This window comes from Bacillus sonorensis NBRC 101234 = KCTC 13918, from assembly GCF_001592005.1.
GTDB classification, from domain to species: Bacteria; Bacillota; Bacilli; order Bacillales; family Bacillaceae; genus Bacillus; species Bacillus sonorensis.
In genome coordinates, this window is record NZ_BCVZ01000023.1 from 1 (window position 1) to 57,671 (window position 57,671).

Consider the following 57,671-nt stretch of genomic DNA (forward strand, 5'->3'; position numbering starts at 1 on the left):
AAGAGCCCGCAGACAGCGGCAAAGAACAAAGCTTTTTTGAAGAGAAAGAGACAGCAGCATTTGAGTCTCTGCCGCATAAAAGCACGCAAGAGGAACCTTTGATAGCATCAATCAGTACCCCTGATGAACCAAAGATGCCGTATGAACAGGAGGCTGTTCTTGAGAACGAAGCGATTTCAGAAGCTGATGTTCAACATGAAGACGATTCTGACAAGGACGCGGCAGCCGGCGAAGCGCCGGAACGGGCAGAAACAAATGCAGATGAGCCGGAGTTGTTTGCGAAAGAAAGAGCAGAGGACGCCGGACAGGAAGCTGATGAAAATCAAAAGCAGCGGTTCTTTTCTGATTCGAAGACGGGCCGTGAAAAGAACGGATCTTCCGCCGAATCAAAACCGCAGCGCGGATCTTCCGCCGTACCGTTTAATGTCATGATGCTGGCTTCTGACAAACAAAAAGGAACACCTTCAAACGCTTCCGGCGGGTATGAGTTCCCCAACTTGGCGCTCCTAGATGTTCCTCCCGCCCAAAAACAGGGCGATCAAGCATGGGTAAACGAGCAGCGGGAGCTTTTGGATGTGACGCTTGAAAACTTTAATGTCAAAGCACATGTCGTCCATGTCACACAAGGTCCTTCGGTGACTAGATTTGAAGTGCATCCGGAGCCGGGAGTGAAAGTCAATAAAATTACGAATCTTTCAGATGATATCAAACTCAGCTTATCGGCAAAAGACATTCGCATTGAAGCGCCGATACCCGGAAAAAACACAATCGGCATCGAAGTGCCGAACCTACATAGCAAGATGGTGTACTTGCGTGAAATGATCAGGAGCCCGGAATTTAGAACGAATCCGTCTCCTTTAACAGCAGCTCTCGGGCTCGACATTTCCGGAAAACCCGTCGTGGCCGATCTGAAAAAAATGCCTCATGGTTTAATTGCGGGCGCCACAGGGTCCGGAAAAAGCGTATGTCTCAACACGATTTTAGTGAGCCTGCTGTTTAAAGCGGCCCCTTCAGAGGTGAAGCTGCTGCTCATTGATCCTAAAATGGTGGAACTTGCGCCTTATAATGAAATTCCGCATCTTGTCAGCCCGGTTATTACGGATGCCAAAGCGGCAACGGCGGCATTGAAATGGGTTGTAGAAGAAATGGAGCGGCGCTATGAATTGTTCGCCCATTCCGGAGTTCGCGGCATCGAGAGATTCAATGAAAAGGTTTATGAAGAGAAAATGGGTGAAAAACTGCCATACCTTGTCGTCGTCATCGATGAGCTGGCCGATCTCATGATGGTCGCTCCAAATGAAGTCGAAGAAAGCATTTGCCGAATCGCTCAAAAAGCGAGAGCGTGCGGCATTCACCTGCTGATTGCGACACAGCGTCCTTCGGTCGATGTCATTACCGGCTTGATCAAAGCGAATATCCCGACCAGAATCGCATTTTCCGTTTCAAGCGGCGTCGATTCCAGAACGATTATCGACATGGCCGGGGCGGAAAAGCTGCTTGGAAAAGGGGATATGCTCTTTTTGGAGAATGGATCAGGCAAACCGGTGCGCCTTCAGGGCAACTTTGTATCAGATCAAGAAATCGACCGGGTCGTCTCTCACGTCAGAAAGCAGCAGAAACCGTCTTATTTATTTGAGCAGGAAGAATTGATCAGACAGAATCCGGCTGGCTTTGATCATGACGAACTGTTTCTGGAGGCGTGTGAATTTGCCGTTGAGCAAAACAGCGCCAGCACGTCAAGCCTGCAGAGACGGTTCCGCATCGGCTACAACAGAGCTGCCAGATTAATCGATATGATGGAGAGAGAAGGCATGATATCGGAAGCAAAAGGAAGCAAGCCGAGAGAAGTGCTGATCACACGCGCCGATTTGGAACAGCTGATAGAAAGTAGTTCACTTTTCAGCTAAACATGGTATGATAGCAGATGGGTGCGTTTTTCCCGTTTTTTATGCGCGCCGCAAATTAAAGCGCCGTCAGCGGCGTTTTCAATTATTTTTTTAGATGTTTATTGAAGGGTGCAGAAAATCCTTCATTTAAGGTTTAATCAAACTTAAAAATGTCTGATACTAAAATATCGAGCTGATGCTCAAACAATGAGAAGAAAATGGATGCGGCCGTGCTTTAGGTTGCAAATTGAAATAAGCGTCATATACTGGGAAGCAGATAGACGTTTGTTGGAGGTACAATTATGACTGTTTATCATTTTGTCGGAATAAAGGGGACAGGTATGAGTCCTCTTGCCCAAATTCTCCATGATAATGGATATACTGTCCAAGGATCGGATATCGAAAAGTATATTTTTACACAGAATGCGTTAGAAGAAAGAAACATTCCCATTTACCCTTTTGATCCCGACAACATTAAGCCGGGAATGACCGTTATTGCGGGGAACGCCTTTGCCGATACACATCCGGAAATTGAAAAAGCCCATGCAGAAGGGCTTCCTGTTGTCCGGTATCATAAATTTCTCGGTGACTATCTGAAAAAGTTCACAAGCATCGCTGTAACCGGTGCGCACGGAAAAACATCAACGACAGGACTGCTTTCACATGTCATTCAAAAAGCAAAGCCGACATCTTATTTAATCGGAGACGGCACAGGAAAAGGCAGCACAAACAGCGAATATTTTGTGCTTGAAGCTTGTGAGTACCGCAGGCATTTTCTCAGCTATCAACCGGATTATGCAATCATGACAAATATCGATTTTGACCATCCTGACTATTTTGCAAATATCGATGATGTGTTCGATGCCTTCCAAACGATGGCCCTCCAGGTGAATAAAGGGATCATCGCGTGCGGAGATGATGAATACTTGATGAAGATTCACGCCAACGTTCCTGTCGTATACTACGGCTTTGCGGAGGAAAACGATTTTCAGGCGAGAAATGTCATCAAAAATACGGAAGGCACCACCTTCGATGTTTTTGTCAGAAATACATTCTATGACACGTTCTATATACCTGCTTACGGAAGCCATAACGTCCTGAACGCTTTGGCCGTTATTGCGCTTTGCCATTATGAGCAGGTGGATGTCGATATTATTAAAGAAGGGCTGAAAACATTCCGGGGCGTAAAGCGGAGATTTAATGAAAAAATTGTCGGCAATCAAGTACTGATTGATGACTATGCCCATCATCCGACTGAAATCAAGGTAACGATTGAAGCGGCAAGGCAGAAGTACCCGGACCGGGAGATCGTTGCGGTGTTTCAGCCGCACACGTTTACGCGGACGCAGTCTTTCCTGAATGAATTTGCGGAAAGTCTGAAAAAAGCCGATTATATTTATCTTTGCGACATCTTCGGTTCAGCCCGCGAAAACGCAGGAAAGCTGACAATCGGCGATCTGCAGGAAAAAATCGGCGAGGCGAAGCTTATCGATGAACATGACACATCCGTTTTAAAGAAGCATGAAAACGGAGTTCTGATTTTCATGGGAGCCGGAGACATTCAAAAATATTTAAGAGCATATGAAAATGTATTAGCATAGCATAAAAAAGGCAGTGTGAGTCCAATCCGCTGCTTTTTTGTACATATAAGGCGGGCATTCGGCGAAAGGAATTCATTTGTCCGCGTAGAAAAAATATATAGGAATGAGGTTTACAATTCTGCCTATTGGGTAAACAGATCATTGTAAGCCCGAATGTAAGGAGGATTAGATGATTATTATTCTTTATTTAAGCGCTGCACTCATTGCTGTTGCTTTTCTTATTTTAGTAATCTACTTATCAAAAACGTTAAAATCGCTTCAAATGACGCTTACGAACGTGGCATCGACATTAGAGGGGCTTGAAGGCCAGATGAAAAGCGTGACCGCTGAAACGGCGGAGCTCCTTCATAAGACAAATCGTCTGGCGGATGACATTCAGGAAAAATCGCTGAAGCTGAACACGGTGGTAGATGCGGTTCAGGAGGTCGGAACATCAGTCCGGCAATTTAACGCTTCGATTCAGCAGGTGTCTGACTCTGTTACGTCAGCAGCGGAACAAAACCGGGAAAAAATTTCTCAAGTTGTGAGCTGGAGCAATGCAGCTTTGGAAATTTGGAATAAATGGAAGAGAAAGAAGATGGAGGAGGAATAAAAAATGAGCAAAGAAGGAATGAATACTAAAGATTTTCTCATCGGCACATTCGTAGGCGGAATCATCGGAGCAGCGGCGGCATTGCTTATGGCGCCGAAATCAGGCAAGGAGCTTCGCAACGACCTTGGCAATCAGGCCGCTGTGATCAAGGATAAAACCGGAAGGCTGACGAACGAAGCGAAGGAAAAAGGCGCAGAATATGTCAGCATTGCAAAAGACAAAACATCTTCCATTTCACAGCGTGTAGCCGATCAATCAGCACAGCTCATGGATAAAGTCAGGGATTTGCGGAGCCAGGGAGCTGAAAAGGCTGATGAAGTGAAGAAAGATGCTGCTGCTGCTATTGAGGAGGAGGCAGAGGAAACAAAAGCTGAAGGAAAAGAACAAGAAACAGCCCAGTAATTGAACGCGGAAAGGGAGATCCATCATGCCAAAGCAGCTCATTCAAACAGAGGATGAATTTAACCAGCTGGACCACGACGGAACATTCGTCTTTTTTAAGCACAGTGTGACATGCCCGATCAGCGGGCGCGCTTTCGAGGAATTTGAAACCTTCGTCAAACAGTATGAAGACATTCCGGCCTATTATTTACAGGTGCAGGAAAGCCGCCCGTTGTCAAACTATATTGCCGAGCAGTACGGCATCAAGCACGAAAGTCCCCAAGCCATCATTTTTAAAAACGGGAAAGTAAAATGGCACGCTTCCCATTCACAGATTACCGCCCAGTCTCTTGCAGAAAACAGCAAATAAATTTGGAAAATCATAAAAAAGACCAATTCGTACATCGATTTGGTCTTTTTTTGCTGATTCTAAGGCTTTTGCCTCTTGGAAATGCCTTTTTGCGAAAAGGCATCGTTTCGAACCGTGGTAATGCGATATAATAAAGCCAGCGGGAGGTGACATGATGAACAGCGAATTAAAGGACATGCTTCAATCCGTATTAAAGGAAGAAATCAATCCGATCAATCAGCGCCTTGACGGACTAGATCAGCGCCTTGACGGACTAGACCAACGCCTTGACGGACTAGACCAACGCCTTGACGGACTAGATCAGCGCCTTGACGGGATGGATCAACGCCTTGACAGCATTGAACATGATATGAAAGAAATGAAAAAGGGACAGGAACAGCTTCAGAAGAATGTCATTGAAAGCATCGGCCAATATACAGATAAAATCATCGACTATGTTGACGACAAGACTGATGCTTTAAACCAAAGGTTTTATGCCGCGGAAACCGAAATACAGCGTCTAAAGAGAAAATCAAGCTGAAGAATCAAATCATGATTGATTCTTTTTTTTTATGCTAAAATCATCCTTTCTTCTTTAAAAAATACAGGCTAAAAGCATACACGGCACTAAATATGCTGCATACAATACTTTATCACTTAAAAGCGTTTGGGCAATAAAGAATTTTTTCGTGACATTTTAAGAAACATTGTTTATAATTAACCCTAAATCAATTGAACTCATTCTGATTTTAATAGGGTGAAGCCAAAAGAAAGGATGGATAACATGAGCAATACTGAACTTGATTTGCTGAGGCAGCAGGCAAACGAATTGAACTTGCAGATTTTAAAATTAATTAATGAGCGGGGCAGAATCGTTCAGGAGATTGGAAAAGCGAAGGAAGCGCAAGGAATCAACCGCTATGATCCTGTCAGAGAAAGAACGATGCTGAACAGCATTATTGAAAATAATGATGGTCCGTTTGAAGATTCTACCATTCAGCATATTTTCAAGGAAATTTTCAAAGCCGGGCTGGAGCTTCAGGAAGATGACCACAGCAAAGCCCTTCTCGTCTCCCGGAAGAAAAAGCCTGAAAATACGATTGTTGATCTGAAAGGTGAAAAAATCGGCGACGGTGAACAAAGATTTATTGTCGGTCCATGTGCTGTTGAAAGCTATGAACAAGTGGCCGAAGTCGCAGCTGCAGCTAAAAAACAAGGCTTGAAACTTCTTCGCGGCGGCGCATTTAAACCGCGTACAAGCCCTTATGATTTCCAGGGGCTTGGTGTTGAAGGCCTAAAGATTTTAAAGCGTGTAGCTGACGAATATGATCTGGCCGTCATCAGCGAAATCGTGAATCCGGCGCATATTGAAGAAGCGATCGATTACATTGATGTCATCCAAATCGGCGCCCGCAACATGCAAAACTTTGAGCTGCTGAAAGCGGCCGGCTCTGTGAAAAAGCCTGTTCTATTAAAACGCGGTCTTGCCGCTACGCTGAAAGAATTCATCAATGCTGCAGAATACATCATTTCCCAAGGAAATGATCAAATCATCCTTTGCGAGCGCGGAATTAGAACGTATGAAACGGCGACAAGAAACACGCTCGATATTTCGGCTGTGCCGATTCTTAAACAGGAAACACACCTTCCAGTATTCGTTGATGTCACCCATTCAACCGGACGTCGCGACCTGCTGCTTCCAACTGCAAAAGCAGCACTTGCGATCGGTGCTGACGGCGTAATGGCCGAAGTTCATCCAGATCCATCTGTTGCTCTTTCAGATTCTGCACAGCAAATGGATATTCCAACGTTTGAAAAATGGCTGAATGAACTGAAGCCGCTTGTACAAGTCAAAGCATAACCGCTTCATCCTTTTTTCGACCGCTTATCAGAGCGGTCTTTTTTGTGTACTGTAAAAATTGTCGGAAAAATGTCGTATTTTTATCAAAATCAGCTGTTTTTTCTCATTTAAATTAATTATAAAAATAAAGGGAACGTTTTCATATTAGGTAAAACCGTGTATAATTTCAAAGAGACCCCTTTTGTTTTGCATGATAATGAAAAATAATGTAAACTTGTGATCTGTTTATTTTACATAAAGTTTTACATTTTGACATGTCTCGACATGAAAATGTTTATGCTATAGAAAAAGAGTGTACCCAGTTGAAGGAGTGGTTAAAATGAGTAATGTTACAATATATGATGTAGCACGAGAAGCAAATGTAAGTATGGCGACAGTATCCAGAGTGGTAAACGGAAATCCGAACGTAAAGCCGACAACCCGAAAAAAGGTGCTTGAAGCCATCGAGCGTCTTGGCTATCGTCCCAATGCCGTGGCAAGGGGTCTTGCAAGTAAAAAAACGACAACTGTCGGCGTGATTATACCGGACATCTCCAGCATCTTTTATTCTGAGCTGGCAAGGGGAATCGAAGATATCGCCACAATGTACAAGTACAATATTATTTTGAGCAACTCTGATCAAAATATGGACAAAGAACTGCACCTGCTCAATACGATGCTTGGAAAGCAGGTCGACGGCATCGTGTTCATGAGCGGCCATGTAACGGAAGACCATGTTGAAGAATTCAAGCGTTCTCCGGTTCCGATCGTCCTTGCGGCATCTGTTGAAGAAAAAGGCGAAACGCCGTCAGTTGCGATTGATTATGAACAGGCGATTTATGATGCGGCAAGCATGCTGATAGAAAAGGGCCATAAGCGTTTAGCATTTGTATCAGGCCCGCTGCAAGAACCGATTAATAAAGTCAAAAAGCTTCAAGGTTTTAAAAGAGCCCTTCAAGATAAAGGTCTTGAATTCAAGGAAGAGTATGTTGCTGAAGGCGATTATACATATGATTCCGGCATGGAGGCGCTTGAGACGCTCATGAAGCTTGATGAAAAACCGACGGCTGTTATTTCTGCCACAGATGAGATGGCGCTTGGGATCATCCATGCGGCACAGGATAAGGGGCTTTCCATTCCGGAAGATCTTGAAGTGGTCGGATTTGATAATACACGTCTGTCGCTGATGGTCCGTCCGCAGCTCACAACAGTTGTCCAGCCGACATACGATATCGGCGCCGTCGCGATGAGACTTTTAACAAAACTGATGAATAAGGAAGAGGTCGAAGAGCATATCGTACAGCTTCCGCACCGGATTGAACAAAGACAGTCTACGAAATCCTAAAAAAATAAAAATAAACAAGAAAGAAAGCAAGTTTTCACAGTTTTTTTCGTGAATGTCTTGCTTTCTTTTCCTTGAGCTGGAGAGAATGTAAAAAGATGAAACGTTTTGATTATCTTACACCAGTCGGATTGCTGTTGGGCATTTTCATTTTGGCGGCCGGCGTGATATCGGGAGCAGGCCTTTCCGGATTTTATTCATTTATTGATGTTACGTCTTTTCTGATCGTCACGGGCGGATTATGTGCAGCCGTCTTTATCAGCTTTTCTCCAAAGGATCTGAAAAGAGCGCCGGCAGTACTGAAGCAGGCGTTTATTTCAGAAGATGATGACATAAGGGACCTGGTCAAAACATTTGTCAACCTTTCCGAGCAGGCGAGGAAACAGGGGCTTTTATCATTGGACGCCAATATTCATGAAATGAAAGATCCATTTTTGAAAAAAGGTTTGCTGCTTGCCATAGACGGCTGGGACGAGGAAACGATCCGGAATGTCATGAACTCCGAAATTGCAGCGATGGAGGAAAGGCACAGAAAGGGAAGAAGGATCTTTGAAAAAGCGGGAGAGTTTGCACCTGCGTGGGGAATGATCGGGACTCTCGTCGGACTGGTCTTGATGCTCAAAAATTTGAACAAACCCGAGACCCTCGGCCCGAATATGGCCGTCGCCTTATTAACAACGCTTTATGGCTCTCTTTGATTCCGGAAAAGCGGATATCAAAGACCAGGCATACCCGCTCTTGCATAAAATCGCGGTTTTGCTAAAAACGGTCTCCAACCCGATCAGGGTCGAGGGGCATACAGACAGCCGGCCGATTTCAACATACCGTTTTCCGTCCAACTGGGAGCTTTCCGCGGCAAGGGCGAGCACTGTCATCGGCTATTTTACGGCAATAGAAAAACTCGATTCTTCACGCTTTCTTGCGGTCGGATATGCCGATACAAAACCGGTCAGAGATAATCGAACGGAAAGCCATATGAAGGAAAACCGGCGTGTCGAGATCGTAATCGGCAAATCGAATAAGACGGATTAAAGGCCTTGCGTCAAGCAAGGCTTTTGTTCATGCCAACCCGCGCTAGGTTGAACGGGAGGCTGAGCGGATCGGAAAAAGTGTTTTTGCAACAGTTTGCGCATTTTTTTCTGTAATTTCGGCTTTTCTCGGAATTGGGGCATACAGGCCGTCAGGATCGCCCCAAGCGGCTGAAAGGGGGACGGATGCTTGCTTTTCCCACCTTTTCAGCCATTTTTCAGGCATTTGGCCCTCGGCTTTAATTCCCTTCATTTCAAGCCAGATTCTCCCCCACGCCCGGGGGACGACCCTCCAAATATCATAGCCGCCTCCGCCGACGGCAATCCATCTGCCATCGCAATATTTGTGGGCGAGCTCATGGGCAAGCTTTGGAATCTCTTCATAGATTCTCATCGTCGTACACAAATGTGTGAGCGGATCATAGAAATGAGCATCGGCTCCGTTTTGCGTCAAAATGACGTCGGGCTTGAAAAATTCGGCTATTTCCGTTACCGCTGTGCGGTAGGAATCGATGAATGACTGATCTTCAGTGAACGCATCAAGCGGAATGTTAAAGGCATATCCATAGCCTTCCCCATGCCCTCTTTCCTGAACTTGCCCCGTTCCCGGGAAGAGATAGCGTCCTGTTTCATGGATCGAGACGGTGCAGACCGATGGATCATCATAAAAGGTGAATTGCACACCGTCTCCGTGATGGGCGTCTGTATCGATGTACAACACTCTGGCATGATAGTTTTTCTGCAAATAGCGGATAACGACTGAACTGTCGTTATATATGCAAAAACCTGAAGCTCTCCCTCTGAATCCGTGGTGAAGCCCGCCTCCGAGATTGAGGGCGTGTTTTGCCATGCCTGTCATGACATAGTCGGCAGCCGTCAATGTCCCGCCCACCAAAAGGGAAGCTGCTTCATGCATACCGGCGAATACGGGCGTATCCTCTGTACCGAGCCCGTAGCCCTCGCCGTCAGCCGCCGGCAGTTTTCCCGCTCCGGCCAGCTTGACGGCCTTGATATAATCGCTTGTATGAACAAGGCTGAGTTCAGACTCCGACGCCATCCGCGGAGCGATGATCTCTCCCTTTGCGAACGCGTTCATTGTGTTGAGAAGATCGTATGTGACATAGACTCTCAGCTGGTTAAATGGATGATCTTGATGAAATTGATAGGTTTGATATGAGGGAGTAAATATAAAAACGCAGTCTTTCATAGCGAATCCCTTTGTTCTGCGGGCCAAAGGACTTGATACCCTTTTGATTTGACGTCTTTCATGCTTGATTCGGGATTCATCGTCTGTACGCGAAACACGAGAATTTTGGAGTTTTCCTCTTCGCCTGGATAAACGAGCACGCTTAATATGCTGATTTGACGCCTGCTGAAAATCAAGCTGATGTCAGCGAGGCTTTTGGCGATATTATCTGTTTTGATTTCGATTTGCGAACCCGGAAAATGGGCGCCTGTCAGCTGAACAAATGTATGAAGCAAATCCGACTTGGTCACGATGCCGACGAGCTTACCGTTTTTTACGATCGGGAGGCAGCCGATCTCGTGTTCGAAAAATACGGCTGAGATCTCCTCGGCAAAATCGAGCGGATGCCCTGTTACTACATCTGTTGACATGATCAGCTCAACCGGTTTTTGCAAATCGTCGGCCGAGCTGTTTTGAGAAAATATACTCGGGCTTGCCGTTTTGACATCCCGATCCGTCACGACGCCGACGACAGTCCCCCGTTCATTGACGACGGGGAGGTGTTTAATGTGAAACGTCCTCATTCGTCTGATCGCTTCTTCGATCGTATCTGTTCTTGAAAGCGTCACAACATCCCTTTTCATGATTTTTTCGACAATCATTTTCAGATCCCCTTTGCTCCCTTAATACATAAAGCGGTTGTGGAATCGGAGGCGGTCAAAGCGCTCGATCGATTCCCGGCTGACCTCCTTTCCGATTCGGGCCATTAAACAGTTGGCGGGATGAGAACTGATTTCCGGATCATCCGTGGCAAACCAGACAAGCCCTCCGGCATTCATCATCTTCTCCATCATCTTTCTGTATTCCCAGACATCTTTGTTTGTCCCCTTTAAATCCCAATGCCAGTAATATTCAGTCGTAATGACAATGTATTTTTCCATTTGTTTATCCATCATGCTGACCTCTAAAAGCGTCTTTCCGACGGAGTGGCCTCTGAACTTTGGAATCACCTCGATGGCGCCGAGTTCAATTAAATTTTCCATGTTTCCTTCAGACCATCTTTCGAGCGGATCGGGATAAACATAGGTGACATAGCCGACAATGGTATGATGGAAACGAGCGATGATAATTCGTCCTTCGGGAAGCCCTGCGATTTCGATTAATGCTTCATGCTGTTTTTGAGATGGGCGAAAGGCTGTAAGCTCGGCATGAAATTCATAGTCTGCCAGCTTATCGGGGCTGATAGGGCCCTCTACCAGCAAGGTGCCTTCCCCTGTGTGCAATTCTTTGGCATGATAGGTTTTGTGATGCTCCACGTATCCACCGCCTCATCTTAGTTGAAGTCTTTTATACATAACATACCAAAATATTAAGCGTTTTCAAAGGAAAGAATAATATTTTTTAAAAATTGAGAAAATAAAAAATCTATACTATAATATATTTTGACGATCGAACAAAGGGGGATGGGCATGGAATTGAAAGCGTTACCAGCTGTAAAGGGAAATTATAATCTTAATGACTATGATGAAGCATACCGGACTTTTGACTGGAAAGATGCTGAAAAAAACTTTTCATGGTACAAAACGGGAAAAGTGAATGCGGCTTATGAAGCCATTGACCGCCATGCTGAATCAAGCTTGAAAAACAAAGTCGCTTTTTATTACAAAGATCCGGTCCGCGAAGAAAAGTACACCTTCAGAGAAATGAAAAATGAAACAAATAAAGCCGGGAATGTCTTGAAGCAGCATGCCGATGTAAAAAAGGGAGACCGTGTGTTTGTGTTTATGCCAAGATCGCCCGAGCTTTATTTTGTGATTCTCGGCGCTGTCAAACTTGGAGCCATTGTCGGACCTTTGTTTGAAGCGTTTATGGAGGGAGCGGTGAAAGACCGGCTGCTGAACAGCCAGGCCAAGGTGGTTGTCACCACGCCTGAACTGCTGAACCGCATCCCGGTGAATGAGCTTCCGGATCTGAAATCGATTGTGGTCGTTGGAGAAGGGGTAAAGGAAGAAGGGCTTATTCTAGATTACTTTTCAAAAGTTGGAGAGGCGGACACCCATCTTGACATTGAATGGGTCGATCATGAAGACGGGATGCTTCTTCACTATACATCAGGCTCTACCGGCACACCAAAAGGGGTTCTCCACGTCCATCGGGCGATGCTTCAGCACTACCAGACGGCAAAGTGGGTTCTTGATCTGCGCGATGATGATATTTATTGGTGTACAGCTGATCCCGGGTGGGTGACCGGAACCATCTACGGCATCTTTGGTCCGTGGCTGAACGGGGCAACGAATGTCGTCATCGGCGGCAGATTCAGCCCCGAGTCATGGTACGAGACGATTGAACGATTGGAAGTCACCGTATGGTACAGCGCCCCGACAGCCTTCCGGATGCTGATGGGGGCCGGTGACGAGCTTGTAAACAAATATAATTTGAGCTCGCTGAGACACGTTCTGAGCGTCGGGGAACCTTTAAATCCTGAAGTCATCAGATGGGGACATAAAGTCTTTCATAACCGGATCCATGACACATGGTGGATGACGGAAACAGGCGCACAGCTGATTTGCAACTATCCTTGCATGGAAATCAAACCGGGTTCGATGGGCAAGCCGTTTCCCGGAATCGAGGCTGCGATCGTCGACAATCAGGGAAATGAGCTGCCGCCGTACAGAATGGGCAATCTCGCCATCAAAAAAGGCTGGCCGTCCATGATGCGCTCGATCTGGAATAATCCCGAAAAATACAGCTCATATTTTATGCCGGGAGATTGGTATGTATCCGGAGATTCTGCATATATGGATGAGGACGGATATTTCTGGTTCCAGGGACGCATCGATGATGTCATCATGACATCGGGCGAGCGCGTCGGCCCGTTTGAAGTGGAAAGCAAGCTTCTCGAGCACCAGGCTGTGGCCGAGGCCGGAGTCATCGGCAAACCCGATCCCGTCCGGGGAGAAATTATCAAAGCATTCATCGCCCTTCGGGAGGGATATGAACCGTCGGATTCCTTAAAAGAGGACATCAGGCAGTTCGTGAAGAAAGGATTGGCCGCACATGCCGCTCCAAGAGAAATCGAATTTAAAGATAAACTGCCAAAGACGAGAAGCGGAAAAATCATGAGGCGCGTCCTGAAAGCATGGGAGCTGAACCTTCCGGCCGGTGATCTGTCGACGATGGAGGACTGACACCTCATTGACAATACAAAAATATTATGTTAAAAAAGATTTAGTCAAATAATTAAAAGGTGAAGACTGAGACCAGTAGAACGCATCCGTCCCTGTCGCAGAGAGCTGATGGCCGGTGAAAATCAGCACATATGGATGGTTTGAATTACACTCACGAACCGCTTTTGCGAAAAAGCGCACGGCTTGACTAGCAGAAGAACGGATGATTTCCGTTATCAACACGAGTGAAAAGGGCGCCCCGTGCGTTCTTTTAAGCAGGGTGGTACCGCGATATTCATCGTCCCTTCGTTTCAACGAAGGGGCGTTTTTTATTTTATTGAAAAAGGAGCCAATGACGATGACACACTTACTTGATGATTTGTCCTTCCGGGGATTGATTCAGCAGCAGACGGATGAGGAAGGATTAAGAGAACTCCTTGATCAGGAGAAAATCAGCCTATACTCAGGATTTGACCCGACTGCTGACAGCCTTCATATCGGACATTTACTGCCGATCTTAATGCTTCGCCGTTTTCAGCTGGCCGGGCATCGCCCGATCGCGCTCGTAGGCGGCGCGACAGGCCTGATTGGCGATCCAAGCGGGAAAAAAGCCGAGCGGACGCTGAACAATGAAGAGATTGTCCGTGAATGGTCGCAGAAAATCAAAAACCAGCTTTCCCGTTTTCTCGATTTTGAAGCAGACGAGAACCCGGCGATCATGGCGAACAACTACGACTGGATCGGGCAAATGAATGTGATCGATTTCTTAAGGGATGTCGGCAAAAACTTCGGAATCAACTACATGCTTGCCAAAGATACGGTAAGCTCCAGAATTGAAACGGGCATATCCTACACAGAATTCAGCTACATGATCTTGCAGTCTCTCGATTTCTTGAATTTGTACAGAAATCAGGAATGCAAGCTGCAGATCGGCGGCAGCGACCAGTGGGGCAATATTACATCCGGCCTTGAGCTGATCCGCAAATCTGAAGAAAACGCAAAGGCGTTCGGTTTGACTATTCCGCTCGTCACAAAAGCGGACGGCACGAAATTCGGAAAAACAGAAGGCGGCGCGATCTGGCTTGATAAAGAGAAAACGTCGGCTTACGAGTTCTACCAATTCTGGATCAACACAGATGACAGAGATGTCGTGAAATACTTAAAATACTTCACGTTCTTATCCAAGGAAGAAATTGAAGAACTGGCTGAAAAAACAGAGACTGCTCCGGAAAAACGCGAGGCGCAAAAACGTCTTGCCGAAGAAGTAACGGTCCTTGTTCATGGCCGTGAAGCGTTTGAGCAGGCTGTCAACATCTCAAAAGCGCTCTTCAGCGGAGATATTCAAGAATTGACAGCCGAGGAAGTCAAGGTCGGCTTTAAAGGGGTTCCTTCTTTGGAGCTCGAGCAAACGGATGAGCTGCCGCTCGTCGATGTTCTCGTCCAATCAAAGCTGTCGCCATCAAAACGCCAGGCGCGCGAAGACATCACAAATGGCGCAGTCTACATCAACGGTGAACGACGCACTGACGTAGGCGCAGTGCTCAGCCGCGAAGACCGCATCGAAGGCCAATTTACCGTCATTCGCCGCGGGAAAAAGAAATACTTCCTGCTGACTTACAAGTAAGCTGTCAAACCCTTGCCAAACGGCAAGGGTTTTTTGCATTCAAACGTTTTACGCATGTTCATTCGGGAAATGTCAAAAATACAATTGTAAAGAGCTTTTGATTCTCAAAGCGAGGGAGGCATTCAGAATGAACTTGTTTATTTCAGCGAGAGAGAAGTTTATGGAGGATTATCAAAAGCAGGTTGAGAAGGAAGAGGAAGAACGAGATGTGGGAGCGGACAATCAGTTGAATCAGGCAGAGGATACTAAACGGTTGAAATAAATGGACAATTGGTGTGGCAAGTTCCACTTGTGCTCAAACTGATAACGCTTCTTATAAAATTGCAGAGAGGTTAGCATCATAATAAACATAAACAAGACTTTTTAATGAAGATATGTGACAGAATGGAAAGGGGCTCAATGAGCCTCTTTTTGTTAAATGGACAATCATTCTATTCCTTCCCGAGAACCAAATCTCAAAAGTGGAATGCGTCTGTCAACTTAGAACTCCCCACTTGATGAGGAAGAATACAAAAAAAACGACAAAGCAGGGAACAAACAAAAAACCCTGAAATCAAAGATTTCAGGGTTTTTAAAACAAAGCCGTCATTAACGAGAGTAGAACTCAACGATAAGCGCTTCGTTAATCTCAGCAGGAAGTTCAGAACGCTCTGGAAGGCGAGTGAACGTACCTTCAAGCTTTTCAGCATCAAAAGTCAGGTATTCAGGAACGAAGTTGCTCACTTCAACCGCTTCTTTGACGATCGCAAGGTTTTGAGATTTTTCGCGAAGCGAGATCGTTTGGCCAGGTTTTACTTGGTAAGACGGGATGTCAACGCGGCTTCCGTCAACAAGAATGTGACCGTGGTTTACCAATTGGCGTGCTTGGCGGCGAGTGCGCGCTAGGCCAAGGCGGTAAACGACATTGTCAAGACGTGATTCAAGAAGAATCATGAAGTTTTCACCGTGTTTACCAGTCATTTTCGCAGCTCTGTCAAAAAGATTGCGGAATTGGCGCTCGTTCACACCGTACATATGGCGAAGCTTTTGCTTTTCTTGCAATTGCAAACCATATTCTGATAGTTTTTTGCGTTGTCCCGGACCGTGAGGACCTGGTGCGTAAGGACGTTTTTCTAATTCTTTACCCGTACCGCTTAAAGAGATTCCCAAACGGCGGGATATTTTCCAGCTTGGACCTGTATAGCGAGCCATAATGTGACTCCTCCTTTGGTTTTATTTTGTGAAAATAAAACCCATCTGTTCAATTCAGCCATGTCCATTTTGTTTTCATGTATCCTCGCTCCAGCAGCAAAGAGTTACACGATACACCTTACTTCTGCGTAAGGAACAAAATGAAACACAGATGTAGAACAAAAAGGCTGCAATATTTCACACAAAGATGATTATATAATGTCCGAGAATCAAAGTCAACCATCGATTGACAGCGTCAAAAGTTTCGTGCTGTCAACAAGGATAAAGTCCTGGTTTTGTGATATAATCAGGAAAATCAAATTAGATATTTATGGATATTTTTGGGTGATAATCATGAATAAACAAACAAAAGACCTATATCTGTCTTTTCAACAGGAGATGCTGCAGTTTTTATCGGAAAAACGGGGCGTCTCATACAGCGAATCGGTCGCCTGGCTTAAAGCGGCGGCAGAATCATTTTTTTCATTTATATCTTTAACTTTGCGCGCTTTCTCCGGCCCGGACGCTTTGAAAGGACAGAGCGGCTCCTTGAAAGAAACCAATGAACATTATATCGTGCTGACAATTGAAGAAAACAAATATATTGAACTGTCGTGTCATAAGAATCACAAAATACCTGATGGTCTGGCTGAGTCTGTCCGCCTGTTTTTAAAAAACTGTTTGCAGGCTGAAGCGTCTTATGGTGAGATGGACCGCCAAAGAAAGCTTTATGAACAGACAGCGTTATTTCATGAGCTGATGGATCAGGAACACGTGCTGAAGACGATGCTTGAAAGCTTAAGAGCCGTGTTTCCTTCCTTAACGTACTGCCTTTTCTTGTCTTATGACCAAGATCAGTATCTACAACTGCCCGCAAAAGAAATCGATGTCGATGATGAATCGGCCGATTCTTTCGCGCTGGAGGCCTACCTGACCGGGCAGGTTAAGCTGCAAAACGGCTCTGCCGTATATTTTCCGCTTCAAGGCCGCCAAGGCACGTACGGCGTTTTGAAGGCCGCGGGTCTGCATGCGGCCGAAACCGCCGCTGATATTAGCGTGATCTCGAATGCGGCAGGAATCGCTTTTGAAAATGCGCGGCTTTATGAGCAGGCGAAAAATATGATCTCCAATCTTGAGCTGATCAACGAGACGTCACATCAGCTAAACCGGACAAAGCAGCTTCCGGATATGATGAAATGCTTGTCTGAAAGGCTGATCGACTCTTTTGGAGCAGAAGAGGTGGGCTTTTTTTATCACGATCATTTAGAGGAGCAGCATTTGCTGCCGGGGAGCACCGGTTTTTTTCAAACGGATGCGGCTGATCCGTATATCCGCTATGTCAAAGAGAAATTTTCCGAAGAAAGCGGCGTATTTGTCGGCAACGGTTCTTCTCTGTTCGGCCGCGAAGGCTATGCTTCTTTAATGGGGGTTCCGATGATTGAAAACAATGAAAGCAAGGGATTTGTGATCGCCCTGAAAAAAAATGCCTGTTCCTTTACATTCGAAATGTTCAAGCTGTTTCAGACGCTTATCAGGCATTCCACTCTGGCCATCACAAATTCGATGCTGCGCGACCGCCTAAAGCATTTGGTTCAGACGGACCGGCTGACAGAGCTGTATTCGAGAAGCTACCTAGATGAAAAGATTCAATACAGCATGGAGGTGGATCAGGAAGGGGTGCTGCTTTTAATCGATATTGACAATTTTAAACAGATCAACGATACGTACGGACACCAGACAGGTGATGCCATTCTCATTCAGGTTGCCCGCGTGATCCAGCAGAACATCTGCGAACAGGATGTAGGAGCAAGATGGGGCGGGGAGGAGCTGGCAGTGTACGTTCCGAAAATCGATATGTCGGCCGGAGAAAAGCTGGCTGACCGCCTGATTGAACTTGTCAGGGAAAACACGGAGCCGAAGGTGACGATTTCCTGCGGAATATCACACTGGTCGGCGGACTTCCCAAAATCCCTGACATCTCTTGTCAAGCATGCGGATATCGCCTTGTATGAAGCAAAACGAAACGGAAAAAACAAGCTGATGATTTTTGATCCCCATTTATAGCTGCAAAAAAAGAGCCGGAATTACCGGCTCTTTTTGCTGATGCGCTCTCCAAGTTTTTCGGTGAATGTTTTCAAATAACGCTCATCTACTTCATCAAAACGGTTTTTAATCGGGCTGTCGATATCGAGGACACCGATCACTTCACCGTCCGCTTTAAGCGGAATCACGATTTCAGATTGCGAAGCCGCGTCACAGGCGATATGCCCGGGGAATTTCTGAACATCCTCTACACGTTCGACTTTGGCATTCGCATATGCCGTACCACAGACGCCTTTTCCAAATGGAATGCGCACACAGGCAGGAAGTCCTTGAAACGGTCCTAACACAAGCTCGCCGTCTTTCGCGAAGTAAAAACCGGCCCAGTTGACATCTTCGAGTGAATGGTACAGCAGGGCGGAGGCATTTGCCAAATTCGCAATCATATCAGGCTCACCCTCTGTCAATGCATCTATTTGCTTGAGCAGAAGCTCGTATTTTTTTTCTTTGCTGCCTTCTGTTTTTTCGACATGAAACATGTTATTTCCCTCGCTTTTTCTTTGAAATGGCAAAATCACGCTTGGTGTGATGTGATTTGTCGAGCACTTTTTACAGGACACATCCGCTTTTCGTGGAATTGTTTTTAGTAAGAAGGGGTGAGCTAGATGGGATCTAACTCTTTTTTAACCACAAAGGACAGAATTATTGAATCTGCTGTCGAGCTGTTCAATCAAAAAGGGTTTTCAGGAACGTCCGTCCGTGAAATTGCCAAAACCGCTAATGTCAATGTGGCCCACATCTCCTATTACTTTAACGGAAAAGGCGGATTAATGGAACATTTGGTATCCCGTTTTTATGAAGGGTATTTGCGGATCCTTGAAAAGGGGTACGAACGCCTTCGCGACACAACTGCAAAAGACTGCCTTCTTCAATTGATTTTTGATATTCTATCGTATCAGCATGAACATCGTCAATTAACTCGGTTCGTCTATCGGGAGGTTACGATTGATTCGACGCTGATTCGCGAGGTCATGTCGACATACTTAACAAAAGAAAAGTACATTCTCCATCTGATCATTGAAAAAGGAAAAGAGGATGGGGAATTTTCGCATTTTCCCCTGTCACATTTTATGATCCAGCTGAAATCTCTTTTGACAATGCCTTATTTGCAGCCGCAATATATTTCTGAGGTGCTGTATTTGCAGCCGCACGAACCTTACTTTTACCGGGCGTATTATCAAGAGGTCAAAACATGGATCACCAGCTTGTTTGACAGGAAGGCTAAACAGATTGCCGCTGTTTAGCAAATCGTTCGTTCATAATGTTCATAACCAAATCCGGCATCCTTAGCTTGATGGGCATCAGATCCATAAACAAGCGGGATGTTTTTTTGTTTTGCTTCTTCAATCATCCATTCCTCCAAATAAATGGCACCGGCATAAGGTTTGCGGAGGCCGGATGTATTAAAATCGAGCTCAAGCCCGCGCTCTGCGGCTTCCGTCAGGCAGGAGGAAGCCAGCCGGCGAACCTCGCCGGACATCGTATATGGAAAAAGTTTGACGAATTTTTTCACCAATGTGATATGACCGATTCGTTTTGGCTTCCATGCGCCCAGCGATGATACAATAGAAGAAAAGATTTCCTGATAATAGGCCAGATACACTTGCTCGATCGTTCCGTAGTGCCTGATCAGTTTTTGAAATGCGTCTTCATCATAATCAAGACAGATATGCGATGAGCCGGCCGGCAAAAAATGAACCGACAGGATGCCGTCATCAAGACCGGGGCCGTATTGATCAAGGAACGCTTCGATTTCACGCTCAAAGGCCCGGATGTAATCGACTTCAAGTCCGATGCGAATCTCAATCTGCCTTTTGTATTCTTGTTTCAGCTGTGTAAGGCGTTCCATATAGCGCTCCAATGCTGCCATCGGCATGGCGCTGTCCTGCTGCGGCGTCGGATCGGTGAAAGAAGGCGGCAGCGGGGCATGCTCCGTAAAGGTAACAGATTCAAAGCCTTTTTTGCATAATTCTTCTATATATTGTCTGAATTCATCCTTTGTTCCGTGAGGGCAAAAAGGAGAATGAACATGAGCATCGCGTTTCAGCATGATGTCACCCCGTAAAAAAGTCAGATGTTGTCACTTTGATGTAAAAAAATTAAAAATTCTGCTCAAAAAATGTTGGTTACATGGTATCATAAGAACAATGAAAACGATAGCTAAACATTTAGTTTTACATAATATTTTAAATATCATAACCCTGACAGAACAAGATAAACAGCAAGGGGGCTCATTATGGAGTTTGTCATCGGCTTATTAGCGTTATTTTTAATCTTATTCGCTACAGGCTACTTATTCAGGAGAAATATATATAAAGAAATCGACCGATTAGAGGCGTGGAAAATCGAAATCCTGAATCGTTCGATTGTGGAGGAAATGTCAAAAATCAAGCATTTGAAAATGACGGGACAGACCGAGGAGTTCTTCGAAAGATGGCGAAGAGAATGGGATGAAATCGTCACTTCACACATGCCGAAGGTTGAAGAGCTTTTATTTGAAGCGGAGGACTGCGCGGATAAATACCGCTTTCAAAAATCAAAGCAGGTGCTCGCCCATATTGAGAATCTTCTATCAGCGGCCGAGTCCAACATCGAAGACATTTTAAAGGAAATCGCCGACCTCGTCTCAAGCGAAGAACAAAACCGCAAGGATATTGAAGACGTGAAAGAACGGTATACAAAAGTACGCAAAAATCTGTTGGCTTACAGCCACCTGTACGGTGACCTCTATCCGAAAATAGAAGCCGATCTAGATACGGTGTGGGAAGGGATCAAACGATTCGAAGCCGAAACTGAAGGCGGAAACTACATAGAAGCAAGAAAGGTGCTGCTTGCACAGGACCGCTTGCTTGAAGAGCTTCAATCCCACATAGACGATGTACCCAAGCTGCTTGCCAGCTGCAAGCAGACGGTGCCGCACGAGCTCGCAAAACTGAGGGCGGGCTATCAGGAAATGATCGATAAAGGCTATAAGCTTGATCATATACAGATTGAAAAAGAGCTTGAAAACCTGATGAAAGAACTGAACCGCGCCGAAGCCGCGCTGATGGCCGACCTCAATCTGGAAGAAGCATCAGCGATCGTGCAAATGATTGATGACACGATCCAGACATTATACAGCGACCTGGAGAAAGAGGTCGAAGCAGGCCAGCTCGTTTTAAGCAAAATGCCTGAGCTCGCTGTCACGCTTGAAAAACTTGAAAAACGCAAGCTGGAGACAAAAACCGAAACAGAGCTCGTGAAAGAAAGCTACAGGCTGACGGCGGGTGAACTGGAAAAACAGCAGTCATATGAAAAGCGCCTTGAGGGCATCCATAAACAGTTTGAACAGGTGAAGGAAAGGTTAGATCAGAAGCATGTCGCCTATTCTCTCCTGAAGGAAGAGCTTTTGGACATAGAAAAACAGATTGAAGCGGCCCAAAAAGAGCACGATGAATACAGGGATATGCTGCAGCTGTTGAGAAAGGAAGAGCTTCAGGCAAGAGAGCTTCTGGAGCAGCTGAAGCGCACTGTCAAAGATACGGCGAGACGTCTGGAAAAAAGCAATGTTCCGGGCATTCCCGAGTCATTAACAGAACAGATTCAGCAATCGCGTTCCATCGTTCAAAAAGTGAATGAGCAGCTTGATGTGCTGCCGCTGAACATGGATGCGGTCAATGAACGTCTGCAGGAAGCGGAAAAGCTTGTCACAGATGTGAAAGAACAGACGGATGGTCTTGTGGAAAAAGTGTTGATGATCGAACGCATCATTCAGTACGGCAACCGTTTCAGAAGCCAGAACCATTTGCTTTCCGAGCAGTTGAAAGAAGCGGAAAAACGGTTCTATTCATATGATTATGATGAGGCGTATGACATTGCGGCCAGCGCGGTGGAAAAAGCGTCTCCGGGTTCGGTAAAACGGCTGGAATCACAGCAGGAACAGCCTGAGTAAACAAAGCCGGCATCGTTTAGGAGATGCCGGTTTTTTGTCCTATATGTCGCTGCGGCCAGCGTCTCTATTGAAAAACCCCTCCGCTTTATGAAACGGGGGGTTTTTTCAATTTAGCTCACTTTCTTTAAGCGGTCAGGGCTCACAGGAATAAAGAACGTCAAGATGTATCCGATGATACCGCCGATGATGGCCGGGATGAGCCAGCCGATCCCGAAGCTGTAAAATGGAATGTGCTGTCCCAGAAATTCATTTAACGTGCCCAACGGGATTTTTGCGGCGTTCAAGCCGTCGATAATGCTGAAAATACCTGTTGCCAAAGTCGTGCCGATATACACTTCACGGCGTTCTTTAAACAGCTTATCAATAAATGACAGAAAAATCACGACGATCGCAAGCGGGTACAGTGCTGAAAGAATCGGCACTGAAAGCGAGATGATTTCATTCAGGCCGAAATTGGCAATCACCAAGCTGAACAGGGAGACGATTATTACGACTGTTTTGTATGATAGGCTTGGGATCAGCTTTGAAAAATATTCTCCGCACGATGAAACAAGTCCAACGCTTGTTGTCAGACAGGCGAACAAAATGGCGACACCGAGTACGACATTACCAAATGAACCGAACAAAAACGCGGAAGCCTTTGATAATATTTGCCCGCCGTTATCGAGGGAGCCGACCGTATCAACGCTTGTCGCTCCGAGATAAGCGAGAGAAACATATACCAATGCAAGACCCGCTGCGGCAACAATGCCCGCTTTTATACAAGAAGCGGCGATTGATTTTGGATTTGTAACACCGCGTTCTTTAATCGCCGTAATGACGACGATGGCAAAGACGATCGATGCAATGGCGTCCATTGTTTTATAGCCTTCTAAAAATCCGGTAAACAGCGGAGCGGACTGATAAGCTTTCGTAACAGCTCCGATCTCGCCCATAGGCGTAATAAATGCTTTAATGACTAATATTGCAATAACTGCCAATAATATCGGTGTTAAAATTTTACCGATCCGGTCGACCAGCTTGCTTGGATTTAATGCCAAGAAATACGTGATGCCGAAAAATATTAATGTAAAAATAAACAGATAAATACCTGATGATTGCTTTCCTAAAAACGGCTCAACGGCAATGACATATGACACATTTCCCGTTCTTGGGATCGCAAACAGCGGTCCGATCGTCAAATAAATGCTGACGATTAAAATCGTACCGAAGACGGGATGTGCTTTATCCGCAAGCCCTTTTGCACTGCCGGTAAGGGCTACAGCAATGACGCCGAGAAGCGGCAGGCCGACGCCTGTCAGCAAGAACCCGATGATGGCCGGCAATACGTTTTCTCCAGCAGCTTGGCCGAGCTGCGGAGGAAAAATCATGTTTCCCGCTCCGAAAAAGAGAGCGAACAACATCAGCCCGATCGCTATCGTTTCCTTAGCGGATAGTGAAGTTTTCATTAAAAAGAACCTCCTGCTTTTGTTAAAATTTTCTGTCAATTTATTTTTTAAAAATATAATATGACAAAAGTCCAAAGACTATTATATTTTAAATATCAGAGAAGTCAAACACTTTATAATTAATTTTTCAAGTGCAAGTTGATATGATAACATATACAGTCATGAAAAAGAACGTTCAATTTCAAAGGAGAAGAATTATGATTTATCTTGATAATAGTTCGACAACTAAACCTTACCCTGAAATATTACAAACTTATGAACAAGTGAGTCAGCGTTTTTTTGGCAATCCATCATCAATGCACCTCCACGGAGTGGAAGCCGATCAATTGCTGAATGAAGCAAGGCAGCAAATTAAAACGGCCCTGTCCGTCAACGGTTATGATATCGTATTTACGTCAGGGGCCTCGGAAGCCAATAATATAGCGCTGAAAGGCATTGCTTTGGCACATAGCCAAAAAGGAAAGCATATTATCACTTCTTCGATTGAACATCCTTCTGTTACCGAGTCTTTGGAACAGCTGAAAACGGCGTTCGATTTTGATATTACGTACCTTCCTGTTGACCGGGACGGACGCGTTTCGCTTGACCAGCTGGAAAAAGCGATCCGTAAAGATACGATTCTTGTCAGCATCATGCATGTGAATAATGAGACAGGCGTGATTCAGCCGGTAGAAGACATTGGAAAAATCGTAAAAAGGACGAGCAGGGCGTACTTTCATGTCGACCATGTTCAAGGGATTAACAAGGTGCCTTTGGATATCGCCCGTGCAGACATTGATCTCTGTACAATATCGGGCCATAAATTTCACGGCTTAAAAGGGACAGGAGCTCTTATACTAAAAGAAGGAATGTCTCTTTTTCCCTTGATTTCAGGCGGCCAGCAGCAAAACAACAGGAGGGCCGGGACTGAGAATACAGCCGGCGCGGTTGCGCTCGCAAAAGCCATCAATTTGTCTTCAAAGGATTACGCCGAATATATAGAAGAGATGAAATCGGCAAAAGAAAATTTCATCAAGCAGCTGAAAGAGATAAAAGATGTTATATTAAATACGCCGGAAGAAGGAAGCGCGCCGCATATCATTAATTTCTCTGTTCCGGGAATCAAAGCTGAAGTCCTCTTGCATATGCTCGAGGAACGGGATATTTTTGTCTCGACGACATCCGCATGCTCATCCAAGCAGCATAAGCCGAGCAAGGTGCTTTTGGCTATGGGGAAAGGAGAGCAGGCGGCCGCGAGCAGCATCAGAATCAGCATGACTTACCGGGGGAACAAAGAGATTGTCGAGCCGTTTATGACGGCTTTAAAAGAAAGTGTACACAAACTAAAAGGAATTATGAGGTAGAGAAACATGAAATATGATTACATTTTAATCCGCTTTGGAGAAATCTCAACAAAAGGAAAAAACAGACGCCTTTTTGTCGATCGTCTGAAGAGAAACATTAAAATGGTCTTGCGTGATTATACGGGCATCCGCTATGAATCAACAAGGGACAGAATGACCCTTACATTAAACGGAGAAGATGCGGAAGGCGTGACAGCCCGCTTAAAAAACGTGTTCGGCATTCAGTCTTTCAGCCTTGCCGTCAAATGTCCGACAGACCTGCACAGCATTAAAGAGACGGCTCTTGCCTCTGTCAAAGAGCAGTACAAAGCTGGTGATACGTTCAAAGTATCGACAAAAAGAGCCTATAAACAGTTTGAATTAGACACCAATGAAATGAATGCCGAAATCGGCGGCCATATCCTGCGCAATACAGACGGCTTGACCGTTGACGTCCACTCGCCTGACATTCATCTCCGGATCGAGATCAGGGAAGATGCCACTTATTTGACGTTCCGTGATGAAAAAGGAGCGGGCGGACTTCCGGTCGGCAGCGGGGGAAAAGCAATGCTCATGATTTCAGGCGGTATCGACAGCCCTGTTGCCGGCTTCTATGCCATGAAGCGCGGCCTTGAGATTGAAGCCGTTCACTTTTTCAGTCCGCCATACACAAGCGAGCGCGCCAAGCAAAAGGTTATCGATCTTACGGAAAGGCTCACGGCGTTCGGCGGGGACATCAAGCTTCACATTGTTCCGTTTACCAAAACGCAGGAGCTCATCCAAAAACAAATTCCTGAAAACTATTCGATGACAGCGACCCGCAGACTGATGCTCCAGATCGCAGACAAGCTTCGCGAACAGAACAACGCCTTGGCTATTTTTACGGGAGAAAGCCTCGGACAAGTCGCCAGCCAAACGCTGGAAAGCATGTATGCCATCAATGCTGTGACAAGTACGCCGGTCTTGCGTCCGCTGATCGGGATGGATAAAACCGAAATCATCGAAAAGGCGAAAGAACTCGGCACCTACGATATCAGCATCAGGCCGTACGAAGACTGCTGTACGATCTTTACGCCGTCAGCGCCGAAAACGCGTCCGAAAAAAGAGAAAATCGAGCATTTTGAAAGCTATACAGACTTCGAGCCGCTCATCAAAGAAGCCGTAGAAAAGACGGAAACAATTGTGCTGAAGGGAAAAACAGAGGTGAAAGAGAAGTTTGCCGACTTCTTTTAACAGCATATTCATTTAGGTCGGGCAGCGTTTTGTTTTGCATACAATTACCAAACATTCTTTGCATGAAGTCATGTGTTTTGACACAATCTATACTCACAAGGAGGTGAGAACACATGGCTCAAAACAACAGACAAAGCAATTCTAACCAACTATTGGTTCCAGGAGCTGCTCAAGCTATCGACCAAATGAAATTCGAAATCGCTTCTGAATTCGGTGTTAACCTTGGAGCGGAAACTACTTCTCGTGCAAACGGTTCAGTTGGAGGAGAAATCACTAAGCGTTTAGTTTCTTTCGCTCAACAACAAATGGGCGGAGGCACACCTCAGTAATTCAAAAATTAAAAAGTAATGGATAATGGGTGGGGTTTTCCCCACTCTTTTTATTTATGTTACACCCAAGCAGCAGCTTCTCAGCAGCGATACATAAAAACAAAACGTTTTTCGAATGCATACCGGGTTATGTATAATAAAAAGATGGCAGACCATGAGGAGATGTAATGTGTGAAAAGAGAAGAGTTAATCGCTCCGGAAAAGTATAATGCGATGGATGAAATTGAAAAATTCAAATCCGTTTCAAATAAGACCGCTTTAATCTGGGAAGACGAAGCAGGACGCAAAGCTGCCTGGACATATGAGATGCTGATTGATAAAGCAAATCAGATCGGCAGCGTTCTGACCGGTTCCGGTTTTAAAAAAGGTGATAAACTAATCGTCATGATGCCCCGCATATTGGAAACTTATGCTGTATATATGGCAATTTTAAAAGCGGGAATGGTCATCATTCCATGCTCTGAAATGCTCCGGGCAAAAGATTTGGACTACAGGATCAAGCATGCTGGTGTTACAGGCGCGATTCTTTATTCTTCATTTGTTGATTCCTTTCAGGATGTGCAGGCAAAAGGAGAACTGAAAACTTTTTCAGTCGGGAAAAACCAAGAGGGCTGGCCGGATCTCCTTGAGGAAATGGAAAAAAGCGATGGGGCTTCCTTCCGGGCGGCAGATACGAGCCGTGATGATATCGCGCTATTATCCTATACATCTGGAACGACGGGGCAGCCGAAAGGCGTTGTCCACACACATGGCTGGGCTTACGCTCATCTAAGAACAACGGCTTCCGCCTGGCTTGATATCAGGGAAAATGATCTCGTCTGGGCGACAGCGGGCCCAGGGTGGCAAAAATGGGTATGGAGTCCGTTCTTGGCCGTGTTAGGGAGCGGTGCAACCGGGTTTGTCTATCATGGAAAATTCCGTCCGGAAACGTATTTGGACCTAATCGACCGCTATCAAATCAATGTGCTTTGCTGTACGCCTACAGAGTACCGTTTTATGGCGAAGGTCGATGATCTGTCGGGATATGATCTATCTTCTTTACATAGCGCTGTTTCAGCCGGTGAACCGCTAAACAGGGAAGTCATTGACACGTTCAGAAAACATTTTCGTGTCGAAGTCCGGGACGGATACGGACAAACAGAAAGCACACTGCTCGTCGGCGTCCTCAAAGGAATGAAAATCAAACCTGGAAGTATGGGCAAACCGACACCTGGCAACATCGTTGAAATCGTAAATAAAGCCGGGGAAATCTGCGGGGCCGGCGAAACAGGGGATATCGGCGTTCATTTGAGTACGCCGGCCTTGTTTAAAGAATACTATCAAGATCCGGAACGAACGCTTCTGCAAAGGAGAGGGGATTACTTCATCACCGGTGACAAGGCGAGGAAAGATGAAGATGGCTATTTTTGGTTTGAAAGCCGCGATGACGACATTATTATCAGCTCCGGATATACGATCGGCCCTTTTGAAGTTGAAGACGCGCTGATCAAGCATCCGCTCGTGAAAGAATGCGCGGTTGTTGCGAGTCCTGATGAAATCAGGGGCTCCATTGTAAAAGCCTACGTTGTATTACGAGAAGGCGCCGGAGATGAAAGCCTTGTGAAAGAGCTGCAAAACCATGTGAAGGCATTAACGGCACCGTATAAATACCCGCGGGAAATTGAATTTATCGATCAGCTCCCAAAAACCCCGTCTGCGAAAATCAGGCGTTTTGAATTAAGAGAACGGGAAATCGCCAGAAAAACGGGAGAAAACCGTTAAATGCCGGCAACCCATTTAATATTAAGGGGGGATATCCTTTGAGTCATGACTCACTCCGACAAATCGAAAAGGAGATCGCGCTCTTGGTGCGTCTGACGACGGCCTACAGTCCGCGGTTTGGAAGTTTGGACCGTTCGGAATACCTGCTTTTGAGTGAGCTTGATAAGCAAAGTCCTCTTGCCATCCATACGCTGGCTGATAAGCTGATGCTGAATCTTTCAACTGCGAGCCGGCAGGTCTCTGCCCTGGAGCGGAAGAAACTGATCAAGCGTTTTCCCGATCCGCAAAACGGCAGGATCAGCCTTGTGGAGATGACCCATGAAGGCATTGACATTCTTCATAAGGTGCAAAAGGCACGCTATGAGGTATATGCCGAAGTTCTTCAAGAATGGCCTGATGAAGACCTGTCTGTATTGGAGGCCAATTTAACCCGGCTGAACCGGGATTTCAAAAAATGGAGCAAATAAAAAAAGGTGGCAGAGAAGATCAAAGTGAAGATTTCGCTTCACAATCCATCTTCAAAAGTCCTCCCGGGAATGAATGCCGATATATAATCCGGAAAGAGGCAAGCGCTTAGCGCTTGCCTCTTTCTTATGAAAAGGCTTCCAGTTTTTTAAAGGAACGTACGCTTTACTTTTTCCCAGAATGAATTATCCTTCAGCTTGATCGTTTTGATCACTTTTCCGGACAGGCTGACGTCGACCTCTTTCACGTGCATCGTGCTAAAAGCTTCATTGTCAAGGCCGATGATCGGATAATCATTTCCATCCTGGACGATTTTCAATGTGAGTCTGCGGTCTGCGCTTAATATAAACGGCGATCCGAGTGTTCTGTAGGTGTTGTTGTTTAATGATGCGAGCTCTGTCACCTGTACGCACGGCAGCTTCGGATCGACAACCGCTCCCTCGACGGATTTATTATAGGCCGTGCTGCCCGTCGGTGTTGAGATGATCATTCCGTCGCCGCGGAAGGTTTCAAAATGAAGATCATCGATAAACACATCCATCACAAACGTTTTAATAATGCTTGAGCGGATGGACACCTCATTCAGACATTGAAATCGGTTGGTCCCGTCAACCGTTACATCGATCAGCGGATATTTTCTGACTTCTATTTGTTCCGAGTTTGTCGCTTCTATCATTTTATCTGTATCATGTATATTAAAATCCGCATATAAATGAGCCTTCCCCTTTTTTGCTATCCCCACATACAGACAGTCGTCCCTGAAATTCGTTTTCCGAACCGCCTGCAAAAATGTACCGTCCCCGCCGATACTTGCGATAATGTTGGCCTGCCGGTGATCGTCAACGACTTGAAATCCGTGTTCTGTGGCAAGCTGTTTGAGCATATTGCACTGTTCATCTGTTTCCGAATTTTTCTTGTAAAAGAAATAAATGTTTCGGCGGTCTGTCACACCCATTCTCCCCTTTGTCTGTGAAATTTAGATTTCTCTGCCATCCAACATATATGTTAAAATGACCTGTGACCCTAGTTTACCATGTCCTGCACATTTCTTGTATATGAAGCACTTTCATATCGAACTTTTTCCCTTCATATACGTACAATGACATGCAGCTTTTTTTAATTAAAGGAGGAGAATACATGAATCCCAAACGATGGGTAGCGCTCGTGATTGCATTGGCCATTTTTGGCTGCTCTCTGATCATGAGCCTTGTTTTAGCGGTGTTTGAAAATTTCGGAGAGGACAGTAAGATGCAGCTTGGACTAAGCGACGGACAGGAAGAAACGGTATTGGAACATGGGAGCGGTTCAAGCAAAATCGCCGTCCTTGAAGTTGACGGAACAATTGCCGACAACGGCGATGGCGGAAGCCTGCTCGGTTCTGACGGATACAATCACAGATCATTTTTGAAAATGCTCGAAAGGGCCAAAGATGATTCCGCAGTAAAAGGAATTGTATTGCGCGTGAATTCTCCGGGAGGCGGAGTATACGAAAGCGCTGAAATACATAAGAAACTCGAAGAAATCAAAAAAGAAACGAAAAAGCCGATTTATGTTTCAATGGGGTCAATGGCGGCATCTGGAGGCTACTATATTTCAACGGTTGCCGACAAAATTTTCGCGGCGCCGGATACGCTGACAGGTTCTCTCGGGGTCATTATGGAAAGCATGAATTACGGCAAGCTTGCTGAAAAATTGGGCCTGAAAACTGAAACAATTAAAAGTGGTGAATATAAAGACATTATGTCCCCGACGCGCGGCATGACGAAAAAGGAACGGGAGATCATGCAGGCCATGGTCGATGATTCCTACGAAGGCTTCGTTGACGTTATTTCAGAAGGGCGCCATATGTCCAAAGCCGATGTCAAGAAAATCGCTGATGGACGGGTGTATGACGGGCGCCAGGCTAAAAAAATCCATTTGGTTGATGAACTCGGCTACTACGAAGATACGGTAAAAGCGTTGAAAAAAGACCATAAAAATTTGGATGGTGCATCTGTAGTCACCTATAAAGAATCAACAGGCCTGTCGTCTTTCCTTTCAATGAGCGCAAACAAAATATTTAAGAGCGAAGCGGACTTTTTGAATATTAAGGAAGCAATTTCACAATCCGGCGCACCAAGATTGATGTATCTTTACGCCAAATAGGAGGGGACCGAAAAATGGATATGACTTATGATGGAAAGGATCATCATGAAATATCTGCGCCAGCTGATGATTCCCGGCAGCAATCGGCCCCGGCGCTTGAGCATGCATATGCCGGTTTTTGGATCAGATGCTGGGCTTTTCTGCTTGACGGAATTGTCATAGGCAGCATCAACCGCCTGTTGATATCTCCTGTTTTCAGTTTGCTGAATCTGCCGAAAGAAACAGGGTTTTTCTCTTTTTCGCTGTATTCGATAACGAGTGCTGTCGTGTTTTTCGCTTATTTTGCCCTCATGACCAGATACTTCAAGCAAACATTGGGCAAAATGGTATTCGGGCTGAAGGTTGTTTCCCTTGTCCCTGAAAAAGGGCTGACCTGGGATGTCATCCTGTTCAGAGAAGTGATTGGGCGCTATATCAACAGCTTGTATATCACCTATATCATTTGCGGGTTTACGCCAAAGAAACAAGGAATCCATGATTTCGTTGCCGATACCGCGGTCATTCACGAAAAATTGTACCGGAAAAATAAATAAGCGATTCAAAAACCCGGCTGGAGGAAGCCGGGTTTTTGGTGCTGCCAGGGAAATTGCGGCGATCTTTCACGTTTATTTTTTTTTCTTTTATCCCATAATGCCTAGTATAAGAGGAAGTGAAATCATGGTGTACATATGGATAGCGGTGGCATTGGCTCTTCTTGCTGCTGTTTGGTTCATGAAAATCCGCGTGTCTGTTGAGTATCTTCATACAAATGATGATGATCGGCTGACCATCAACATTCGGACGGGTTTCGGCCTCCTTCGCATCAAAAAAGACATTCCGATGATCAAAGTCAATCAAAAGGATATGAGCGTTAATGTGAAAGAGCGGACGAAGACGGCTGCCGACAGGAAGCAAAAGAAAAGAAAAGTCGGATATCAGAACGTACTGGAAAATGGTCGCCAAATCAAAAACGTTGTCAAACAAATCGTTAATCTTACACCGATCGTCCTGAAATTTATGAAGCATATTCATGTAACCAAAATGGAATGGACGTCGGTTCTCGGACTTCCCGACGCCGCTCTAACCGGGATTGCAACGGGCGCCGCATGGTCGGTAAAATCCGCTACGGTGGCGATTTTGGATCAGGTCTTTTGTTTTGACCGCCGTCCGGAGTACCAGGTGATCCCCGTGTTTAACAGCCCATTCTCCAAAACACACCTGACATGTATATTCCATTTTCGCGTTGGACATGCTATAATCGCAGCTTTCAGAATCGTGGTTAATTGGAAAGGGAAAATGCGCGGCTTGTTTAAGCTGCCAAAACATCTGTCAGGTTCAACAAAGAATGACTCATCAGTATAGGAGGAATGGAATATGGCTGAACATCCAATTCAAGGTTTGATGAAAACCGCCATGGAAAATTTGAAAGAAATGATTGATGTCAACACCATTATCGGAGATCCTGTAGAAACACCTGACGGCAGCGTCATTTTAACCGTCTCCAGAGTAGGCTTTGGTTTTGCGGCCGGCGGAAGCGAATTCAGCGGCAATAAACCGGCGGAATCAAAATCAAGCGACGGGGAGCGCGAGCGTAAAGAAGCGAAGCTTCCGTTTGGCGGCGGAAGCGGCGGAGGCGTATCGATTACTCCGATTGCGTTTTTGATTGTCGGTACATCCGGCGTAAGAATCCTCCACTTGGATGAAAACACGCACGTCATTGATAAGATTTTAGACTCCGCTCCGCAAACAATCGAACGGATTCAGCAAATGTTCAAGAAAAACGACAAACAAAAACAGCAAATGAATCGTCAAAACAATCCGCCGTTTTAAAAAAGCCATCAGCATAAAAAGTTAACTGTTATTGATGCAGTTAACTTTTTTCTGGTACAGGCCAAACTTAAACTTTGCAGTTTGGCCTAAACTCTTTTATAGTAGAGTCATACATAAGTGAAGGAGGAATGATGATGGCTTCAATAACATTTAAAGGAAACCCTGTTACATTGGTGGGCTCTGACGTACATGCTGGCGACCAGGCTCCTGATTTTACGGTACTGTCAAATTCGCTTGAGGAAGTCACGCTTCAAGACATCAAAGGCAAACCCGCCATTATATCGGTGATACCGTCCATTGATACGGGGGTTTGCGATGCACAGACCCGCCGCTTTAACGAAGAAGCCGCAAGCCTCGGTTCAGTGAAAGTGTATACGATCAGCGCGGATCTTCCTTTTGCCCAGGCGCGCTGGTGCGGAGCAAACGGAATTGAAAATGTGGAAACATTGTCAGATCACCGGGAGATGTCATTCGGGGAAGCATTCGGCGTCTACATCAAGGAATTGAGACTGCTTGCCCGTGCTGTTTTTGTGCTAGATGAAAACGGAAAAGTCGTATACACCGAATATGTAAGTGAAGCGACAAATCATCCGGATTATGAAAAAGCGATTGAAGCTGCCAAATCGCTTGTGAAGTAAATGAACGTTAAAAAGGGCTCCAGGTGATCATCTCCCCGGAGCTCTTTTCATGGCTCTGATTTTTTGATAAGGAGAGACACAGCATGCAAAACAATCAAGTAGAAACCATATATGAATGGCTTGACGGAGGAGCGGGAATCATTGCAGGCGACCTGGATATTCCATACATAGAAGCTTTGGCAGAAGCGGGGGAGGCGTTTTTTTCAGGAGAAACAAGCCGCGCGCTGTCTGAATCAGCCGCTCAAAAGATGAAAGAACTAATCGGCAAAGCCGATTTTTCCGAATGCAGCCATGAAGCGATACGCAAAGCCTTTCAGCTTGCCATCTTGAAGGGGCTGAAAAATGTTCCCCATCCGAACCGCCAGATGACGCCGGATACGATCGGCCTGTTTATCGGATATCTCGTGAACAAGTTCATGGGCCGCAAAAAAGGACTCACCCTTTTTGATCCGGCGGTAGGGACGGGCAATCTTCTGCTTGCCGTGTTAAACCAGTTTTCTGAAGAAGCCGGCAAAGCCTTCGGTTCTGAAATTGATGATGTGCTCATCAAACTCGCCTATGTTCAGGCGAACCTGCAGCAAAAAGAAATCGAATTCTTCAACCAGGACAGCCTGCAGCCTATTTTTATGGACCCCGTTGATGCGGTGATCTGTGACCTTCCCGTCGGATACTATCCAGATGATGAAAGCGCGCGGGCGTTCCAGCTGAAGGCGGAAGAAGGCCATTCTTTTTCCCATCATCTATTCATTGAACAAAGCCTGACATATACAAAACCGGGCGGATATTTATTTTTCATGATTCCAAACCATTTATTTGAAAGCAGCCAAAGTCAACAGCTCCGCGCCTTTTTAAAGGACAATGCGCATATTAATGCAGTGCTCCAGCTGCCGTTATCGATCTTCAAGGATGAGGCGCATGCGAAAAGCATCTTGGTTTTGCAAAAGCAGGGTGAAGGGGCAAAAGCTCCGAAACAGGTGCTGCTTGCTGAACTGCCGTCCTTTTCCAACAAAGAGGCGATGCTGAAGATGGCCGCAAAACTTGACAATTGGTTTAAGAGCAAAAAGAGCTAAAATAGTCAGAGATGGTATTCTCTGACTGTTTCTATTTTCAGAAAATAATAATTTCTTATTGAAAGCGCTACCAAACAAGATCATGGCTTGAAAAGGATTCTTCTGAATGTTTAAATGATAAAGGCAGTTATTTTTTGAATTTACTAAGAACAATTTTATACATATTTTTTATGATCCGGGTTGAACATAAAATCACCGGACTATAGGTAAAAAGGAGCGTCATTTATGTCCAAAATCATTGCAATTAACGCTGGAAGCTCATCACTGAAATTTCAACTTTTCGAAATGCCCAGCGAAAAAGTATTAACAAAAGGTTTAGTTGAACGGATCGGGTTGGATAACGGCATTTTCACCATTTCTGTCAACGATGAAAAAAAGAGTGAAACAACCGACATTCCGGATCATTCCGTAGCGGTAAAAATGCTGCTCGACAAACTGACGAAATACGGCATCATTAATGATTTAAACGAAATCAACGGAATCGGCCACCGCGTCGTTCACGGCGGCGAAAAGTTCAGCGACTCTGTTCTATTAACGGATGAAATGATTCATGAAATTGAAGAAATTTCTGAACTGGCGCCGCTTCACAACCCGGCCAACATCGTCGGAATCAAAGCGTTTAAGGAAGTCCTTCCGAACGTACCTGCCGTCGCTGTATTTGATACGGCATTCCATCAGACGATGCCTGAGCAGTCATATTTATACAGCCTTCCTTATGAATACTATGAAAAGTTCGGAATCCGTAAATACGGTTTCCACGGAACATCTCATAAGTATGTCACTGAACGCGCGGCAGAGCTTCTCGGCCGCCCGCTAAAGGAATTGCGCCTGATCTCCTGTCATCTTGGAAACGGAGCGAGCATCGCTGCCGTTGAAGGCGGCAAATCAATCGATACGTCAATGGGCTTCACTCCGCTTGCAGGTGTGGCGATGGGTACCCGTTCAGGAAACATCGACCCTGCGCTTATCCCGTTTATTATGGAAAAGACAGGACAAACCGCTGATGAAGTTCTGAACACGCTGAATAAAAAGAGCGGACTTTTGGGCATTTCAGGCTTTTCAAGCGACCTGCGCGATATCGTAGAAGCGGCGAAAGAAGGAAATGAACGCGCGGAAACGGCTCTTGAAGTATTTGCAAGCAGAATCCATAAATACATCGGTTCTTATGCGGCGAGAATGAGCGGCGTTGACGCGATCATTTTCACTGCCGGCATCGGTGAAAACAGCGTAGAGGTCAGAGAACGCGTCCTCCGCGGCCTGGAATTCATGGGCGTATACTGGGACCCTGCTTTGAATCATGTCCGCGGTAAAGAAGCGTTTATCAGCTATCCGCATTCTCCGGTAAAAGTCTTGATCATTCCGACGAATGAAGAAGTCATGATTGCAAGAGATGTTGTCAGACTGGCTCAATAAAGCTTCTGAAAACGGCCTTCCCCATAAATGGAGGAGGCCGTTTTTTATTTTTAAAAAAAGCATTCTCTATTATAATGAAGAAGATTTTAGAAAAAGGAGGCGGGACGTATATGAGCGTGGAAGAACATAAAAAAGAAGCGCCCAGCCGCGTGTTATGCAAGGTCATTACAGTAAGCGACACAAGGACGGAAGAAACGGACAAAAGCGGCCGGCTGATGAAAGAATTTTTGACGGAGGCCGGCCATGAAATCGTTTCCTACGAAATTGTAAAGGATGAAAAGAAGGATATTCAGGCCGCCGTGCTTGATGGATGCCGGGATGACCGAGTTGACGCGGTTTTGTTAAACGGAGGGACAGGCATTGCGGCAAGAGATGTGACGATTGAAACGATTGCTCCGCTTTTTTCGAAAGAGATCCCCGGCTTTGGAGAAATCTTTCGCATGCTGAGCTATACCGAGGATATCGGGGCAAGCGCGATTTTATCCAGGGCGGCAGCCGGCGTTATTCAAAACAAAGCTGTGTTTGCGACGCCTGGATCAAGCGGCGCGGTCAAGCTGGCGATGACAAAACTGATTGTCCCGGAGCTTGCCCATGTGATAAGAGAATTGAGAAAAGATATCAAGTGAGAAGCTGTAGAATATTGGCGAAACTTCATTCATAAAAAATGAATGAAGTTTTTTTTATAAAAAGGTTGAAAAAACCGGGACTCCTTGTTAAAGTGTATACATATTAAATGTATTTTTATTAAACAAAACTTATTTTTATACAAAAAGCACCTAGATGAGAGGAGTTTTTCAAAATGGCAGAAAAGAAAAAAGTAGTGCTGGCATACTCAGGAGGTCTTGATACTTCCGTTGCGATAAAATGGCTGCAAGAGCAGGGTTATGATGTGGTTGCCTGCTGTTTGGACGTAGGTGAAGGAAAGGATCTCGCTTTTGTCCAGCAAAAAGCGCTTCAGGTCGGTGCCGTCAATTCTTACGTGATCGATGCAAAGGAAGAGTTTGCACAGAACTTCGCTTTGGTGGCGCTTCAGGCCCATACGCTGTATGAAGGCAAGTATCCGCTTGTATCAGCACTTTCAAGACCTCTGATCGCAAAGAAGCTTGTTGAAGTCGCCGAAAAAGAGAACGCGGTCGCCGTCGCTCACGGCTGCACGGGTAAAGGAAATGACCAGGTGCGCTTTGAAGTTTCCATTAAATCATTGAATCCGGAACTTGAGGTCCTTGCTCCAGTCCGGGAATGGAAATGGTCGCGCGATGAAGAGATCGCTTATGCGGAAAAGCACGGCATTCCGATCCCGGTCAATTTGGATAGTCCGTATTCAATCGACCAAAATTTGTGGGGCAGAAGCAATGAATGCGGCATCCTTGAAGATCCTTGGGCAGCACCGCCTGAAGGAGCGTATGACCTGACAAAACCGCTTGAAAAAACGCCTGATACGCCTGAAATTGTTGAAATTGCGTTTGAACAAGGCGTTCCGGTCTCGATCGACGGTGTTCGCTACACCCTTTCAGAATTGATTTTAAAGCTGAACGAACGAGCAGGGGAACACGGTGTTGGACGGATCGATCATGTCGAAAACCGCCTTGTCGGCATCAAATCCCGCGAAGTATACGAGTGCCCGGGAGCCGTCACGCTTTTAAAGGCGCACAAAGAGCTGGAAGATTTGACATTGGTGAAAGAAGTGGCGCATTTTAAACCGCTGATCGAGCAAAAAATGGCTGAAGTCATTTATAACGGCCTTTGGTTTTCTCCGCTGCAAAACGCGCTTTCCGCCTTTCTGAAGGAAACGCAAACACATGTCACAGGCGTCGTCCGCGTCAAGCTGTTTAAAGGGCATGCGATCGTTGAAGGCCGCAAGTCCGAGTATTCTCTTTACGATGAAAAGCTGGCGACCTACACAAAAGATGATGCATTTGACCACCATGCGGCAGTCGGCTTTATCGAACTGTGGGGTCTGCCGACAAAAGTGAATAGCATCGTTAAACAAAAGGAGCAGATTAAAGCATGAAAAAGCTTTGGGGAGGCCGGTTCCAAAAAACGCCGGAAAAATGGGTCGATGAGTTCGGGGCATCGATCCGCTTTGACAAAACGCTTGTAAAAGAAGATATCGCAGGGTCTCTCGCACATGCTTCAATGCTGAAAAAGTGCGGCATTTTAACAGAAGACGAAGCGGAAAAAATAAAGGGCGGCTTGACAGTGCTGTTGGAAAAAGCCGAAAAAAACGAATTGGCGTTTTCCGTCGATTATGAAGACATTCATTTAAATCTTGAAAAAATGCTCATCGATGAAATCGGTCCGCTCGGCGGCAAGCTTCATACGGCGAGAAGCCGCAACGACCAGGTCGCAACCGATATGCATCTTTATTTAAAAGAGCACACTGAACATATTCTGGCTGCCATTTCGAATTTTCAAGGCGTGCTTGTCGAAAAAGCGGAGCAGCATATTGAAACGATTTTACCAGGGTACACGCATTTGCAGCGTGCTCAGCCGATTTCATTCGCACACCATTTGCTCGCTTATTTCTGGATGCTTGAACGGGATAAGGAGCGCTTCCGCGATTCGCTGAAGCGGATCAATAAATCTCCGCTCGGATGCGGGGCGCTTGCGGGGACAACGTTTCCGATCGACCGCGAATATTCCGCTGAACTGCTCGGATTTGATTCAATTTACGAAAACAGTCTCGACGGAGTCAGCGACAGGGACTTCATTCTTGAATTTTTAAGCGCGAGCAGCATTTTGATGATGCATTTATCGCGTTTTTCAGAGGAAATCATTTTATGGTGTTCACAGGAATTTAAGTTTATCGAGCTTGATGACACTTATGCCACAGGCAGCAGCATGATGCCGCAAAAGAAAAACCCGGATATGGCGGAGCTCATCCGCGGGAAAACCGGACGCGTTTACGGCAGCCTGATGAGCCTGCTGACGATTATGAAGGGGCTGCCTTTGGCATACAACAAAGACTTGCAGGAAGATAAAGAAGGCATGTTTGATACCGTCAAAACGGTTGAAGGAAGCCTGGAAATTTTTGCGGGCATGGTTAAAACAATGACCGTTAATCAAAATATGATGAAAAAAGCTACTGAGCAGGATTTCTCGAACGCCACCGAGCTCGCTGATTATCTGGCGAAAAAAGGAATGCCGTTCAGGGAGGCTCACGAAGTCGTCGGAAAGCTCGTGTATACCTGTATTGAAAAAGGAATTTACCTCAGCGGCCTTCTATTTGAAGAATTCAAACAAGCAAGCGAACTGTTTGAGGAAGACGTCTATGTCGTGCTCGATCCGCACCATGCCGTCGAAAAAAGAATGAGCGAGGGCGGAACAGGATTCAAAAAAGTAGAGGAAGCCCTGCAAAAAGCGAAACAGATGTTGAACAATTTTTAACACTTCCCGTTTTGATTCATAACTGCAGGAAGTCAGACGCAAAATAACGTTATGAATCGAAAAGAGGGGTGTGGGAATGAGACAGGATAAGCGAAAGCAGGCCTATATGTATGATGCAGACGGTGATAAGGAAACCGTTCAGCAAATATCTGATGCCTATTTCAGCGGATTTGTCGGTCATGATGCCGAACAGCTGTCTGATCAAGATGAACAATAGAAACGAGTTTATATGAAGCTGGAGCCTGGTGGTTTCAGCTTTCATGCGTTTTTTACAGATTGCCCGGGCCTGCCGTCTTTGTAAAGATTGCCGATGCTCTATATGTGATATCCTCCGGATTTTGTAGTAAAGTATAGATAGACAAGAATATCATGCCAATGATGGTGAATACAGAGAACCAATGCTTGGGAGGGAAAGATGTGCGCCATGCGTTAATTACAGCCGGTTCAAAAGGTTTGGGGCGTAAAGTCACCGAAGCCCTGCTCGAAAAAGGATATTCGGTGACGGTCAATTACAGACAGGATGAAGAAGCTGTCAGCCGCCTCAAAACCGAATGGCAGTCTAGCCTTGACCGATTGCAGTTTGTAAAGGGAGATGTCACGAAAAAGGAAGATTTGCATCAGATGGTGAAGGCGGCTCTCGAGCGGTTCGGAAAAATCGATCTGCTTATCAACAATGCCGGCCCATACATATTTGAGCGGAAGAAGCTAGCGGATTATACTGATAATGAATGGTATGAGATGCTTGAAGGAAATCTCAGCTCTGTTTTCCACCTGTTCAAAGCGGTCATTCCCGTCATGAGACGTCAGCGGTTCGGGCGCATCATCACATACGGATTTCAGGGAGCCGACCATGCACCGGGCTGGCTGCACCGTTCCGCCTTTGGGGCGGCAAAAGTGGGGCTCGCGTCCCTGACCAAGACGATTGCCATCGAGGAAGCGGGCTCAGGCATTACAGCGAACATGGTCTGTCCGGGAAACATCGTCGGGGACATGAAGGAGTCCTCGATATCGGAAGCGCGGGCTTCCCTCGACCGGGAGACGCCGATTGGCAGATCGGGAACAGGAGAAGACATCGCAAGGATTATTACGTTTCTCTGCGACGAAAATTCGGACTACATTACGGGAACGGTCATTGAGGCAACAGGCGGTCTGAACGTGATTAACCGCCACTCTCTCTAAGTTTTGTTTAACATGATATATGAAATAGGGGTGGATAAAATGAAAGTGACATACCATGGCCATTCAGTGGTTACAGTTGAAACGGAAAAGCACAATCTGATTTTTGATCCTTTTATTACGGGCAATCCTTTAACAGACTTAAAAGCACAGGATGTCAGAGCGGACGTCATCCTGCTGACGCACGGCCATAATGACCATGTCGGCGACACATTGGAAATTGCCAAGCGGAACGATGCCCTTGTCGTCGCTCCGAACGAGCTTGCCGTTTATCTCGGCTGGAAAGGCTTGAATGTCCATCCGATGCATATCGGGGGCTCACACCAATTTGACTTCGGGAAAGTGAAATTGACGCAGGCTTTCCATGGTTCCGCTTATACGGAGGAGGACAGCCAGACCATCGTTTATACCGGAATGCCGGCGGGCATTCTGCTGACTGTGGAAGGAAAAACGATTTTCCACGCGGGAGATACGGGTCTTTTCTCAGATATGAAGCTCATCGGCGAATTGAACCACATCGACCTCGCATTTTTGCCGATCGGCGACAATTTCACGATGGGACCGGAAGATGCGAAATTGGCTGCGGAATGGCTCAGGGCCAAACAGGTTGTTCCCGTCCACTACTCTACGTTCCCGGTTATCAAACAGGATCCGCACGCTTTTGCCGACAGCCTGCCGGGCGGCGTGGGAAAAGTGCTGGAAGTCGGCGAATCAATCGACATGTAAATCATAACAACAATGGGGCCTTTGCGGGCTCTTTTTTATGTGTAAATGAAAACATGTACAACGTGATATAATAGGTTCAACAACATCAAGATGCATCTATGGAGGATGAATATGAGGGTATTGAAGTACGCGATTTTAGGGCTGCTGGATAAAGGAAGTTTAAGCGGCTACGATATGACGAGCCATTTCAAAGCCGAGCTTGGCCAGTTCTGGAGCGCGAAGCACAGCCAGATTTATCCCGAATTGAAAAAGCTTACAAATGAAGGGTTTATTGAATTCAAGACGGTCATACAAGGATCGAAGTTAGAAAAAAAGATGTATTCCATCACAGACGACGGAAAACGGGAGCTTCATGAATGGCTTACGGCGTATAAGCCCGTGCCGGACACGGTAAAAGACGAATTTATGTTAAAAGCCTATTTCATATCATCGATGAAGCCCGCTGAAGCAGAAGGTCTTTTTGCCGATCAGCTGGCCAAGCGGAAAGAAAAAGCCGCTTTTTTAAAGGAAAGGCTTGAAACGCTGAAACAGGAAGCAGGCCCCGGGATTTCCTTTCAGTCTCCGCACTTTGGCCACTATCTCGTGTTGACGAGGGCGCTTGAACGGGAGAACGGCTACTGTTCCTGGCTTGAAAAAGCGCTGGAGCTGATAAAAAGCGGTCAAGCGGGATCATGACGGCAGGGGCATTTTGCAGGGGCCGAATTGCGGTCAAAACGTCCAAGCATTTATAATAAAACCATATTTAGCAGTCAGAGGATGAAGGTGAAAAGATTGGCGACAAAACATGAACAGATCTTAAAATATATTGATTCCTTGCCCGTCGGCGAAAAAATCTCTGTCAGACGGATTGCCAAAGAAATGAAAGTAAGCGAAGGAACGGCTTACAGAGCGATAAAAGAAGCCGAGAATAAAGGGTTTGTCAGCACGATTGAAAGAGTCGGAACGATCAGGATCGAACAAAAGAAAAAAGAAAATATTGAAAAGCTGACATATGCCGAAGTGGTAAATGTCATTGACGGACATGTTCTTGGCGGCAAAGCAGGGCTTCATAAAACATTAAATAAATTCGTCATCGGAGCGATGGAACTTGATGCGATGATGAGATACACGGGAGCCGGAAATCTTTTGATTGTCGGGAACCGGATCGATGCGCACCGCCAGGCGCTTGAAGCGGGCGCCGCTGTTTTGGTAACGGGCGGGTTTGATACCGAACCGTCGATCCTTGAGCTTGCCGACAGGCTTGAGCTTCCGATCATGTCTACAAGCTATGACACGTTTACCGTCGCAGCCATGATCAACAGGGCCATCTACGACCAGCTCATTAAAAAAGAAGTCGTGCTTGTGGAAGACATTTTGACTCCGCTTGAAAAAACGGTCTGCTTATCTCCGGACGAAAAGCTTGAAAGATGGTATGAAAAAAACTTTGAAACGGGCCACGGAAGGTTTCCGGTCGTTGACGAGCAGATGAAGATCCACGGCATTCTCACATCAAAAGATGTTGCGGGATATGACCGCTCTGTTCTTATAGAAAAAGTCATGACGAAAAATCCGATTACGGTCGTCGGGAAAACATCCGTAGCTTCGGCAGCGCAGATGATGGTCTGGGAAGGAATCGAAGTGCTTCCGGTTGTAGATGAGCGGCAGAAGCTGATCGGCATGATCAGCAGACAAGATGTTTTAAAAGCGCTCCAAATGATTCAAAAACAGCCGCAGGTCGGTGAAAAACTTGATGATATCGTCACAGGCGGATTTAAAGAAACAGAAATCGACAAGCACAAGCCGTCCCCTGTTTATCAATATGAGGTGACACCGCAGATGACAAACCATTTGGGGACGATCTCATACGGCGTATTCACGACAATATTGACTGAAGCGGCAAATCGCTTTCTGCGTTCTCACAAAAAAGGGGATCTCGTGATAGAGAGCATGACGATTTATTTTTTAAAGCCCGTGCAAATGGAGTCTGTCATTGAAATTAAGCCGCACATCCTAGAAGCCGGAAGAAAATTCGGGAAAATGGATATTGAAGTGTTTCATCAGGGAGCTCTCGTCGGCAAAGCGATGATGATGGTGCAGCTCATGGAAAGAAGCTGAGGACGCGCCCGGATGCCCCCTCCTCCCTCAGGCATTCTCCCTTTCGTTTTCCTTGGCGAGCAAAGGGACATAATGCTTGTAGGCCCTGTATCCGGCCCACATGCTGCCGATTCCTGTCAAAACAAAAATCACGCCGATCCCGGCGCTTAAAGCGCCCCTGTTTAAAAACAGCTGATTCAGTCCAAAAAACATAATAAAAAGGCCTAAAGACATGCTCGATTTCGCGGACAAATATTCTTTCAACAGGGCCCTTTTTGTACGTACGTATTGAATCTTGTAATACACATAAAGAATCGCTGAAACCACAATGAAAAAAACAAAAAACGGCATAATCGACATCCTCCATTGTAAGTTTTACAAACCCATTGTATACATAATCGGGTTTGCTTTCTACAATAAAAAGTCATGACTTTCACTTTCCACCAGCAACAGATTGTGATTTAATGGTTAAAAATAACGTAAAGAAGGGGCACGGAATGAAAAAAGAAATCATCAGAACCATATCATTATATGACACTATTATTATACATAGACATGTGAGGCCGGACCCTGACGCCTACGGGTCCCAGTGCGGTCTTACGGAAATCTTGAAAGCAACCTATCCTGAAAAAAATATTTTTGCTGTTGGGACGCCGGAGCCGTCTTTGTCATTTTTATATACGCCGGAGACAATCGAAGACTCGGTTTATGAAAATGCCCTTGTCATCGTTTGCGATACGGCTAATCAGGAAAGAATCTCCGATCCCCGCTACAATAGGGGAGGCAAGCTGATCAAAATCGACCACCATCCGAACGAAGACCAGTATGGCGACCTTATTTGGGTCGACACAAATGCAAGCTCTACGAGTGAAATGATTTATGAATTATATTTGGCCGGGAAGGAAGCGGGATGGAAGCTTCCGGTAAAAGGAGCCGAGCTGATCTACGCGGGCATTGTCGGCGATACCGGGCGTTTTCTATTTCCGAATACAACGAAAAAGACATTAAAATATGCGGGTGAGCTCATCGAATATCCTTTCTCGTCTCAGGAGCTTTTTAATCAATTGTATGAGACAAAATTAAACGTTGTGAGACTGAACGGATACATTTATCAAAATGTTTCCTTGACGGAAAATGGCGTGGCATCTGTTTTCATTACACAGGATATTTTAGAACGGTTCAATATCACGCCGTCTGAAGCATCACAGCTCGTCGGCACGATTGGCAATATATCCGGCATCAAAGCATGGGTGTTTTTTGTTGAAGAAGCTGATCAAATCAGGGTAAGGCTGCGGTCGAAGGGGCCGATTGTAAATGAAGTCGCGAAAAAATACAACGGGGGAGGCCATCCGTTGGCGGCCGGCGCTTCCATTTACGATTGGAAAGATGCCGACCGCGTCATCGCCGATTTGGAGCGTATATGTAAAGAACACAAATAAGAGGGGGAGCCCTCTTTTTTTGTGTTTGGTATGAAAGCGATTTCATTTATAGGTGTCCAAGAGCGTAAAATGTGTGACCGGTAACCGGCAAACGCGGCCGGCATCGCTGAATGAAGCCGGCACAAAAACAATCGTTTGTACGCGTATGAGCGCCTTATCTTATGTTTGGCTCATTCCGGTATAAACCAGGAGCCGATATCGGTTATATCCTCATATACATGGATGTTTTGTGCTTTTAATTCTTTTTTGATAAGGGACGCGAGACTTTCAGTTTCCGCATAAGCTGAATAGCCAAGCTTAATCCGGTTGACTTTATCTCTTGCCAGCTGATGGTAACTGTAAATGTACATTCTGCTTTCCTCCCTTTTTTATCATATCATTTACTGTCAGTTTAAAATAAAAAATGGAAAAAAGCGACGCATGTCTTTAAATAGTTAAAAAAAATCCATATTTTTATTCAGAAAAAGAAATTTTTATTTCAACGGAAAGCCTCGTATAAATCGTCAGCTCAGCAACCTTTGCTTTGTAGGTTTTATCATTGATGGTATACACTTTGTTTTCAATCGTCCGCTTCAAAAGCTCCTTTGTTCTATAGACGCTCTCAATATCCTTCGTAATGACATCGGAAATATTATCTTTGATATGCTCTTCAAAATTCATCTGGTCAGGCTGGGACAGTTTGTATTGTTTGCCGTTCACCAGCTTGACGTCCACGCTTTGAATCAGCAGCTTTCTTTTATTGTCTTCGTTCAGTTTGTGGAGATCCTCCCGGTAAATGGTGATCTGGTCATTCAAATCCTTGATCCGTTCTTTCTGATCGCGAATCATCACAACCTGCTCCTCCTGAAACGTACCGTACGTAAACAGGAAAACAAGCCAGCTGACGATGGCCCCGCACATCATCCCGGCAAAAAAACGCTGCCATCCCGGCTTTTTATAGTAAGGAGGAATTCTCATGAGGAAATATGCTCCTGTGTGAGCCAATTGATGATCAGATATCCCGTCTGTGCGCCTCCCATTGCCGACAGAATCAGGAGAAGCTGCTTGACAATGTCTCTTGTATTGCCTTCGAAAATGCCTCTTTCAAAGCTGTAAACCGCATCAAACGTACCGCCGATCGCAGCTACCAAAGCCCAGATCTTAAGCCGGTTTGCAAGGCTTGTAATAATCGTTAAAGGCGGCTGCCCCGATAAATAAGCGCCGATTCCGCCGATTAAAGCGCCGCCGAGAAGAACGCCGAGCGCGATAAAGTAACAGCTGATAAAGTTTGGAAAAAACGGTTGTTCAGGGTCCATTCTGATCACCTCACCTTTTAACATGATATGGACAAAGCAAGACAAGTATGATTGATGTCATGAAGAAAGAACATTTGTTTCTGATTCATTCACATCATATAATGAAAGGAGATTGCTCGAAAAAGGAAGGGGTGACAGAATGCCTTTCGTTCACCTGCAAGTACATAGCGGCTACAGTTTATTAAACAGCGCTGCCTCCGTGGAGGATCTCACAGCCAAGGCAAAAGCGCTCGGCTACGGCGCGATGGCGCTGACGGATGATGAGGTTATGTACGGGGCGGTCGAATTTTATAAAGCATGCAAAAAACGCGGAATCAAGCCGATTATCGGGCTGACCGCGTCCGTGCTCACAGATGAAAAAGAACAGCTTTCATATCCGCTCGTTCTTTTGGCAAAAACAAATAAAGGATATAAAAATCTGCTGAAAATCACCAGTGTGCTGCAGTCAAAATCAAAATCAGGGATCAAAGAAAAATGGCTGAAAAGCTACCACGAGGACATCATTGCGCTTACAACAGGGGAAACCGGTTATGTTGAAACGCTTCTGAAAGACGGGCAGACGGAAAAGGCAAGAGAAGCCGCTCTCCGGTATCAATCGATTTTCGGTGAGGAAAACTTCTATCTGTCCTACCAGCCGTACAAGGCTGATCCGCTTCTGTCCGAGCGCATTCTCGAGCTTTCTGAACAAGCTGGGATTCCGATTACGGCCACAGGAGATGTAAGGTACCTCGAAAAAGGGGATATGACGGCTTACACCTGCTTAAAAGCGATTAAAGCGGGGGAGAAACTCGGGGAAAATGTGACCGATAAAGGCGATCACCATCTTGATCTGAAACCGGTTGACGAAATGCTCCATATTTACCGTAACCGCCCTGATGCCTTGGAAAACACCGTCAAGATCGCGGCTCAATGCCATGTCGATTTAAGCCTCGGCCAGACGCGCCTGCCCAAGTATCCGGCGCCCGGCGGCAAAAATCCGGACGAGTTTTTAACAGAGCTTTGCTTTGAAGGGCTGTCCAAGCGGTTTCCGGCACCCTCCCGTGAATATGTCCAACGGCTTGAATATGAGCTTTCCGTTATTAAAGACATGGCGTTCAGCGACTACTTTCTGATCGTCTGGGACTTTATGAAATTCGCGCACGAAAACGGCATTATCACAGGGCCGGGCCGCGGATCTGCGGCAGGTTCGCTTGTCGCCTATACGCTGTTTATCACAGATGTAGACCCGATCAGACACAAACTGCTGTTTGAACGTTTTTTAAATCCCGAACGGGTCACCATGCCTGATATTGATATTGATTTTCCCGATACGAGAAGGGATGAAGTCATTCAGTACGTCAAAAATAAGTATGGCGATCTTCACGTTGCCCAAATCATTACATTCGGGACATTGGCCGCAAAAGCCGCGCTGAGGGATGCCGGACGTGTGATGGGCATCAGTCCGAAGGAAGCGGATCAGCTTGCAAAACTGATTCCGTCAAAACCGGGGGTGACTCTGGAGGAAGCGAGAAAACAATCTCCTGAACTGGCAAGGCGCCTTAATGAATCGAAGCGGTTTCTAGAAATATTTGAAACGGCCCGGAAGATCGAAGGGCTGCCGCGGCATACATCGATACATGCGGCAGGCGTCGTTTTAAGCGAAGAGCCGCTCACGAATATTGTGCCGATCCAGGAAGGACATGACGGCGTATATTTAACGCAATATTCGATGGGCTACCTCGAAGACTTAGGGCTTCTGAAAATGGACTTTCTCGGCCTCCGAAATTTAACGCTGATTGAGTCCATCAAAACGCTGATTGAAAAGAACGAACGGATCACGATTGATTTTTCCAGCATATCCTATGAAGATGAGCAAACGTTTAAGCTTTTGTCTGCGGGGGATACGACCGGCATCTTCCAGCTTGAATCAGCCGGAATGAGAAACGTTCTAAAAAGGCTAAAACCAAACAGCCTTGAGGACATCGTCGCCGTCAACGCCCTGTACCGCCCCGGTCCGATGGAAAATATCCCGCTGTATATCAGCAGAAAGCATGGCCAGGCGCCTGTGTTTTATCCGCATGAAGATCTGGCGGACATTTTAAAGGATACGTACGGCGTCATTGTGTACCAGGAGCAAATCATGATGATCGCCTCGCAAATGGCGGGCTTCAGATTGGGGGAAGCCGATCTTTTGCGGCGGGCCGTCGGCAAAAAAAACAAGGAAATTCTTGATACAGAGAGAAATCATTTTATAGATGGATGTCTGAAAAAAGGATATTCCGTAAAATCGGCAAATGAAGTATATGATCTGATTGTGAAATTTGCCAATTACGGCTTCAACCGCAGCCATGCGGTCGCCTACAGCATGATCGGCTACCAGCTCGCTTATTTGAAAGCCCGCTATCCTTTGTATTTTATGTGCGGTCTGCTGACAAGCGCGATCGGCAATGAAGATAAGCTCGCCCAATACATCTATGAAGCAAAGGGAAAAGGGCTGAAGATTTTGGGGCCGTCGATCAATAAAAGCGGCTACCCGTTTACAATTGAAAACGGAGCTGTACGCTACAGCCTGAGAGCCGTTAAAGGCGTCGGGATATCGGCCGTGAAAGAAATTTACAGGGCGAGAAAGGAAAAGCCGTTTGCAGACTTGTTTGATTTCTGCATCAGGACATCTGTGAAAAGCGTCAACCGCAAAACGATCGAAGCTTTAATTTTTGCCGGAGCAATGGATGAGTTCGGAGAAAACCGCGCCACTTTGCTCGCTTCGATCGACATCGCTTTGGAGCATGCCGAATTATTTGCGGGGGACAGTGGACAGCTTGGATTTTTTCTGGATGAAGCCATCACCATCAAGCCGAAATATGCCAAAACGGAAGAGATGCCGCTCGTCGATCTGCTCGCGCGCGAAAAAGAAACGCTCGGCATCTACTTTTCAGACCATCCGCTGACCGTTCACCGCCCCATGCTCCAACAGGCGGGCGCGCTTCCGGTCATTCAGCTGCTCGGAAGCAGCCAGAAAAAAGCTGCTCTCGGCGCTCTTGTGACAAAAATAAAAACAATCAGGACGAAAGCAGGACAAACGATGGCGTTTCTTGAATTGAGCGATGAAAGCGGGGAGATGGAAGCAGTCGTTTTCCCAGACCAGCTCAGACAGCTTTCCCCGATATTGGAAGAAGGGGTATTGCTTTATACCGAAGGCCGGCTTGAAACGAGAAACGAAAAGCGGCAGCTCATCATTGCCAGGGCTTCCCTGCTTGATGCGCTTCATACAGAAAAAAAGCCTTCAGTTTACATCAAGGTTGAAGAAGATCAGCATACACAGGATATCCTTGAAAAAATCAGCGCGATTCTGCAGGAGCACAAAGGAGAGACGCAGGTCTGCATCTATTATGAAAAGAAAAAACAAACGATGAAGCTTCCTGAAGCCTATAATATACAGGCTGATCACGCTGTACTGTACCGGCTGAAAAGCGTTGTCGGAGATAAAAATGTCGTGCTTCGGTAAGGGCAATCTGAGCATATAGCATTAAAAAAGTCCTGAAGTATGTTATCATTTTTAAGATTCTATTGTCGTCCAAAAGAATCTTACAGCAGAAAACGAAGCAAAATTTTAGGCAAAATTCCCTTGAAGGAGTGTTTGTTAACATGTCATTGAAAGAAAAAGCGCTGCATATGCACAAAGTGAACCAGGGTAAACTGGAATCCAAATCAAAAGTCCAGGTTCGGAATGCGGATGATTTGAGCCTTGCCTATTCACCGGGTGTAGCCGAGCCTTGTAAAGCAATTTATGATGATAACAGCAAAGTATATGATTATACGATGAAGGGAAACATGGTAGCAGTTGTATCTGACGGAACAGCTGTGCTCGGTCTTGGAAACATCGGTCCTGAAGCAGCGCTTCCCGTTATGGAAGGAAAAGCGGTTCTTTTTAAAAGCTTTGCCGGTGTGGATGCCTTCCCGATCTGTTTAAATACATCTGATATAGATAAAATTGTTGAAACCGTAAAGCTCCTTGAGCCGACTTTCGGCGGCGTCAATCTTGAGGATATTGCAGCACCGAACTGCTTTGTCATCGAGGAACGCCTCAAAAAAGAAGCAAAAATCCCGGTTTTCCATGATGATCAGCACGGGACTGCGATTGTGACAGTAGCCGGGCTTGTCAATGCCCTTAAGCTGTCAGGAAAATCAATGTCTTCGATCAAAGTGGTGGCCAACGGCGCCGGTGCGGCCGGAATCGCCATTATCAAGCTTCTGTACCATTTCGGTGTCCGCGATATCATCATGTGCGACACAAAAGGCGCGATTTATGAAGGCCGTCCGAATGGCATGAATGCCGTTAAAGCCGAAGTTGCCAAATACACAAACAAAAACAGAATAGAAGGAACGCTTCAGGATGTGATTAAAGATGCGGATGTCTTTATCGGCGTTTCCGTTGAGGGAGCTCTGACGAAAGAAATGGTTGAAAGCATGGCGGATCAGCCGATCATTTTTGCCATGGCCAATCCAAATCCGGAAATCATGCCGGACCAAGCGCGTGCGGCAGGAGCCAGCGTTGTGGGAACCGGACGTTCCGACTTCCCGAATCAGGTGAACAATGTCCTCGCCTTCCCGGGCATTTTCCGCGGAGCGCTTGACGTAAGGGCGACACACATTAACGAAGAAATGAAAATCGCCGCCGTTGAAGCGATCGCATCCCTTGTTTCCGACGAAGAACTGAGCCCTGAATACGTCATCCCGGCTCCGTTCGATCCGAGAGTTGCTCCTGCCGTAGCCAAAGCGGTTGCGAAAGCCGCCATGGAAACAGGTGTGGCAAGAATTGACGTAGATCCTGAAGAAGTCGCTGAAAAAACAAGAAAACTCGCGATTATCGAAGAAAATTAAAACACCCCATTTTGATTTTTATCAGCGCGTGATCACTCGGATCCTGGAGTTGTCACGCGCTGTTTCTTGAAGAAAATGATTGATATTTCCTCTTATTGGAGACGCTTAAGAAGAAATCAGCCGCCTGAAAAAATTTTTTTCAGCCTGCATTTCCGGACATTTGTATCCGCTCTCAAGGCTTGTATATCAATTTGTCGGTCTTCAAGCTCATAAATGATAACCGCTCTGCTGCCGATTAAAAATTGTCGAATTGAGGATGACACCGTTTGACAAAAAAAGTACAATAGTTTCGGTATAGTGATGTTCTAGTCTAAGAGTGAGGACAGGCATATATGAGGAACCCTTCAGAAAAGGGAGGTAATCTTTTGTTAAAGGATATATTCAGCAAAAAGAAGAAAAAATACGCTTCCGTTCCCGCGGAGAAAGCGAAACAAGATGTACCTGAAGGCATCATGACAAAATGCCCTGATTGCAAAAAAATCATGCTCACGAAAGAGCTGGATAAAAACTTAAGGGTCTGCATGAACTGCGGATACCATCTGCAAATGAACGCAAAGCAGCGCATCAAAAGCCTGCTTGATGATGGAACCTTTGAAGAATTCAATCAGGACATGGTTTCAGAAAATCCGCTGGGATTTCCGGGATATTTAGAAAAACTGGAAAAAGACCGGGAGAAGACCTCTATAAATGAGGCGGTTGTAACCGGAAAAGGCTTAATCGACGGGTCTCCTGCGGTCGTTGCCGTCATGGACTCCACATTCAGAATGGGAAGCATGGGGTCTGTCGTCGGTGAAAAAATCACGCAGGCGATCGAAAAAGCAAGAGAAGAGAAAGTTCCTTTCATCATTTTCACCGCATCGGGCGGCGCGCGGATGCAGGAAGGCCTTCTCAGCTTGATGCAAATGGCGAAAACAAGCTCGGCGCTAAAGCTGTTCAGCGAAGAAAGCGGCTTGATCATTTCGGTGATGACACATCCGACGACAGGGGGAGTCTCTGCAAGCTTTGCATCTCTTGGAGACTATAACCTTGCGGAACCGGGCGCGCTCATCGGCTTTGCCGGGAGAAGGATTATCGAACAGACGATCCGAGAAGAGCTGCCTGAAGACTTTCAAACCGCAGAATTCTTGCTCAAGCACGGTCAGCTTGATTCCGTCGTTCACAGGGCAGACATGAAAAAAACGCTCAGCAGCATTTTAAAAATGCACCAACCTGGAGGTGATCTCGAGTGGCTGGAGAATTAGAGTTTGAAAGGCCGGTAATCGAACTGCGCAACAAGATTGCCGAACTGAAAAAATTCACACAGGATTCAGACATGGATTTAAGCTCTGAAATTACAAAGCTTGAAGCCCGTCTTGAAAGGCTTGAAGAAGATATTTATACAAATCTGAAGGCGTGGGACAGGGTGCAGATCGCAAGACATCCAAACCGTCCGACAACGCTTGATTATATAGAACATCTCTTTACCGATTTTTTCGAATGCCACGGGGATCGTTACTTCGGTGATGATGAAGCGATTGTTGGGGGGATCGCCAAGTTTCGGGGACTGCCCGTCACGGTGATCGGCCACCAGCGCGGCAAGGATACAAAAGAAAACATCCGCCGCAATTTCGGGATGCCGCATCCGGAAGGATACAGAAAAGCGTTGAGATTGATGAAGCAGGCTGACAAGTTTAACAGACCGATCATCTGCTTTATTGACACGAAGGGTGCTTATCCGGGCAAAGCGGCTGAAGAAAGAGGACAAAGCGAAGCTATCGCGAAAAACCTTTTTGAAATGGCCGGACTTTCCGTGCCCGTCATCTCGATCGTTATCGGTGAGGGAGGCAGCGGAGGAGCGCTTGCTCTCGGCGTTGCAAACCGTTTATTCATGCTGGAAAACTCCACGTATTCGGTCATTTCTCCGGAAGGAGCGGCAGCGATTTTGTGGAAGGATTCAGGACTTGCGAAAAAAGCGGCTGAAACAATGAAAATCACTGCTCCAGATCTTAAAGAATTAGATATTATTGATCATGTTATAAAAGAGGTGAGAGGCGGAGCGCACCGTGATATGAAACAGCAGGCTGCCTATATTGACGAGGCATTAAAACAAGCCCTCAAGTCCCTGATGAAACTGGATAAAAACGAACTGATCCAGCAGAGATACGAAAAATATAAATCCATTGGAAAAATTTCGACTGAAAACCAATATGTTGGGATAAAATAAGTAAACGTGAGGCCTTTTGGCCCACGTTTATTTTTATGGAATTGCCTAGAAAGTGAAAGGATTGTGTCAATCGCCGCGATTTTTCCAAGAGTTTGTTTGAAATTTATTTAAAAACTTTTTGTTTAATTGTATAATAATTAAGGTTTACAAAGGGACTTCGAAAAATTGACATCCCTTTTCATTGTTTTTGCGGCAATGAACGTGTTAAGGTAATTTATATATGTTTTCGAGGTGAAAAAGATGAAGCGAATCGGAGTATTGACGAGCGGCGGGGATTCCCCGGGAATGAATGCAGCTGTTCGGGCGGTTGTCAGAAAAGCGATCTATCATAACGTAGAAGTATACGGAATTTATAATGGGTATTCAGGTTTAATAAACGGAAAAATAGAAAAGCTCGAAATCGGCTCAGTCGGAGATATCATTCACCGCGGAGGAACGATGCTTTATACGGCAAGATGTCCTGAGTTTAAAACGGTTGAAGGACGGGAAAAAGGTATTGAGAATTTAAGAAAATATGGGATAGAAGGATTAGTTGTCATCGGAGGCGACGGTTCATATATGGGAGCCAAAAAACTGACTGAACACGGCTTTCCTTGTGTAGGCGTGCCTGGAACGATCGACAATGACATTCCGGGAACAGATTTGACCATTGGATTTGATACGGCACTGAACACGGTTATTGACGCAATTGACAAAATCAGAGATACCGCAACATCTCATGAACGTACATATGTGATTGAAGTAATGGGCCGCCATGCCGGCGATATTGCTCTATGGTCAGGGTTGGCCGGAGGAGCGGAATCGATCCTGATTCCTGAAGCGGACTATGATATGGAAGAAATCCTTGCCAGACTGCAAAGAGGACACGAACGCGGCAAGAAACACAGCATCATTATCGTTGCCGAGGGCGTCGGCAGCGGAGTTGAATTCGGAAAACGAATTGAAGAAGCCACAAATCTCGAAACTAGAGTATCAGTGCTTGGGCATATTCAGCGCGGGGGATCACCGACTGCTGCCGACCGCGTTTTGGCAAGCAGGCTCGGTGCATTTGCGGTCGAGCTGCTGCTTGAAGGAAAAGGCGGCCGATGCGTTGGTATTCAAAACAACCAGCTTGTGCATCATGATATTATTGAGATTCTTGATGAAAAACACACCGTTGATCAAAGCATGTACCGGCTGTCTCAAGAGCTGTCAATCTAGTGTATAACCCGAGGAGGAAGTAATAAATGAGAAAGACGAAAATAGTTTGTACAATTGGTCCGGCCAGCGAAAGCGTTGAAAAGCTTACTCAGCTTATGGAAGCAGGAATGAACGTTGCGCGCCTTAACTTTTCTCACGGAGATTTTGAAGAGCACGGCGCAAGAATCAAAAACATCCGTGAAGCTGCCAGCAAGCTCGGAAAAGATATCGGTATTCTGCTTGATACAAAAGGACCGGAGATCCGTACACATACAATGGAAAACGGTGCAATCGAACTTGAAGCGGGCGCTGAATTGATCGTTTCAATGGAAGAAGTCATCGGAACGACTGAAAAAATTTCTGTGACATATGACGGTTTAATTCATGACGTGTCAAAAGGATCAACAATTTTGCTTGATGACGGCCTGATCGGGCTTGAAGTTCTTGAAGTGAATGCGGACAAGCGTGAAATTTTGACAAAAGTCATGAACAGCGGGACATTAAAAAATAAAAAAGGCGTGAATGTGCCGGGGGTCAGCGTAAATCTTCCGGGAATTACGGAAAAAGACGCGAAAGACATCGTTTTCGGCATCGAGCAGGGCGTAGATTTCATCGCGGCATCTTTTGTGCGCCGCCCGTCCGATGTTCTTGAAATCCGCGAACTGCTTGAAGAGCACAATGCGACAGATATTCAAATCATTCCAAAAATCGAAAACCAGGAAGGCGTCGACAACATCGACCGCATTCTGGAAGTGTCAGACGGCTTGATGGTCGCGCGCGGAGACCTGGGTGTTGAAATCCCTGCTGAAGAAGTTCCGCTCGTCCAAAAAGAACTGATTAAAAAGTGCAATGCGCTTGGTAAACCTGTTATCACGGCTACGCAAATGCTTGACAGCATGCAGCGCAACCCGCGTCCAACCCGTGCGGAAGCAAGTGACGTTGCGAATGCGATTTTTGACGGCACTGACGCGATCATGCTTTCAGGTGAAACTGCAGCCGGGAATTATCCGGTAGAAGCTGTTCAAACCATGCACAATATTGCATCCCGTTCAGAACAGGCGCTGAACCATAAAAAAATCCTTTCTGCAAGAAGCAAACAGGTCGGCATGTCGATTACGGACGCTATCGGACAGTCTGTTGCGCATACGGCAATCAACTTGGATGTTTCGGCTATCGTGGCGCCTACGGAAAGCGGCCACACAGCGAGAATGATTTCCAAATATCGTCCAAAAGCACCGATTGTGGCTGTTACGGTCAGCGATTCAGTATCCAGAAAGCTGTCCCTTGTATTCGGCGTTTTCGCAAAAAGCGGACAAAATCACAGCTCCACCGACGAAATGCTTGAAAATGCTGTGCAAAAGTCACTTGACAGCGGCATCGTTCACCACGGCGATTTGATCATCATTACAGCCGGTGCGGTCGGTGAAGCGGGTACAACGAATCTGATGAAAGTGTATGTCGTCGGCGATGTGATCGCAAAAGGCCAGGGAATCGGACGCAAATCCGCGTTTGGTGAAGTGGTCATCGCACAAAACGCCAAAGAGGCGGGCGAAAAAATGAAAGAAGGCGCCGTTTTGGTGACAAAAAGCACGGATCGTGATATGATGGCCTCTCTCGAAAAAGCGTCTGCGCTTATTACGGAAGAAGGCGGCTTGACCAGCCATGCGGCAGTCGTGGGCTTAAGTCTAGGTATCCCTGTTATCGTCGGAGTGGAAAAAGCGACTTCCATTTTGACAGAAGGAGAAGACATTACGGTCGACTCTGCCCGCGGAGCGGTTTACTGCGGACGCGCCAGCGTGCTTTAATCGCTTATGTTAGAAAGAAGGGGAAGTGATTTCCCTTCTTTTTTTACAGGCGGGGACCGGCCGTTCGCTTCCATAAAGAACGTGAGGTGAAAATGATGAAGTTTTTCTTATTATTTCTCATTATCTTTCCGGCAAGTGAAATCGGCCTGTTCCTATTGTCCGCCAACTGGATCGGTGTTTTGCCAACCGTGCTGCTGATCATATTGACGGGCTTTCTCGGCGCGGCTCTGGCTAAAAAGCAGGGCATAGAGGTTTATCATAAAGTCCAGCGCGATCTTCAATACGGAAAAATGCCCGGTGATGCGATTTTAGACGGGCTTTGCATTTTCTTCGGCGGCATGCTGCTGCTTCTCCCCGGATTTCTATCCGATATCATCGGTTTACTGCTATTGATTCCGGCATCCCGCAATTGGCTCAAACCGTTTTTATCCCGCAAACTGAAAAAAATGTCTGAAGGCAGACGGGTGAAAATTATCAAATAATGTAAAGCGGCAGCCTGCTGAAAAGCGGATTGTCGTTTATTTTTGGTTTCCTTTAATAAAAAGCCAGATTTCCTTGAATATACCTGTTGTATAGAGAGCCTGAATCAGAACGAAAAGAGCGGGACCCATGATCAGCCCGAGAAATCCAAACAGCTTGAGGCCGGCAAAAAGGGAGATGAGTGTGCCTAAAGGATGGATTCCGATTGATTTGCTCAAGATCTTTGGTTCGGCAAGCTGCCTGAACAGCAATACAACGATGTACAATACACCGAGGCCGATAGCGAGCGGCAGCTGCTTGGTGATTACCAAATATAAAATCCAAGGGACGAATACTGACCCTGCTCCCAAATACGGAAGAAGATCAACAAGTCCGATGAAAAAAGCAATCGCCACAGCATGGTTGACTTTCAGGACGGCAAGTCCGATCAGCACGAGGACCATCGTGATGGAAACGAGCGCAAGCTGCGCCTTCAAAAAGCCGGTCAACGCTTTTTTTAGTTCGGCATAAACCGCGGCTCCCCCTGCAATCAGACGGTCAGGCAATACCGTCTTCACCCCTTTTTTGAATTGATGTAAATCCTTGCTGATGAAAAAAGTGGCCAAGAGGGAAAAAATCAGCACGGCTGCCGTATTTGGCAAGAAAGCGAAAAAAAGCGGCACCATTTCTAAAATTTTGGAAAGAAATGAAGCGGTGCTCGAAGCGAATCCGCTCCCGACATTCTCGATCTGCGCAATAATCGATTCCTGCTGGCCGGCGTCAAGTCCGTCAAAAAAAGCGGCAAGCTGATTGTAAAGCGGCATGATTTGACCGGTGAAAAATCGTTCAATATAAAAAGCGGCTTTATGTAATTGAGCGGGCAGCACCTTGGCCAAATAAGCTGCACCGGAGACAATCTCGGCAACGACCAATGTCAAAAAGCCCGCTCCTAAGACCAAAAAGCAGCTCAACACGATGCCGACATTGACGCCCCGCGGAAATCCCGTCGATTTTTCCAGCCATTCTACAAAAGGGTTAATCATCACGGCCAGAATAAGGGCGATCACAAAAGGATAGGTTAACGGAAAAGAGTAGTACCCGGCTGTTCCGACGGCTGCGGTTAAGAAAAGCACAAAACCTGCCCGAAGTGCGATTGTAAGATAGGATTGATTCAATTCTAAAATCCTCCCGCAAGAAAGCGTGTCCTTTTTTTCATTTTATTCATGAGTCCTGCTATTA

The 57,671-nt window shown here is 46.0% G+C and carries 55 protein-coding genes, 2 pseudogenes and 1 other annotated feature; of the genes and pseudogenes, 44 read left to right on the forward strand and 13 right to left on the reverse strand.

All coding sequences use genetic code 11. From position 1 onward, the window contains the following. From BTR1S_RS18580 to BTR1S_RS18625, 10 genes and pseudogenes are all read left to right on the forward strand, one after another. On the forward strand, window positions 1-1,907 hold a 1,907-nt coding region (locus BTR1S_RS18580; RefSeq protein WP_061781683.1), incomplete at its 5' end, for a DNA translocase FtsK. A gap of 281 nt (window positions 1,908-2,188) precedes the next feature. Then, a complete protein-coding gene (gene murC / locus BTR1S_RS18585; RefSeq protein ID WP_006638030.1) occupies window positions 2,189-3,487 on the forward strand; it encodes a UDP-N-acetylmuramate--L-alanine ligase in 1,299 nt (432 codons plus the stop codon). A gap of 169 nt (window positions 3,488-3,656) precedes the next feature. Then, entirely contained in the window at window positions 3,657-4,079 is a 423-nt protein-coding gene (locus BTR1S_RS18590; RefSeq protein ID WP_006638029.1) for a DUF948 domain-containing protein, read from the forward strand. Window positions 4,080-4,082: 3 nt separating this feature from the next. Then, on the forward strand, window positions 4,083-4,481 hold the full coding sequence (locus tag BTR1S_RS18595) for a YtxH domain-containing protein (RefSeq protein WP_006638028.1): 399 nt from the start codon (window positions 4,083-4,085) through the stop codon (window positions 4,479-4,481). A gap of 25 nt (window positions 4,482-4,506) precedes the next feature. Then, the gene (gene ytxJ, locus BTR1S_RS18600) at window positions 4,507-4,830 is read left to right on the forward strand and encodes a bacillithiol system redox-active protein YtxJ (protein WP_006638027.1); all 324 of its coding nucleotides are present in this window, start codon (window positions 4,507-4,509) and stop codon (window positions 4,828-4,830) included. Between the two features lie 154 nt (window positions 4,831-4,984). Further along, the gene (locus BTR1S_RS18605; protein WP_006638026.1) at window positions 4,985-5,350 is read left to right on the forward strand and encodes a hypothetical protein; all 366 of its coding nucleotides are present in this window, start codon (window positions 4,985-4,987) and stop codon (window positions 5,348-5,350) included. Between the two features lie 243 nt (window positions 5,351-5,593). Next, window positions 5,594-6,670 carry a bifunctional 3-deoxy-7-phosphoheptulonate synthase/chorismate mutase gene (locus tag BTR1S_RS18610; protein WP_006638025.1) on the forward strand — a complete coding sequence of 359 codons (1,077 nt, stop codon included), beginning with the start codon at window positions 5,594-5,596 and terminating at the stop codon, window positions 6,668-6,670. A gap of 319 nt (window positions 6,671-6,989) precedes the next feature. After that, the gene (gene ccpA, locus BTR1S_RS18615) at window positions 6,990-7,994 is read left to right on the forward strand and encodes a catabolite control protein A (RefSeq protein WP_006638024.1); all 1,005 of its coding nucleotides are present in this window, start codon (window positions 6,990-6,992) and stop codon (window positions 7,992-7,994) included. A gap of 95 nt (window positions 7,995-8,089) precedes the next feature. Then, window positions 8,090-8,686, forward strand: a pseudogene (locus BTR1S_RS18620) (MotA/TolQ/ExbB proton channel family protein); the annotation flags it as partial. After that, window positions 8,682-9,023: pseudogene (locus tag BTR1S_RS18625) on the forward strand (OmpA family protein); the annotation flags it as partial. The pseudogenes BTR1S_RS18620 and BTR1S_RS18625, both read left to right, overlap by 5 nt. Before the next feature lie 42 nt (window positions 9,024-9,065). Here BTR1S_RS18625 and BTR1S_RS18630 read toward each other — a convergent pair. From BTR1S_RS18630 to BTR1S_RS18640, 3 genes are read right to left on the reverse strand one after another with little or no spacing between them, the layout of a single operon-like run. Next, window positions 9,066-10,226 (reverse strand): acetoin utilization protein AcuC, encoded by a 1,161-nt coding sequence (locus BTR1S_RS18630; protein ID WP_006638021.1) that lies wholly within the window; start codon window positions 10,224-10,226, stop codon window positions 9,066-9,068. Continuing rightward, on the reverse strand, window positions 10,223-10,867 hold the full coding sequence (locus BTR1S_RS18635; RefSeq protein WP_006638020.1) for an acetoin utilization AcuB family protein: 645 nt from the start codon (window positions 10,865-10,867) through the stop codon (window positions 10,223-10,225). Before BTR1S_RS18635 ends, BTR1S_RS18630 begins: the two co-directional genes overlap by 4 nt. 21 nt (window positions 10,868-10,888) lie before the next feature. Further along, on the reverse strand, window positions 10,889-11,521 hold the full coding sequence (locus BTR1S_RS18640; protein WP_006638019.1) for a GNAT family N-acetyltransferase: 633 nt from the start codon (window positions 11,519-11,521) through the stop codon (window positions 10,889-10,891). A gap of 153 nt (window positions 11,522-11,674) precedes the next feature. Here BTR1S_RS18640 and acsA point away from each other — a divergent pair, with 153 nt between their 5' ends. The 3 genes from acsA (at window position 11,675) to BTR1S_RS23445 (ending at window position 15,258) form a co-directional block, all read left to right on the forward strand. Then, window positions 11,675-13,393: an acetate--CoA ligase gene (gene acsA / locus BTR1S_RS18645; protein ID WP_006638018.1), complete on the forward strand. Its 1,719-nt coding sequence runs from the start codon at window positions 11,675-11,677 to the stop codon at window positions 13,391-13,393. Window positions 13,394-13,446: 53 nt separating this feature from the next. Then, window positions 13,447-13,681, forward strand: a binding site (T-box leader). A 49-nt stretch (window positions 13,682-13,730) separates the two neighbouring features. Beyond that, the gene (gene tyrS, locus BTR1S_RS18650) at window positions 13,731-14,996 is read left to right on the forward strand and encodes a tyrosine--tRNA ligase (RefSeq protein ID WP_006638017.1); all 1,266 of its coding nucleotides are present in this window, start codon (window positions 13,731-13,733) and stop codon (window positions 14,994-14,996) included. Window positions 14,997-15,123: 127 nt separating this feature from the next. After that, window positions 15,124-15,258, forward strand: a complete 135-nt coding sequence (locus BTR1S_RS23445; protein ID WP_006638016.1) for a hypothetical protein — start codon at window positions 15,124-15,126, stop codon at window positions 15,256-15,258. Window positions 15,259-15,584: 326 nt separating this feature from the next. Here BTR1S_RS23445 and rpsD read toward each other — a convergent pair whose 3' ends face one another. After that, the gene (gene rpsD, locus BTR1S_RS18655) at window positions 15,585-16,187 is read right to left on the reverse strand and encodes a 30S ribosomal protein S4 (protein WP_006638015.1); all 603 of its coding nucleotides are present in this window, start codon (window positions 16,185-16,187) and stop codon (window positions 15,585-15,587) included. A gap of 333 nt (window positions 16,188-16,520) precedes the next feature. On the opposite strand from rpsD, the gene BTR1S_RS18660 reads away from it, so the two are divergent. After that, window positions 16,521-18,230 carry a sensor domain-containing diguanylate cyclase gene (locus BTR1S_RS18660; protein WP_029419173.1) on the forward strand — a complete coding sequence of 570 codons (1,710 nt, stop codon included), beginning with the start codon at window positions 16,521-16,523 and terminating at the stop codon, window positions 18,228-18,230. 20 nt (window positions 18,231-18,250) lie between these two features. Here BTR1S_RS18660 and msrC read toward each other — a convergent pair whose 3' ends face one another. Then, the gene (gene msrC / locus BTR1S_RS18665; protein ID WP_006638013.1) at window positions 18,251-18,745 is read right to left on the reverse strand and encodes a free L-methionine (R)-S-oxide reductase MsrC; all 495 of its coding nucleotides are present in this window, start codon (window positions 18,743-18,745) and stop codon (window positions 18,251-18,253) included. Between the two features lie 126 nt (window positions 18,746-18,871). Between msrC and refZ the strand changes: the two genes are divergently transcribed. Beyond that, on the forward strand, window positions 18,872-19,510 hold the full coding sequence (gene refZ / locus BTR1S_RS18670) for a forespore capture DNA-binding protein RefZ (protein ID WP_006638012.1): 639 nt from the start codon (window positions 18,872-18,874) through the stop codon (window positions 19,508-19,510). Here refZ and hisJ read toward each other — a convergent pair. Continuing rightward, window positions 19,507-20,316: a histidinol-phosphatase HisJ gene (gene hisJ, locus BTR1S_RS18675; RefSeq protein ID WP_006638011.1), complete on the reverse strand. Its 810-nt coding sequence runs from the start codon at window positions 20,314-20,316 to the stop codon at window positions 19,507-19,509. The genes refZ and hisJ overlap by 4 nt on opposite strands. A 186-nt stretch (window positions 20,317-20,502) precedes the next feature. Here hisJ and ezrA point away from each other — a divergent pair, with 186 nt between their 5' ends. Further along, window positions 20,503-22,197, forward strand: coding sequence for a septation ring formation regulator EzrA (gene ezrA, locus BTR1S_RS18680; RefSeq protein ID WP_006638010.1), 1,695 nt, complete (start codon window positions 20,503-20,505; stop codon window positions 22,195-22,197). Between the two features lie 110 nt (window positions 22,198-22,307). Here the strand turns inward: ezrA and brnQ are convergent, their stop codons facing one another. Then, on the reverse strand, window positions 22,308-23,645 hold the full coding sequence (gene brnQ / locus BTR1S_RS18685; RefSeq protein WP_006638009.1) for a branched-chain amino acid transport system II carrier protein: 1,338 nt from the start codon (window positions 23,643-23,645) through the stop codon (window positions 22,308-22,310). Between the two features lie 197 nt (window positions 23,646-23,842). Between brnQ and BTR1S_RS18690 the strand changes: the two genes are divergently transcribed. The 5 genes from BTR1S_RS18690 to BTR1S_RS18710 all read left to right on the forward strand — a co-directional run bounded on the left by BTR1S_RS18690 (window position 23,843) and on the right by BTR1S_RS18710 (window position 28,757). Beyond that, window positions 23,843-24,988, forward strand: coding sequence for a cysteine desulfurase family protein (locus BTR1S_RS18690; RefSeq protein ID WP_029419172.1), 1,146 nt, complete (start codon window positions 23,843-23,845; stop codon window positions 24,986-24,988). Between the two features lie 6 nt (window positions 24,989-24,994). Continuing rightward, entirely contained in the window at window positions 24,995-26,200 is a 1,206-nt protein-coding gene (gene thiI / locus BTR1S_RS18695; protein WP_006638007.1) for a tRNA uracil 4-sulfurtransferase ThiI, read from the forward strand. A gap of 113 nt (window positions 26,201-26,313) precedes the next feature. Then, window positions 26,314-26,529 carry an alpha/beta-type small acid-soluble spore protein gene (locus BTR1S_RS18700; protein ID WP_006638006.1) on the forward strand — a complete coding sequence of 72 codons (216 nt, stop codon included), beginning with the start codon at window positions 26,314-26,316 and terminating at the stop codon, window positions 26,527-26,529. A gap of 171 nt (window positions 26,530-26,700) precedes the next feature. Continuing rightward, the gene (mbcS, locus tag BTR1S_RS18705) at window positions 26,701-28,290 is read left to right on the forward strand and encodes an acyl-CoA synthetase MbcS (RefSeq protein WP_029419171.1); all 1,590 of its coding nucleotides are present in this window, start codon (window positions 26,701-26,703) and stop codon (window positions 28,288-28,290) included. 38 nt (window positions 28,291-28,328) lie between these two features. Then, a complete protein-coding gene (locus BTR1S_RS18710) occupies window positions 28,329-28,757 on the forward strand; it encodes a MarR family winged helix-turn-helix transcriptional regulator (protein WP_029419170.1) in 429 nt (142 codons plus the stop codon). A 146-nt stretch (window positions 28,758-28,903) separates the two neighbouring features. Here BTR1S_RS18710 and BTR1S_RS18715 read toward each other — a convergent pair whose 3' ends face one another. Then, window positions 28,904-29,704, reverse strand: a complete 801-nt coding sequence (locus BTR1S_RS18715) for an NAD kinase (protein ID WP_006638003.1) — start codon at window positions 29,702-29,704, stop codon at window positions 28,904-28,906. Between the two features lie 188 nt (window positions 29,705-29,892). On the opposite strand from BTR1S_RS18715, the gene sppA reads away from it, so the two are divergent. The 15 genes from sppA to BTR1S_RS18785 all read left to right on the forward strand — a co-directional run bounded on the left by sppA (window position 29,893) and on the right by BTR1S_RS18785 (window position 43,213). Beyond that, complete coding sequence (sppA, locus tag BTR1S_RS18720; protein ID WP_006638002.1) at window positions 29,893-30,900, forward strand: signal peptide peptidase SppA; 1,008 nt, start codon at window positions 29,893-29,895, stop codon at window positions 30,898-30,900. A gap of 14 nt (window positions 30,901-30,914) precedes the next feature. Further along, complete coding sequence (locus BTR1S_RS18725) at window positions 30,915-31,433, forward strand: RDD family protein (RefSeq protein ID WP_006638001.1); 519 nt, start codon at window positions 30,915-30,917, stop codon at window positions 31,431-31,433. Between the two features lie 124 nt (window positions 31,434-31,557). Continuing rightward, on the forward strand, window positions 31,558-32,241 hold the full coding sequence (locus BTR1S_RS18730; RefSeq protein WP_029419169.1) for a DUF2953 domain-containing protein: 684 nt from the start codon (window positions 31,558-31,560) through the stop codon (window positions 32,239-32,241). Window positions 32,242-32,253: 12 nt separating this feature from the next. After that, the gene (ytfJ, locus tag BTR1S_RS18735; protein WP_006637999.1) at window positions 32,254-32,709 is read left to right on the forward strand and encodes a GerW family sporulation protein; all 456 of its coding nucleotides are present in this window, start codon (window positions 32,254-32,256) and stop codon (window positions 32,707-32,709) included. A gap of 134 nt (window positions 32,710-32,843) precedes the next feature. Continuing rightward, a complete protein-coding gene (gene tpx / locus BTR1S_RS18740; protein WP_006637998.1) occupies window positions 32,844-33,347 on the forward strand; it encodes a thiol peroxidase in 504 nt (167 codons plus the stop codon). Between the two features lie 83 nt (window positions 33,348-33,430). Next, window positions 33,431-34,417 carry a class I SAM-dependent methyltransferase gene (locus BTR1S_RS18745; RefSeq protein ID WP_006637997.1) on the forward strand — a complete coding sequence of 329 codons (987 nt, stop codon included), beginning with the start codon at window positions 33,431-33,433 and terminating at the stop codon, window positions 34,415-34,417. 225 nt (window positions 34,418-34,642) lie between these two features. Next, window positions 34,643-35,830, forward strand: a complete 1,188-nt coding sequence (locus BTR1S_RS18750; RefSeq protein WP_029419168.1) for an acetate kinase — start codon at window positions 34,643-34,645, stop codon at window positions 35,828-35,830. A 110-nt stretch (window positions 35,831-35,940) separates the two neighbouring features. After that, on the forward strand, window positions 35,941-36,456 hold the full coding sequence (locus tag BTR1S_RS18755; RefSeq protein ID WP_006637995.1) for a MogA/MoaB family molybdenum cofactor biosynthesis protein: 516 nt from the start codon (window positions 35,941-35,943) through the stop codon (window positions 36,454-36,456). Between the two features lie 173 nt (window positions 36,457-36,629). Continuing rightward, the gene (locus tag BTR1S_RS18760) at window positions 36,630-37,841 is read left to right on the forward strand and encodes an argininosuccinate synthase (RefSeq protein ID WP_006637994.1); all 1,212 of its coding nucleotides are present in this window, start codon (window positions 36,630-36,632) and stop codon (window positions 37,839-37,841) included. Continuing rightward, window positions 37,838-39,217 carry an argininosuccinate lyase gene (argH, locus tag BTR1S_RS18765; protein ID WP_006637993.1) on the forward strand — a complete coding sequence of 460 codons (1,380 nt, stop codon included), beginning with the start codon at window positions 37,838-37,840 and terminating at the stop codon, window positions 39,215-39,217. Before BTR1S_RS18760 ends, argH begins: the two co-directional genes overlap by 4 nt. Window positions 39,218-39,293: 76 nt before the next feature. After that, complete coding sequence (locus BTR1S_RS22890; protein ID WP_006637992.1) at window positions 39,294-39,434, forward strand: hypothetical protein; 141 nt, start codon at window positions 39,294-39,296, stop codon at window positions 39,432-39,434. Between the two features lie 200 nt (window positions 39,435-39,634). Then, the gene (locus BTR1S_RS18770) at window positions 39,635-40,396 is read left to right on the forward strand and encodes an SDR family oxidoreductase (protein ID WP_006637991.1); all 762 of its coding nucleotides are present in this window, start codon (window positions 39,635-39,637) and stop codon (window positions 40,394-40,396) included. Window positions 40,397-40,435: 39 nt separating this feature from the next. After that, window positions 40,436-41,119: a metal-dependent hydrolase gene (locus BTR1S_RS18775; protein ID WP_006637990.1), complete on the forward strand. Its 684-nt coding sequence runs from the start codon at window positions 40,436-40,438 to the stop codon at window positions 41,117-41,119. Between the two features lie 111 nt (window positions 41,120-41,230). Beyond that, entirely contained in the window at window positions 41,231-41,794 is a 564-nt protein-coding gene (locus BTR1S_RS18780; protein ID WP_029419167.1) for a PadR family transcriptional regulator, read from the forward strand. A gap of 96 nt (window positions 41,795-41,890) precedes the next feature. Beyond that, window positions 41,891-43,213: a CBS domain-containing protein gene (locus BTR1S_RS18785; RefSeq protein ID WP_029419166.1), complete on the forward strand. Its 1,323-nt coding sequence runs from the start codon at window positions 41,891-41,893 to the stop codon at window positions 43,211-43,213. Between the two features lie 27 nt (window positions 43,214-43,240). Here the strand turns inward: BTR1S_RS18785 and BTR1S_RS18790 are convergent, their stop codons facing one another. Further along, window positions 43,241-43,543, reverse strand: a complete 303-nt coding sequence (locus BTR1S_RS18790; protein WP_006637987.1) for a YtpI family protein — start codon at window positions 43,541-43,543, stop codon at window positions 43,241-43,243. A gap of 146 nt (window positions 43,544-43,689) precedes the next feature. Between BTR1S_RS18790 and BTR1S_RS18795 the strand changes: the two genes are divergently transcribed. Beyond that, entirely contained in the window at window positions 43,690-44,631 is a 942-nt protein-coding gene (locus BTR1S_RS18795) for a DHH family phosphoesterase (RefSeq protein WP_006637986.1), read from the forward strand. Window positions 44,632-44,801: 170 nt separating this feature from the next. Here the strand turns inward: BTR1S_RS18795 and BTR1S_RS18800 are convergent, their stop codons facing one another. The 3 genes from BTR1S_RS18800 to ytrH form a co-directional block, all read right to left on the reverse strand. Continuing rightward, window positions 44,802-44,981, reverse strand: a complete 180-nt coding sequence (locus BTR1S_RS18800) for a YtzJ family protein (protein WP_006637985.1) — start codon at window positions 44,979-44,981, stop codon at window positions 44,802-44,804. A 103-nt stretch (window positions 44,982-45,084) separates the two neighbouring features. Further along, on the reverse strand, window positions 45,085-45,588 hold the full coding sequence (ytrI, locus tag BTR1S_RS18805; protein ID WP_006637984.1) for a sporulation membrane protein YtrI: 504 nt from the start codon (window positions 45,586-45,588) through the stop codon (window positions 45,085-45,087). Then, the gene (gene ytrH, locus BTR1S_RS18810) at window positions 45,585-45,926 is read right to left on the reverse strand and encodes a sporulation membrane protein YtrH (protein WP_006637983.1); all 342 of its coding nucleotides are present in this window, start codon (window positions 45,924-45,926) and stop codon (window positions 45,585-45,587) included. The genes ytrI and ytrH overlap by 4 nt, the downstream gene beginning before the upstream one ends. A gap of 139 nt (window positions 45,927-46,065) precedes the next feature. Here ytrH and dnaE point away from each other — a divergent pair, with 139 nt between their 5' ends. The 7 genes from dnaE to BTR1S_RS18845 all read left to right on the forward strand — a co-directional run bounded on the left by dnaE (window position 46,066) and on the right by BTR1S_RS18845 (window position 56,455). Beyond that, entirely contained in the window at window positions 46,066-49,410 is a 3,345-nt protein-coding gene (gene dnaE, locus BTR1S_RS18815; protein ID WP_029419165.1) for a DNA polymerase III subunit alpha, read from the forward strand. Window positions 49,411-49,550: 140 nt separating this feature from the next. Further along, the gene (ystJ, locus tag BTR1S_RS18820; RefSeq protein WP_006637981.1) at window positions 49,551-50,786 is read left to right on the forward strand and encodes an NADP-dependent malic enzyme; all 1,236 of its coding nucleotides are present in this window, start codon (window positions 49,551-49,553) and stop codon (window positions 50,784-50,786) included. 365 nt (window positions 50,787-51,151) lie between these two features. Then, window positions 51,152-52,027 (forward strand): acetyl-CoA carboxylase, carboxyltransferase subunit beta, encoded by an 876-nt coding sequence (accD, locus tag BTR1S_RS18825; protein WP_006637980.1) that lies wholly within the window; start codon window positions 51,152-51,154, stop codon window positions 52,025-52,027. Then, on the forward strand, window positions 52,012-52,989 hold the full coding sequence (gene accA, locus BTR1S_RS18830; protein WP_006637979.1) for an acetyl-CoA carboxylase carboxyl transferase subunit alpha: 978 nt from the start codon (window positions 52,012-52,014) through the stop codon (window positions 52,987-52,989). Before accD ends, accA begins: the two co-directional genes overlap by 16 nt. Window positions 52,990-53,229: 240 nt before the next feature. After that, window positions 53,230-54,189, forward strand: a complete 960-nt coding sequence (pfkA, locus tag BTR1S_RS18835; RefSeq protein ID WP_006637978.1) for a 6-phosphofructokinase — start codon at window positions 53,230-53,232, stop codon at window positions 54,187-54,189. A 26-nt stretch (window positions 54,190-54,215) separates the two neighbouring features. Continuing rightward, window positions 54,216-55,973, forward strand: coding sequence for a pyruvate kinase (gene pyk, locus BTR1S_RS18840; RefSeq protein WP_006637977.1), 1,758 nt, complete (start codon window positions 54,216-54,218; stop codon window positions 55,971-55,973). A gap of 95 nt (window positions 55,974-56,068) precedes the next feature. Further along, complete coding sequence (locus BTR1S_RS18845; RefSeq protein ID WP_006637976.1) at window positions 56,069-56,455, forward strand: FxsA family protein; 387 nt, start codon at window positions 56,069-56,071, stop codon at window positions 56,453-56,455. Between the two features lie 36 nt (window positions 56,456-56,491). Here BTR1S_RS18845 and ytvI read toward each other — a convergent pair whose 3' ends face one another. Beyond that, the gene (gene ytvI / locus BTR1S_RS18850) at window positions 56,492-57,607 is read right to left on the reverse strand and encodes a sporulation integral membrane protein YtvI (RefSeq protein WP_006637975.1); all 1,116 of its coding nucleotides are present in this window, start codon (window positions 57,605-57,607) and stop codon (window positions 56,492-56,494) included. Window positions 57,608-57,671 lie beyond the last annotated feature (64 nt).

Excerpts from the sequence above, each read along its gene's own strand:
- BTR1S_RS18660 (WP_029419173.1), top strand. The coding sequence starts at position 16,521 with ATGAATAAACAAACAAAAGACCTATATCTGTCTTTTCAACAGGAGATG.
- BTR1S_RS18795 (WP_006637986.1), top strand. The coding sequence starts at position 43,690 with ATGAAAAAAGAAATCATCAGAACCATATCATTATATGACACTATTATT.
- BTR1S_RS18760 (WP_006637994.1), top strand. The coding sequence starts at position 36,630 with ATGGCAGAAAAGAAAAAAGTAGTGCTGGCATACTCAGGAGGTCTTGAT.
- BTR1S_RS18845 (WP_006637976.1), top strand. The coding sequence starts at position 56,069 with ATGAAGTTTTTCTTATTATTTCTCATTATCTTTCCGGCAAGTGAAATC.
- BTR1S_RS18700 (WP_006638006.1), top strand. The coding sequence starts at position 26,314 with ATGGCTCAAAACAACAGACAAAGCAATTCTAACCAACTATTGGTTCCA.
- BTR1S_RS18755 (WP_006637995.1), top strand. The coding sequence starts at position 35,941 with ATGAGCGTGGAAGAACATAAAAAAGAAGCGCCCAGCCGCGTGTTATGC.
- BTR1S_RS18605 (WP_006638026.1), top strand. The coding sequence starts at position 4,985 with ATGAACAGCGAATTAAAGGACATGCTTCAATCCGTATTAAAGGAAGAA.
- rpsD (WP_006638015.1), bottom strand. The coding sequence starts at position 16,187 with ATGGCTCGCTATACAGGTCCAAGCTGGAAAATATCCCGCCGTTTGGGA.
- pyk (WP_006637977.1), top strand. The coding sequence starts at position 54,216 with ATGAGAAAGACGAAAATAGTTTGTACAATTGGTCCGGCCAGCGAAAGC.
- BTR1S_RS18730 (WP_029419169.1), top strand. The coding sequence starts at position 31,558 with ATGGTGTACATATGGATAGCGGTGGCATTGGCTCTTCTTGCTGCTGTT.
- ytrI (WP_006637984.1), bottom strand. The coding sequence starts at position 45,588 with ATGAGAATTCCTCCTTACTATAAAAAGCCGGGATGGCAGCGTTTTTTT.
- acsA (WP_006638018.1), top strand. The coding sequence starts at position 11,675 with ATGGAATTGAAAGCGTTACCAGCTGTAAAGGGAAATTATAATCTTAAT.
- BTR1S_RS23445 (WP_006638016.1), top strand. The coding sequence starts at position 15,124 with ATGAACTTGTTTATTTCAGCGAGAGAGAAGTTTATGGAGGATTATCAA.
- BTR1S_RS18595 (WP_006638028.1), top strand. The coding sequence starts at position 4,083 with ATGAGCAAAGAAGGAATGAATACTAAAGATTTTCTCATCGGCACATTC.
- msrC (WP_006638013.1), bottom strand. The coding sequence starts at position 18,745 with ATGTTTCATGTCGAAAAAACAGAAGGCAGCAAAGAAAAAAAATACGAG.
- ystJ (WP_006637981.1), top strand. The coding sequence starts at position 49,551 with ATGTCATTGAAAGAAAAAGCGCTGCATATGCACAAAGTGAACCAGGGT.
- BTR1S_RS18630 (WP_006638021.1), bottom strand. The coding sequence starts at position 10,226 with ATGAAAGACTGCGTTTTTATATTTACTCCCTCATATCAAACCTATCAA.
- brnQ (WP_006638009.1), bottom strand. The coding sequence starts at position 23,645 with ATGAAAACTTCACTATCCGCTAAGGAAACGATAGCGATCGGGCTGATG.
- BTR1S_RS18745 (WP_006637997.1), top strand. The coding sequence starts at position 33,431 with ATGCAAAACAATCAAGTAGAAACCATATATGAATGGCTTGACGGAGGA.
- BTR1S_RS22890 (WP_006637992.1), top strand. The coding sequence starts at position 39,294 with ATGAGACAGGATAAGCGAAAGCAGGCCTATATGTATGATGCAGACGGT.
- argH (WP_006637993.1), top strand. The coding sequence starts at position 37,838 with ATGAAAAAGCTTTGGGGAGGCCGGTTCCAAAAAACGCCGGAAAAATGG.
- ccpA (WP_006638024.1), top strand. The coding sequence starts at position 6,990 with ATGAGTAATGTTACAATATATGATGTAGCACGAGAAGCAAATGTAAGT.
- BTR1S_RS18800 (WP_006637985.1), bottom strand. The coding sequence starts at position 44,981 with ATGTACATTTACAGTTACCATCAGCTGGCAAGAGATAAAGTCAACCGG.
- BTR1S_RS18610 (WP_006638025.1), top strand. The coding sequence starts at position 5,594 with ATGAGCAATACTGAACTTGATTTGCTGAGGCAGCAGGCAAACGAATTG.
- BTR1S_RS18690 (WP_029419172.1), top strand. The coding sequence starts at position 23,843 with ATGATTTATCTTGATAATAGTTCGACAACTAAACCTTACCCTGAAATA.
- BTR1S_RS18590 (WP_006638029.1), top strand. The coding sequence starts at position 3,657 with ATGATTATTATTCTTTATTTAAGCGCTGCACTCATTGCTGTTGCTTTT.
- sppA (WP_006638002.1), top strand. The coding sequence starts at position 29,893 with ATGAATCCCAAACGATGGGTAGCGCTCGTGATTGCATTGGCCATTTTT.
- dnaE (WP_029419165.1), top strand. The coding sequence starts at position 46,066 with ATGCCTTTCGTTCACCTGCAAGTACATAGCGGCTACAGTTTATTAAAC.
- BTR1S_RS18780 (WP_029419167.1), top strand. The coding sequence starts at position 41,231 with ATGAGGGTATTGAAGTACGCGATTTTAGGGCTGCTGGATAAAGGAAGT.
- tpx (WP_006637998.1), top strand. The coding sequence starts at position 32,844 with ATGGCTTCAATAACATTTAAAGGAAACCCTGTTACATTGGTGGGCTCT.
- ytrH (WP_006637983.1), bottom strand. The coding sequence starts at position 45,926 with ATGGACCCTGAACAACCGTTTTTTCCAAACTTTATCAGCTGTTACTTT.
- ezrA (WP_006638010.1), top strand. The coding sequence starts at position 20,503 with ATGGAGTTTGTCATCGGCTTATTAGCGTTATTTTTAATCTTATTCGCT.
- hisJ (WP_006638011.1), bottom strand. The coding sequence starts at position 20,316 with ATGCTGAAACGCGATGCTCATGTTCATTCTCCTTTTTGCCCTCACGGA.
- BTR1S_RS18725 (WP_006638001.1), top strand. The coding sequence starts at position 30,915 with ATGGATATGACTTATGATGGAAAGGATCATCATGAAATATCTGCGCCA.
- BTR1S_RS18635 (WP_006638020.1), bottom strand. The coding sequence starts at position 10,867 with ATGATTGTCGAAAAAATCATGAAAAGGGATGTTGTGACGCTTTCAAGA.
- BTR1S_RS18775 (WP_006637990.1), top strand. The coding sequence starts at position 40,436 with ATGAAAGTGACATACCATGGCCATTCAGTGGTTACAGTTGAAACGGAA.
- thiI (WP_006638007.1), top strand. The coding sequence starts at position 24,995 with ATGAAATATGATTACATTTTAATCCGCTTTGGAGAAATCTCAACAAAA.
- BTR1S_RS18750 (WP_029419168.1), top strand. The coding sequence starts at position 34,643 with ATGTCCAAAATCATTGCAATTAACGCTGGAAGCTCATCACTGAAATTT.
- BTR1S_RS18790 (WP_006637987.1), bottom strand. The coding sequence starts at position 43,543 with ATGCCGTTTTTTGTTTTTTTCATTGTGGTTTCAGCGATTCTTTATGTG.
- ytfJ (WP_006637999.1), top strand. The coding sequence starts at position 32,254 with ATGGCTGAACATCCAATTCAAGGTTTGATGAAAACCGCCATGGAAAAT.
- refZ (WP_006638012.1), top strand. The coding sequence starts at position 18,872 with ATGGGATCTAACTCTTTTTTAACCACAAAGGACAGAATTATTGAATCT.
- ytxJ (WP_006638027.1), top strand. The coding sequence starts at position 4,507 with ATGCCAAAGCAGCTCATTCAAACAGAGGATGAATTTAACCAGCTGGAC.
- murC (WP_006638030.1), top strand. The coding sequence starts at position 2,189 with ATGACTGTTTATCATTTTGTCGGAATAAAGGGGACAGGTATGAGTCCT.
- pfkA (WP_006637978.1), top strand. The coding sequence starts at position 53,230 with ATGAAGCGAATCGGAGTATTGACGAGCGGCGGGGATTCCCCGGGAATG.
- tyrS (WP_006638017.1), top strand. The coding sequence starts at position 13,731 with ATGACACACTTACTTGATGATTTGTCCTTCCGGGGATTGATTCAGCAG.